Source organism: Bradyrhizobium sp. LMG 9283 (genome assembly GCF_045571415.1).
Lineage (GTDB): Bacteria > Pseudomonadota > Alphaproteobacteria > Rhizobiales > Xanthobacteraceae > Bradyrhizobium.
In genome coordinates this window covers 7725092-7782762 of sequence record NZ_CP120691.1, presented here as the reverse complement: position 1 = coordinate 7782762, position 57671 = coordinate 7725092, and the positions used below count along the sequence as shown (strand labels likewise).

Below are 57671 nucleotides of genomic sequence, written 5' to 3'. Positions count from 1 at the left end.
GGGCGATCTGCTGGTACTCGATTCGCTCGTGCACGCGAGCATTCACGAAGGCGCACGGTCCGGACGAGCCGAGTTTCGCGAAAGCGCTCACAACGATCCCACGTCGGTCGAAAACACAATCCGCGACTGGCGCGCGAAAGGCGGGACGGGCCGCGTCTGGATCGTGGCTGAAAGTCTATACAGCATGGACGGCGATTTCGCGCCGCTCAAGGAGTTTGTCGCAATCGCCGACAGGCATGATGCGTTTCTTTTGGTAGATGAAGCTCATGCCACTGGCGTGTACGGTGAGCATGGAAGGGGTCTGACCGCCCCCTATGAAGGGCGCGAGAACCTGGTGGTCGTTCATACGTGTGGCAAGGCGTTGGGCGCCGCCGGTGCCCTCGTCACTGCGAGCCGAGTGCTGCGCGACTTCATGGTCAACCGTTGCCGTCCATTCATTTTTGCAACCGCCCCGTCGCCTTTGCTGGCTGTTGCCGTGCAGGAGGCGCTATCAATCTTGAAGGAGGAACCGGAACGACAACAACGCCTGGCCAGCTTGGTCGCCTTCACACATCGGGAGATCCGCTTGCGCGGGGGCCGGAGTCCCTCCGTTTCCCAGATTGTGCCTTACATTGTCGGCGACAACGCGTGCGCCATGAAACTGGCATCGATGCTGCAGGCTCGCGGATTCGACGTTCGCGGAATCCGACCACCGACTGTGCCGGCGGGCACAGCTCGGCTGCGAATCTCCCTGACACTGAATGTCGGAGAGAATGATGTGCGTGCGTTGCTCGATGCCTTGATGGAAGAAACCGGAAGCGAGGCAAGATGGCTCGGCGATTCGTAGTCACCGGCACCGACACTGAGGTCGGCAAGACGATCTTTTCCGCAGGAGTCGTCGATTTTCTTGATGCTTATTATTGGAAACCTGTCCAGGCTGGTCTTCGAGGGGAGACCGATTCCCTGGTCGTTAAACGACTGGCTGAACTTCCCGACGAGCGGATTGTGCCAGAGCGGTATCGTCTTGAAACGCCAGCGTCACCACATCTCGCAGCAGAACTCGATCGCCTTCACATCGACGCTACCTCACTCAATGTACCGGACACCGGGGATAGCCCGCTCGTGATCGAGGGGGCAGGCGGGCTAATGGTACCGCTCAATCGCAACGAACTCTATATCGACGTCTTTGCACGATGGCGGCTGCCAGTCATTCTCTGCGCGCGCACTGCCCTCGGTACCATCAATCATTCGCTGCTTTCGCTCGAGGCCTTGCACAATCGCAACATTGAAATTCGCGGTATCGCGTTCATCGGCGAAGAGAACGTCGACACCGAGAGCACCATTTGCAGGATCGGACAAGTGCGGAAGCTGGGTCGGCTCCCGTGCCTTGATCCACTCACGGCCAACGCGCTTCGCGCGGCCTTCAAAGTCTCGTTCCGTGGTGGCGATTTCGATTGATAATGTGCAAAGCAAAGTCGCGGATCTGGCATCCGTTTACCCAACATGCGCTGCAAGGCGAGATGACAAAGATTTTACGCGGGGAGGGTGCATATCTTTACACCGCGGATGACCGTCGCATCATCGATGCGATCGCGTCCTGGTGGGTTGTGACCCATGGCCATTGCCATCCATACATCGTGAGTGCCATTCAGAAGCAGGTCGAAAAGCTCAACCAGATCATCTTCGCGGGCCACACTCATGAACCCGCCGAAGAGGTTGCCTCCCTGCTTTTGAAACTTGCGCCCCGCGGCCTCGACTACGTCTTCTTCTCCGACAGCGGCTCGACGAGTGTGGAGGTCGCGCTGAAGTTCGCGCTCGGCTATTGGCGCAACATCGGCGAGTCGCGCTCACGCATCGTCGTGATGCAGCATTCCTATCATGGCGACACGGTGGGGACGATGTCAGTCGGCGCGCGTGGTGTGTTCAATGCGGCCTACGAACCTCTGCTGTTCGAGGTTACCTCAGTGCCGTTCCCGGCGCTGGGTCATGAACAGCCGACGCTCGACGCGCTCGAGGCCGCGTGTCGCAACGAAAATCCGGCTGCCTTCATCGTCGAACCCCTGATCCTGGGAGCTGGCGGGATGCTTATGTATCCTGCTTGGGTCCTAAATGAAATGAAACGGATCTGTGAGGCCTCAGGCGTCCTGTTTATTGCCGACGAGGTCATGACAGGCTGGGGGCGCACTGGAACATTATTCGCTTGCGAGCAGGCTGGTGTTACGCCCGACATTGCCTGCTATTCCAAGGGCCTCACGGGTGGCGCTCTTCCGCTTGCGGTGACGCTCTGCCGCGCGGACATTTTCGACGCACATTATTCGAACGACCGAACCCGCACCTTCTTCCACTCCAGTTCTTACACGGCAAATCCGGTGGCGTGTGCCGCTGCCAAGGCGAACCTGGATCTCTGGTGCAACTATGAGACTTACGAGCGTGTGGCCTCCGTCGCTGCAATGCAGAAACAGAAAATCGAGCCATTTCGCGCGGACGTGCGCTTCGGGAATGTCCGTCAGACTGGTACTATCACAGCACTCGAGCTGAAGGTGCGCGACGAAGGCTACCTCGCCAATATCGGGCCGAGGCTGCAGGCGTTCTTTAGCGCTCGAGATCTGCTGCTGCGCCCGCTTGGCAATACGATCTATGTCATGCCGCCGTATTGTGTCACGTCGGCGGACCTCGAGGAAATCTACGCTACAATTAACGATGCAGCCGATGAGCTGGTCTAGAAGCAGGCCGGATCGGTCGCCACAGCCTGTCGGCGAATCTGCCGAAGCCAATGGCAACGCCCGCATGACCAAACACACCGGGCCGAGAAAGTCTTCGTCTGGTGATCGCGCAACCAAAAGGAACTTCCATCCGTTTGCGGGCCACTTTCGAGGAATCGATTTCTTTTTTTCTTCCCCGGTTGACAATTTTCTTCCGCGCTCCTTAGGAAGTACAAGGTGCGCAAAGGCTCAACGGTATTTCAAATGAGAAAAGTACGCTGTGCTAAGCAGTCGGGGAGTTGGGTGGCATCAAAGCCTTGCCAATTCGCACCACAGAATCGAACTGGGGTCATCGATACGATGGGGTCCAAATGAGCCACGTTTCGCAGCAACCGGTCGAGCGCATCACGATTCCCATGCTACAGCAGTGGAAGGAGGAGAACCGGCGCCTCGTCATGACCACTGCCTACGACGCGGTTGCGGCGCGTATCGCGGATCCTTCCGTCGATATCATTCTGGTCGGTGACAGTGTCGGTAACGTTTGCCTTGGATTTGAAAACACGCTGCCCGTGAGCGTGGCGATGATGAACCATCATCTGGAAGCCGTTGCACGCAGCAAGCCTCGTGCTTTGCTCGTCGCCGATATGCCGTTTCTTAGCTTCCACCTCAGCGTCGAGGAAACCATACGCAATGCCGGCGGATTCCTGCAGCGAGGCGCAGCCGCGGTGAAACTCGAGGGCGGCGGCAAGCGTATCGAGATGGTACGTGCCCTTGTCGATTGCGAGATTCCCGTGATGGGTCATCTGGGTATTATGCCCCAGAGCGTCAACGTCATGGGCGGGTTCAAGGTGCAGGGCCGGAAAGCGGATGAAGCGCTGCGGTTGCTTGATGATGCTCACTGTCTGCAGGAGGCCGGCTGTTTCGCTTTGGTGTTGGAAGGCATTCCGGCCGAGCTTGCTGCTCGAGCAACCGATTCCTTGACAATACCGACGATCGGAATCGGCGCCGGCCCGGTCTGTTCAGGGCAGGTGCTTGTGTTTCATGACGTGCTGGGCCTTACCGAAGGTCATCGCCCCAAATTCGTTCGCGCCTATGCGGAAGGCTTCCAGCAGTTGCATGATGCGCTTTCGCGCTGGGCCGCGGATGTCCGCAGTGGTGCATTCCCGGGACCGCAAGAGTCCTATCGACTTCCTGAAGGCGTCGGCAAGGCAATTACCAACTGGGCGCCGTCCAACCCAACCTGATGTAGAGCTCGACATGCAAACAATCACGAGGGTCGCCGAGCTTCGCCGCACTCTCGCAAAATCCCGCAGTGCCGATCAACGGGTCGGATTCGTGCCGACAATGGGCTATCTCCACGATGGCCACCTGGCGCTGATCGCGGCGAGCCAGGCGCAATGCGACGTCACCGTCGTCAGCATCTTCGTCAACCCCACTCAGTTCGGACCAAACGAGGATCTCAGTACCTACCCACGCGACTTCTTGCGCGATGAGGGACTGTGCCGCGATGCCGGTGTTGCGATCCTCTTTGCGCCGGATGCACAGGAAGTCTATCCGAGCCATTTCGAGACCTTCATTGAACCGGGCGACCTCGCGAAACCTTTGTGCGGAGCCTTCAGGCCTGGACATTTTCGCGGTGTCGCGACTGTCGTATGCAAGTTGTTCAACATGGTGCAGCCCGATGTCGTGTTTTTTGGCCAGAAGGATTTTCAGCAATGCGCCATCGTGCGTCGCATGGCGGTTGATCTAAATCTCCCGATCGAGATCGTCACCGTACCAACCGTTCGCGAACAGGATGGGCTCGCGATGAGCAGTCGCAACCGGTATCTCAGCAAGGAAGAACGTCAGCGGGCCCTTGCGATCAATCGTGGACTATCCGCCGCGCTCGATGAATTTCGCTCAGGAGAGCGCAACGTAGAAAAGCTGATCGCGATCGCCAAGGGGCATTTAGAGGCAGTTGACCGACTGCAGTATCTTGAACTTGTCGACGGTGACACGCTCAACAGTGCCGATAGTCCACTGCGACGCCCCGCGGCGCTTTGTGCGGCAGCCTACGTCGGCTCAACCCGGCTGATCGACAACGTAATACTGGCGTTGCCAACTCCGTAGCGCAATGCGTCGCCAAACCGTACGCAGCATATTGAGCTTGAAGAAGTGCTCAAGGCAACTTTTCCGACAGACGTGTCGAACTGGTAGCAAAGGGCGAACTCCGACCCGACGTTATTCAGCTAGTTAGCGATAGGGGGTGCTTGCGGAATATTGCGGGACGGAGAAATTTGCGTCTGGCAACGTCACAAGTTTCGCGCGGCTGCGACCAGCGACCGTTTCGACAAACCTTCGTATAGTGTTTTGCAGCCCATGCTCTATTGCCGACTTACCTTTGTAGAGTTGAGCGCCGGTCAGGTCGTTTGTACTTTCGATATTGAGCCTGGATCATTCGATCGATGGGTCGGTGCGAAGCCTGAACTGATACCTTGCTAGAAGTCGCTGCGTTCCAATCAGGTGTGAGGACCGAACATCTTGAGTCGGACCTTTGGCCGATTGCACGTGTGCGTCTTTAGAGTAGCCGATAACGCGTCCCTTATACTACGGACTTTAGCGCAGTCGCCGCATTGATGATCATTGCCGCAGCGCAAGTTGCTGGCGCATTTGCACCCCCTCTTAAAATACGAGTCGACATGGCATTTACCGAGCTTTTCATCAAACGTCCGGTATTGTCTATCGTCGTCAGTTTCCTGATCTTGCTGATCGGCTTGCGCGCGGCCACCGTACTGCCGATCCGGCAATATCCCAAGCTGTCTAATACGGTCGTCAATATCACGACTTCCTATCCTGGTGCCTCCGCCGACATGATCCAGGGGTTCATCACAACTCCTCTGGAGCAGGCAGTCGCTTCCGCCGAGGGCGTCGACTACATCAGCTCCTCATCAGTGCTCGGTACCTCGACCATCCAAGTCTACATCAAGCTCAATTTCGATCCCAACGAAGCGCTCACCGAGGTGCTCTCCAAGGTCAACTCAGTCAAATACTTAATCCCGAAGGAATCAAACGATCCGGTCGTCACGAAGTCGACCGGTCAGACCACCGCTGTCATGTATATCGCCTTCTCCAGCGAGGAACTGGCGGCCAGCGCGATCTCCGACTACCTCTCGCGCGTCGTGCAACCCGTTATGTCAACTGTCGACGGCGTCGCAGCGGCAGACATCCTGGGCGGCCAGAGTTTTGCGATGCGGCTATGGCTCGATCCTGCGAAAATGGCAGGGCACGGCGTGTCGCCGGCTGAAGTTTCGGCTGCAATCGCCGCTAACAACTTCCAGGCCGCGGCCGGCCAGAGCAAGGGCTATTTCACTATCTCTGATATTACGGCAAACACGGACCTGCGGAGTGTCGATGACTTCAAACGCATGATCGTCAAAGCCAATGACGGTGGCTTTGTGCGCATGGAAGACATTGCGGTAGTCGAGCTTGCCGCGCAGACCACAGACACCAGCGTCACAATGAACGGCGAGCACGCGGTCTTTATCGGCGTTCAGGCGAGCCCGCAAGGCAATCCGCTAAACATAGTGCGAGGCGTTCGGGCGTTGTTTCCAGAAATGGAGCGTAACCTGCCGCCGTCACTGAAGATGAAAGTGGCCTACGACTCCACCAAATTCATTCAATCGTCGATCGATGAAGTAGAGAAGACGCTCATCGAGGCCGTCGTGGTCGTGGTGGTGGTGATCTTCCTGTTCCTGGCCTCGCTGCGGTCGCTCATCATTCCTGTGGTCACTATTCCGTTGTCGCTCGTTGGTGTCTGCAGCATGATGCTGGCGCTGGGGTTTTCATTCAATCTTCTGACGCTCCTTGCGATGGTTCTCGCGATCGGTCTCGTGGTCGACGACGCGATCGTGGTGGTGGAGAACATTCATCGCCATTTAGAAGAAGGTGCGACGCCCCTACAGGCTGCTACAAGGGGCGCGCGCGAGATCGTCGGCCCCGTTGTCTCCATGACGATTACCCTGGCTGCGGTATATGCCCCAATCGGATTTCTCGGCGGCCTCACCGGTGCGCTGTTCCGCGAGTTCGCGTTTACACTAGCGGGAGCGGTGATCGTATCGGGCGTGATCGCTTTGACGCTGTCGCCGATGATGTGCTCGCTCTTCCTGAAGCGCGCTGAGGGGGGGCGGTTTGCAAGACTTGTGAACCGCGGGTTCGGCGCCTTGACACGATGGTACGGCCGCAAGCTTGACCGCTCGCTCGACTATCGTCCGATTACCGGCCTGTTTGCGCTGACCATGCTGGGCCTCGTCGGCTTTCTCTATATGCATATTTCCAAGGAACTCGCACCCGAGGAGGATCAAGGTATCGTATTCGCGCTAACGAAGGCGCCGAAATACGCCAATATCGACTACCTCGACTATTACGGCACCAAGCTCGAAAACGCGTTCCAGAAATTTCCAGAGACTGATTTGAGCTTCGTGCTCAATGGCGTTAGCGGCCAGCAGAGTGGCATGGCCGGCATGTTGCTCAAGCCATGGGACGAGCGCAAGCGATCATCGATTGTACTAAAGTCCCTTGTCCAGGCCGAGCTGTCCAAAATCGAAGGCATTAACGCGTTTGCCTTTAGCCTGCCTCCGCTTCCGGGCGGTTCGGGTGGCCTACCAGTTCAGATGGTGATCAATTCGACGCTTGGCTTCCAATCCGTCTACGAGCAGATGTCGAAGCTGAAGGATGCCGCGCGCAAGAGCGGTCTGTTCATGGTGAGCGACTCCGACCTCGAGTTCAACCAGCCGGTTGTACGAATCAAGGTTGATCGATCCAAGGCCAACGAGCTTGGCATCACCATGCAGACAATCGGTAACGCGCTCGCCACCTTGCTTGGCGGAAACTACGTCAACCGCTTCAATTTGCAGGGCCGCTCCTATCAGGTGATCCCGCAGGTGCCACGAGAGGAACGCCTGGCGCCGCAAGCAATCGGGAGCTATTATGTGAAGACTGCGACGGGCTCGATGCTCCCGCTGTCTACCGTAGTCTCCACCGAGACTGCGACCGATCCGAACGCGCTCACCCACTACAACCAGCTCAACTGCGCGACCTTTCAGGCCGTGCCGATGCCCGGCGTCACGATCGGACAGGCTGTGGACTTCCTGGAAGCCGAGGCGAAGAAACTGCCCGCAGGCTTCAGCCACGACTTCCTGGCCGACGCCCGCCAATATGTGCACGAGGGTAACCAACTGGCCATTACCTTTGCATTTGCACTCATCATCATATTCTTGGTGCTTGCGGCACAGTTCGAAAGTCTGCGCGATCCCTTCATCATCATGATCAGCGTGCCGATGGCAATCGTCGGCGCCTTGATTCCGCCATTCTTTGGCTGGGCGACCATGAACATCTACACCCAGGTCGGACTGTTGACACTGGTCGGGTTGATTTCCAAGCACGGCATCCTGATGGTTGAGTTCGCCAATGAGCTGCAGCTCAAGGAGAGACTTGACCGTCGCTCGGCTATAGAGATGGCGGCGCGCGTCCGACTGCGCCCAATCTTGATGACCACGGCGGCAATGGTCACGGGCTTCATACCCTTGTTGACCGCAACGGGAGCTGGCGCTGCGAGCCGCTTCTCGATTGGGCTCGTGCTCGTCGCTGGCATGTCTGTGGGCACGCTGATCACGCTCTTCGTGCTGCCGGCGGTCTATGTCGCGATCGCGTCCGATCACGGAGCCGATGCGAGCTCCGCCCGCGGGAAAATCGCCGCCGAGCTCGACCTCACCGGCGCTGCTGATGCCCAGATGGCCAAGCAATGACGATAAAATCAATCCAGGTTCGCTCAGTGTGGTGAGCGAAGGAGCCTGCGACCGCTTCACGCTCCGTTGCGCATCGAGATCTTCACGCCCTTGGTGCCGAGCTTGGCGAGTCAGGTGCTCGGCGAAGAACACGCCGGTGATCCGCTGCTCCACTAAGGTGAATTGCACCGGACATTCACGGCAGCGGAACGCCCAAGCTCGATCTCGCCGCGGCGAAGAGAATTCATGCTCTCCTGATAAAAAGGTTGGCTTGCCATTCATCCCAACGGCTGTTGAAGGAGAATTATTTGCTTCCGTCTGACCGCGTTGCGTAGCTAGCTGAAAAAGATGAACGCCAATGACACGTATTGGCTGAGTGATCGTAGTCGGGTACTGGGTGTGCAGCACAGCTTCTGTTATACGACCGAAGTCGAGAATAGGAGCAACTGCTGAACCTCTGCACTTGACCACGGCCACTGCCATTGTGAAAACGGCCGGAGTTGCTAAGCGAATGGTCAGAATCTGCCGCAATCCCGATGACCAAGGCCACGCTGGTTCCTGACGCGTGACCCGACGCCCTCCGGAGTGGGAAGTTAACGAAATGCCTGAGTTTGATGCTGCTATGTGGTTTTTGTCCGCAACGACGTGTTTTGCGGCCTTTGTAAATGGAGCCATCGGCTACGGCTTTTCGTCGCTCACTGTACCCCTTGCGCTGGTTTTCTACACTAACCGCATTCTCAACCCCGCTATTGTCATTATCGAGGTCTTCGTCAACGTTTACGTCCTCCTCATCAATCTGAAGGGCGTGCCGGTGGTTTGGAGACGAGTGTTTCCCATCTTGCTTGGGCTCTTGCCGGGCATTGCGCTCGGCGGCTATGCGTTGACCTCCCTGCAGCCGGGCTGGATCAAATTCGCCACCTACACGATGATTCTGCCCCTGATCCTGCTGCAAGCTGCGGGTTGGCGCCGCCCTATCGAAGCAAGCTGGCTCATCGGCCTGCCATTCGGGTCGATGCTAGGCATCCTCTATTCGGTGACGACTATCTCCGGCCCTCCCTTAGCGATGCTGTTTAACAACCAGGGCCTGGTCAAACAAGAATTTCGCGCCGGCCTGGCCCTGGTTCGCGTGGCGGAATCGAGCGTGACCGCCCTCGTCTATTATCAGCTCGGCTTGTTCATTTCCGAAAGCGGCACCTTGCTCTACGTTTTTATACCCAGTGTCATGCTTGGCATCCCGCTGGGGTCTTACGTCATTCGCCGGCTTGATCCGGAGATATTCCGACGCATCTGCATGAGCTTTGATGCTTGGATCGTGGGCTTCGGTTTGTCACGAGTGCTCATCGAGCTCGATCTAGTGCAGAGCGCCTGGGCTTATAGCGTGATGGCGGCGGCGATACTGATCGATCTCTGCCTGCTATACTTGTTCCTTACCACGCACAATCCGATTTGGTCAGAGCGACGGTCTCGGCGAACTGCGGATATAAGCGCTTGAACGATGCCGGCGGGCACCTCGGTATCGAGTGCGCCCGCGTCCTGCACCTAACCGATGCCGCCCCCCTCGGCGGCGACAGATGGCATGAAATTCTGGTTCATTGCTCCAAGACAGCCCAGCCCCGGCGCCGGGAATTCGGGATCACAGGACAGCCTTGAACTTTTGAAGGCTGATGATGTCGCCATGCCATTCAAAGTGGCTGCGGTCGCCGGGGGCGAACGCTAGTCCAGAACAAACGGATCACTCGAGACACGACACATCAAGTGCGGCACGGGGGACCACCTGGCCGCCTGAAACCCGGAATAATCGAGTATCAAAAGTTTCAGGGCGACGTTGACGGCTTGCGCGTGATAGCGGTGCTCGTTGTGATCTCGCGTCTCAGCGACGTTGCTCTTGATGAGAGCTTCCGATTGGCTGCAAAAGCTGTCGGAAAACTTACGGCCGTGTGCGTGCCAAGTACCAGAGGCGTAGGGCGCCGTTGGCTTTGTAGGCTTTGCAACAAGCCGTTGAGCGTTGCGCCTCCAGCTGTCGCAGACCAGCAACAACTGCCACCCGCCGTATAGCTAGCACATTCGGCAAAGATCAGCCGAAACACCGCGTCCAGGGGCTCGACGACCACGCCTATTTGTCGCTCGCCCTGTGACGTAGCCCAGTTTTTGTGGCGGCATCGCATTTGCAGGGTTGAAGAATGTCAACTTGAGGCCATCATCGTCGAGTGCGGGCCGCTTGCAGGCGGCGCATCGCAGGATGAGTGGCGCCGCGCTCACGAGGCCGTTCTCTCAGGAGCGCCCGTGATACCATCTGCCAATTGGTCTGCCGGCCTGCTTGCGACGCGGCTCGCATTCTTTGTGGCCGGATTCGGCCTCGCGGCCTGGGCGCCTTTGGTGCCACTCGCGAAGGAGCGGCTTGCGGTGGATGACCACATGCTCGGTCTTCTGCTGCTCTGTCTCGGAACGGGATCCGTCATCGCTATGCTTTTGAGCAGCCTGTCGAATGCGTGGTACGGCAGCAAGCCCATTATCCTCGCGGGTGGACTTGGACTCGCAATAATCCTGCCGTGGCTTGCAATTGCCGACACACCTCTCAGCCTCGGTGCCACGCTGTTTGCTTTCGGCGTTTCACTCGGCTCGATCGATGTAGCCATAAACATTCATGCGATTGAATTGGAGCGCGCCACCGGACGTCCATTGATGTCCGGCTTCCACGCCCAGTACAGCATTGGGGAATTCACCGGCTCTGCCGCCGTGACCTCGTTCCTCTCGCTGCAGCTTGGTCCACTTTTTTCGACGTTCCTCTGTTCGGCGTTAATAACGATCGCGATTGTGTCGGCTTGGCCGGGGTTGCTCGGGACGGGTTCGAGGCAGCAGGGGCCATTGTTTGTCTTGCCCCATCGCAGTGTAATGCTAATAGCTGTGCTCGCGGCTATCACCTTTCTTGTTGAAGGTGCAATGCTCGATTGGAGCGCTTTGCTTCTCGTTGAACGAGATCTTCTCGCGGAGGCGCACGGGGGCATTGGTTATATGCTCTTCTCACTCGCCATGACCGCAGGGCGTCTCAGCGGAGATGCCGTGGTGGCGCGAATCGGCGATCGTGCCACATTGATGCTCGGGACGCTGCCGACCGTGACAGGCTTCTTGGCCGTGGTGGCCGCGCCCGTTGCGTTGATTGCTATGGCGGGGTTCCTGCTTATTGGATTGGGTATTTCAAATGTTGTACCCGTACTGTGTCGACGCGCCGGCAAACAGAAAGTGATGCCAGCAGCCCTTGCGATCGCGGTCATCACGACAGCCGGCTACGCGGGTATACTCGTTGGGCCCGCTGGCATCGGGCTCGTCGCACACATGTTTGGCTTGCCCTTGGCGTTCGCGATGTTAGGCGCGCTCATGTCCATTGTTACACTGTCGGCGAGGATCATGATGATAGACCCCCGCTAAGCCGTTGGTCGAGAGGAAAGGGACACCAGCACGCCGGCTAATGATCGTCCACCGCTCGGCGTAGAGGCTTAGAGTCGATGAGCGACTCAATGTGATGGCAGCACATCGATCATTACCATTCTCCTTTTGCTGCAGTCGACTAGGCGCGACGGGTCGAAGCTGATCTCACCGCGAAAACCGACGGCGGCCGCGACGATCAGTGCGAACTCGGCGATGCTGATGTCCTCGCCGGTGCCGATATTGACCAGTTCCGGCGAGGAATAGGTCTTCATCAGATGGATGCAGGCGTCGGCGAGATCGTCGACATAGAGGAATTCGCGGCGCGGCGTGCCGGTGCCCCACACCACGACGTTGCCGCCGCCCGATATCTTGGCCTCGTGAAAGCGGCGGATCAGCGCGGCGACCACGTGGCTGTATTCGGGGTGATAGTTGTCGCCGGGGCCGTAGAGATTGGTCGGCATCACGCTGATGAAATCGGCGCCGTACTGGCTGCGATAGGCCTCGGCCATTTTGATGCCGGCGATCTTGGCGATGGCATAGGGTTCGTTGGTCGGCTCCAGCGGGCCGGTCAACATCGAATCCTCTCGCAGCGGCTGCGGCGCCAGGCGCGGATAGATGCAGGAGGAGCCGAAGAACATCAGCTTCTCGCATCCATTGGCATGGGCCGCTTCGATCACGTTGCTCGATATCGCCAGATTGTCGTGCAGAAACTCGGCGCGCAGCGTGTTATTGGCGACGATGCCGCCGACTTTGGCGGCGGCGAGGAACACGGCCTGCGGCCGCTTCGCGGCAAACCAGGCATTCACCGCGGCCTGGTCGCGCAGGTCGACCTCGTTGCGCGACACCGTCAAGAGATCGGCCTGTTCGCGTGCCAGCCGGCGCATCAGCGCCGCGCCGACCATGCCGCGGTGGCCGGCGACGAAGACCGTCTTGCCCTTCAGTTCAAACGCAGTGCTTGCCATTGGCTGCGTCCTGCCTGGCTTCGACGAGATCGCTGGCGACCATCTCCTTCACCAATTGCGAGAACGGCGTCTTCGGCGCCCAGCCGAGTTTCGCGCGCGCCTTGCTGGCATCGCCGATCAGGAGATCAACCTCGGTCGGACGGAAATAGGTCGGATCGATCTGCACCAGGGTCTTGCCGGATGCCTTGTCGAGGCCGACCTCCTCGACGCCTTTGCCGCGCCATTCGATGCTGCGCCCGACCTCGGCAAACGCCAGCTCGACGAACTCGCGGACCGACCGAGTCTCGCCGGTCGCGAGCACGAAGTCGCCGGGCTCGTCGACCTGCAGGATCCTGTGCATGCCCTCGACATAGTCGCGGGCATGGCCCCAGTCACGCTTGGCGTCAAGATTGCCGAGATAGAGCGTGTCCTCGATCCCGACCTCGATACGGGCGATGCCGCGGGTGATCTTGCGGGTGACGAAGGTCTCGCCGCGGATCGGGCTCTCGTGATTGAACAGGATGCCGTTTGAGGCAAACATGCCGTAGGCTTCGCGGTAGTTTACGGTGATCCAGTAGCCGTAGAGTTTCGCCACGCCGTAGGGCGAACGCGGATAGAACGGCGTGGTCTCCTTCTGCGGAACTTCCTGCACCAGGCCGTAGAGCTCGGAGGTGGAGGCTTGATAGAAGCGCGTCTCCTTCTCCATGCCGAGGATGCGGATCGCCTCAAGCAGCCGCAGCACGCCGATCGCGTCCGCGTTTGCGGTGTATTCCGGGCTTTCGAAGCTGACGCCGACATGGCTCTGCGCGGCGAGGTTGTAGATCTCGGTCGGCCTGATCTGCTGCATGAGCCGGATCAGGTTGGTCGAATCCGTCATGTCGCCATAGTGCATCAGGAACGGGACCTCGCCGACATGCGGGTCCCGGTAGAGATGGTCAACGCGAGCGGTATTGAAGGATGACGACCGCCGCTTGATGCCGTGCACGACGTAGCCGAGACCGAGCAGATACTCGGCGAGATATGCGCCGTCCTGCCCGGTGACGCCGGTGATCAGCGCAACGCGCTGCCTTGAGTCCTGAGCCGCCATGGTCTCTCTTAGTTGCGCCGGAAAGAAAGCCTCCCTGTGAAACGCTATTGCGAAGCCGTTTCTCAACAAATCTAGATGCGGAAGCGCGCTCCACCCGCAATTAGAGGAAAGCGATCGTTAGCTCCAGTCATACACATCACGTATGAATGCACACTATATACATTGATTTATGTTGGACTGGAGGACGCCAACAGAGTGAGCTTAGAAAGTGAAAGTCAACTAAGCCTCGCAACCTGCGTGATATCCGCGATGGTCCTAAGCAGGCGAGATGGATGGAAAACGCTGTTAGAGCGCCAGGGTGCCCTTACCCCCGGGCGATAGCTCCAATGAGATAGAAGCCGACGGTATGTGTTCCTTATCTATCCTCAGGCGCATGTACGCACTCGCGTGGTCTCGTCATGGCTTGGGAGAGCGACGAGCTGAGGCCGCAGTCGTCAAGCATTTGTCGGAGTGAAGGGATGCAAGCCAGCACGCAGTCAAGCCTGCGCATTGTAGTCTACAAAGCGCTCGTACCGTTAACTTCCGAACAGAACACCCCGTCTTGGGTCGATTCATCAGCCGTGATCAGCGCAGTTGCCAATATCCAACTCGCGGCAGGCAGTGGACGGTCGACGCAAGACAAAATGAGAAAGAGTAGCAAACGTTGGTATAGATCCTCGAACGTATCGATATCGAAAGTTTACGTTTGTACAATAGAGTGTCGGCGCCAATCGTTTAGTCTCGAGGAGCGTAACGAGCCTCGGTCCGAGTATGATGATCCTCTTAAACCCGCGCCGGCAAAATGTTTCCAGTGACACGGGACAATTCACGCTAGAGTGGCTGCGCAAATATATATCGGCACCAGACTATGTAGAAGCCATAGGCAGGTTTCATCTTTCAATCTCCCGAATGGAACGCAGCCGAGACGGAACGTGAGCCTCTCGAAAGGTCTATCAGTGAGACGCAAGGACTCAGTTACTCTCACATCCACTGCCGCTCGGTTCGCCGGTATCCCTGCTCACTTTCCTGGAATTTGAGCTGCATTCGTGAAATGGCTCATCAGTGATGATGCGCCAAACGAGACATGATGTTTTATCGTAGGATAATTTGCCTGCCGATCTGGTTCCAATGTCCTCATCTATGGAGCCAGACTATTTGCGCGATGTATCCTCGCGTCGGCTTGTGGCGACGACGACAGCTATCGTCGCAAACCGCGCGATTCTGTTTGTGTCAGGATTGAATGTCGCGCCACGCTGCAAGCGCACCTGCATATCTGGCTCTCCCCGAAGCGGTCACGCTATTCGCCGCCGCATTGCAGTTTGTACTCGATAAGTAGCCAAAAGCGGAAGGTAGCCAGGCGAAGCGATGATGGCTGAAAGAGATCAACTCACGCTTGTGAATGCGGCGGCGATAGCGGCGGCCGCGACAAATCCCGAACTTGACAACTGTTATCATCGGGCAAGCGAATTTCATAACGGGGTTCCTGTGAGCGGGAAAGCCGGGCTTCTTTAACTTGGGCAGCATTGATCGATATGTGTGGAATTGTCGGCATCTTGGGGCGTGGCCCGGTCGTTGGTCAGTTGGTCGCTTCGCTCAAGCGATTGGAATATCGTGGCTACGACTCCGCAGGCCTCGCTACTCTCGAAGGTCTCCGTATCGAGCGGCGACGCGCTGAAGGTAAGCTGAGAAACCTTGAGGAGCGGCTGCGCTATTATCCGCCGTCGGGTCGTACCGGTATTGGTCACACCCGTTGGGCGACTCATGGAAAGCCGACCGAGAGCAATGCTCATCCGCATGCGACGGAAAATGTAGCGGTCGTTCATAACGGGATCATTGAGAATTTCAGCGAGCTGCGAGCCGAGCTGGAGCGGAATGGAGCCCATTTTGACTCAGAGACGGACACCGAGGTGGTGGCACATCTCGTCGAATCTTATCTCAAGAATGGCTACTCGCCGCAGGATGCGGTACAAGCGTCGCTGCCGCGGCTGCGCGGTGCCTTCGCGCTGGCATTCCTTTTCAAGGCGCACGACGACCTTTTGATCGGCGCGCGCAAGGGGTCGCCCCTTGCGATCGGACATGGTGACGGCGAAGTGTATCTAGGATCGGACGCGATCGCGCTCGCGCCTTTGACCGACAAGATTACCTATCTTGAAGACGGCGACTGGGCCGTGCTTACGCGCACGATGTGCGTGATTTATAGCGCAGACGGCTCCGTCGTGCAGCGGGAAACATCAAAGTCTGGCGTATCGTCACTCCTTGTGGACAAAGCGAATTATCGCCACTTCATGGCCAAGGAAATCCACGAGCAGCCGACGGTGGCCGGCACGACATTAGCGCATTATCTCGACATGGCGGCCAAGCGCGTCGCCCTGCCGCTCACATTGCCGTTCGATTTTAAATCCATTCAGCGCATCTCAATTGCCGCGTGCGGCACGGCGAGCTATGCCGGGCACATCGCCAAATACTGGTTCGAGCGGCTGGCGCGCTTGCCTGTCGAGATCGATGTAGCGTCCGAGTTCCGCTACCGGGAGGCGCCTCTGCGCCGGGGCGATCTCGCCATCGTCATCTCGCAGTCGGGCGAAACCGCTGACACACTGGCTGCGTTGCGATATGCCAAGGGGCAGGGCGTGCACACGATATCTGTGGTCAACGTCCCGACCTCGACGATTGCGCGCGAGAGTGAATCCGTTCTGCCGACGCTGGCGGGGCCAGAAATCGGCGTAGCCTCCACAAAGGCATTCATCTGCCAGCTGATCGTATTGGCGGCGCTTGCCGTCTCAGCAGGCAAAGAGCGCGGTAAGCTGTCTGAGATCGATGAGGCGAAGCTCGTGCGTGAGCTTATCGAAGTGCCGCGGTTGATTGCTGCGGCGCTGTTGATCGAGCCGCAGATCGAGAAGCTCGCGCGTTATATCGCCGACTCGAGGGACGTGCTCTATCTCGGTCGCGGCACATCGGCCCCCCTGGCGTTAGAGGGCGCACTCAAGCTGAAGGAAATTTCCTATATCCACTCAGAAGGTTATGCCGCCGGCGAGCTCAAGCACGGACCGATCGCACTGATCGATGAGGCCGTGCCTGTGGTGGTGATCGCGCCTTACGACGAGGTCTTCGAGAAGACCGTCTCGAACATGCAAGAAGTTGCCGCTCGGGGCGGCAAGATCATCCTGATCACCGATGCCAAGGGTGCTTTGGAAGCGACGGTGGACACACTCATGACCATTGTGCTGCCGGAGATGGTCGCAAGCTTCACGCCGATGGTCTATGCCATTCCGGTTCAGCTCCTGGCTTACCATACCGCCCTCGTAAGGGGCGCGGACGTGGATCAGCCGCGTAATCTAGCAAAATCGGTGACCGTCGAATGAGGCCGCAGTGTTAGTATCGGAGCATTGAGGCCTCGGCGTCGAGCCGTTGGGCTCGCGTTTGGTCGCGTCGATTTCGTGGGGACGGAACCGGACAAGTTCTCGATCTTGCTGTATCCGAAGTTGCTCGTAGCTGCCGTATGGTTGCGCGACTCAGGCCGTGCTCCGCTGAGTGGCGAGACGACGACGTCACTATGGCGTGGGCGAGCTCAGAAGGAGAACGATCCCGGCATCAACAGGTCAACCATAGACGCGATCCAGCTAAAGAGCAGATTCCGTCGTGCTTGCGTCATCACGTCAGGACACCAATGGCAGCGAGCGTTACCTCCCGGCATTCGAGTGTAAGGTCGATAACAATCGGGAATTAGTCGTGACCGATTTCAGCGGTGATTGGTCGCTGAGGGCAGCGATGATGGCGGTCAGGAAGGGACGCCAAAGAGTCCTCAGCCAGGCGAGGATGCCGCGGAAGTTATGGCCGACGGCGGAGAGGATGACGCTGGCGGCATCGCTGGACCGGTGAAGTACTGGAAATACGGGTCGTGGAGCCAGCGCTCGCCCCTCATCGGACAGGCCGTAAATGTGCTTGAGCAGCAGCAGCCCGATCACAAAGCGGGTCGCGATCCCGGACCGGCCGTTCTCGCTGTACAGCGGCGCGATCTCGCCGTCGATCCAGTCCCAATCGACCTTGCCGGCGAGCTGAAGCAGCGCGTGCTTCATATTGATGATCTGGTCCAGCCTGACCCGGAACAGATCGCCCGATCCCGCCGTCCTGTGCTTCTTCGGTCGCATCGCCACCTCCGATGCGACGACGGAATCAGTCATGGCTGGCGATTCGACGGAATCCCGGAAATGAAATTGCAAGGCTCCGATGCCCTGTGCACCAAAACCCTGCATTCGCAAACCAGTCCACAACGACAAAATGCGATTCTAGCTCAATCGCTTAGGCGTTCTTCACGGACGACGCGTTAGCTTTCTCTTCACGAGAGCGCGCGACGGAGGCTCAACCTCGGCGCGTCAGCTCATAGTCAGCTAGACCTCTTACCATCGTCGGTAGAGCTCGAGCGGCGCGAGCTCAGCACCCCCAACCGCACCGACAGGAGAGAGATCCGATGTATGGCCGAATTGCTGGCTCATCCAGCCAATCCACAGGCGCTACCCAGGCTGACGAATCGAGGCATTCAGATGACGAGGGCTTTGCGGAAAGGCTTGCAGGCATGGCGCCCGATGCTGGCCCAAGTTCGTCCCAGGCAGCGACACGGCCGTACTCCGTAGTTTCCCGACCTCCGATCGAAGAGATCGACATGGATACCTTCGGGGAAGAAGTGAAGGCCTTCTATGGCGATGACATCAAGCACATTGCCGATAATCCACTGGAGTACTCGGATTTCATATCCACAAAAGCTGAGCGCGCAGCAAACGTTGCTAGAACCCACGGGCACACCGACGAAGATACGGACGAGGCGCGATATTTCGCCTATCGCTTGGGTGACAAAACCGTTGGGCTTCTAAGAACAGAAGGCGGACTTCGGGTAGGAGGAAGGCGATTCAGCGCCCAGTTTCCCGGTCGAAACGCGGTCACATCCCAAGTAGATCTTCGGGTTACTCATCCGCTCGTCGAGAATGCTGGCGATATTCTACTGGAGCATCAGCTTCGGGAGGACGGCGAGCGAGCATTGATTATGTCAAAACCTGCGTTGCCAGGCATCGAGCCCCGTCTGGCTCAGATGGGCTTTGTTCCTGTGAGTGATAAGAATCACTGGGTGCTTGATCCTCACCAGCATCCCGACAAGTGGACGCATAACGCTGAAGGTAAATGGCAACGGGTAGGCAAACCTGAAGGATATCTCGCCGCAGAGAGTAGTGGTGCTCAGACAAGAATCGAGCGAGCTTCGAGTGAAGCAAGTGATGAGACAGAATCGTCCGGCGATGACACGTCTTGGTACTTCGAACGCCTTAATCTAGGCCCGGGGTCGGCTGCCGAATAGTCGCTGTGGACGAGGCCGGACCTGAGCGGTGGCTACTGAGCTCATTGAGTATGTTGCTGCAGGAATGGCTCGCCACTTCAAAACGAGCTTGCGTTAGGCGGCGGGATCGCGCCCGGAGTGCTGCACCGACCAGCGCTGGGCCGCTCGCCGCCAGTCAGCGAGCACGCGTGGCCGAATTGGATCCAATCCACGCATTCCATAAGGGCCCGCGACGTGTCGAGGCCTTCGGCTGCACGATGGTGTCGACCGTGACCCGCTTGAGGTCCTGATCGCGTAACGCGCCGACCTCGTGCGCCACCCGCAGGCTCTCGGCCAGCAACAGCTCCAGCTTGTCGCCAAGCCGCTTGCGCCAGTGGCTCAGGTCCGAGCGCTCGCGCGGGAAGGCGTGCTGAAAGAACTCTTCGCCGGTGAAGTACTGGAAATACGGGGCGTGGAGCCAGCGCTCGCACACCCCTCATCGGACAGGTCGTAAAAGTGCTTGAGCAGCAGCAGCAGCCCGATCACAAAGCGGGTCGCGATCCCGGGCCGGCCGTTCTCGCTGTACAGCGGCGCGATCTCGCCGTCGATCCAGTCCCAATCGACCTTGCCGGCGAGCTGAAGCAGCGCGTGCTTCATATTGATGATCTGGTCCAGCCTGGCCCGGAACAGATCGCCCGATCCCGCCGTCCTGTGCTTCTTCGGTCGCATCGCCACCTCCGATGCGACGACGGAATCATGGCTGGCGATTCGACGGAATCCCGAAAACGAAATTGCAAGGCTCCCATGCCCGGTGCACCAAAACCCTGCATTCGCAAACCAGTCCACAACGACAAATGCGATTCTAGCTCAATCGCTTAGCCGTTCTTTACGAACGACGAATTACGGACAATTGGGAGATCGAAGTTCGGCTCTTGGTTACCCAGCCTGCTATCTGCCTTTGCAGGGCCAAATCAGCCCGAAGCTCAATGCACAAAAGATATCTCTAACTCATCCTCGCATCTTGCCGAAGCCGGCGAGCAAGTCGGTGCAGACAGCTTCGGGCCGCTCCGTCGCGGCTTACTCACTGGAAGCGCAAACGCGCGACAACTTACTTTTACCGATTGCCACATCCGCGCCATGTCGCGCAAGTTGAGCATGCATTTCGACCCCGGGGACAATTGCTAGGATTAGCAGTCCAGTTTCTTGCTTAGATCGCGCGTAGAAGCGGCTCATTCAATCCGGTCGGGCCACACGCGCCACCGCGGCCCTCCCACCTGCTACGTGTCATCAAAAGGATTGTTAGAAACCGGACATTCCCGCGCAAGTTCCAGGGCTAGAATCAATAGGAGATGGTTCGCCGCACCGGAAGGACGCGGCGCGCCCGCCGTATATGCGACAGGCGAGTACTCTTGGCCATTATCTGGCCCAGCGACAGCCGACCCGCTCGTATAGCAGGATCGACCATCCTTGTGGTGACGCGGGATTTAACATGACTGGCAAATCCGGTTGGTGGGCCAGCGATCGCATCGGGCTCCGCGAAGCCACAGATCTGGTTGACAGAAGAACCGCTCCTCATTCTCGGCACCGGAATTGCTGTCCCGCTCCTCGAACGCGACTGCTGTCAACGCATGTCTGGACTGCGGCGCCTTAGGGCAGCCTCTCCATTTCTATCGTTTGAACGCTCGCACCGAGAATACGATTGTGCAGCCGCAAATCTCAGGGCCACAACTCAACAAGGCAATCGTGGTGAGATGGCTTGCCAGTAGGCGTCCGTTCGCCACATCGTGATCCCGAGGCGATACCGAGCCACGCGGTAGAGAACTTCCGCCTTGCCGCCGGACGTGCGAGGGGGGAGTTCCATGGCATGGTTTTCCAGGACAGCGACGTCGCAAAATGGCTTGAGGCGGCTGCATGGTCGCTTTGCCAGGCACCAAATCCAGACCTGGAGAAAGCCGCCGATGAGCTGATTGAATTGATTGCGGCCGCCCAATGCGGCGACGGCTATCTCAACACCTATTTTATACTGAACGCGCCTCAGGAGCGCTGGACCAATTTAGCGGAGTGCCACGAGCTTTATTGCGCCGGCCATTTGATTGAAGCGGGTGTCGCTTTCTTTCAGGCGACTGGCAAACGGCGATTGCTGGAGGTTGTTTGCAGGGCTTGCTGACCACCTCGGCACAGTTTTCGGCCCGGAGCGCGATCAGTTGCACGGCTACGATGGCCATCCGGAAATCGAACTTGCGTTGGCACGCCTCTACGAAGCGACAAAGGAGCAGCGATATCTCACGCTGGCCAATTATTTCGTGGAGCAACGCGGCACGGAGCCGCACTTCTACGACATTGAGTGCGAGAAGCGCCAGCAATCCTGCGTCCCCAAATACGACGGCACGCCTTTGATGATAGAAAACAAAGCGTATAGCCAAGCGCACTTGCCGCTTTCGGAGCAGCGGACTGCAACCGGTCATGCGGTTCGTTTTGTATACCTCATGACGGCAGTAGCTCATCTCGCGCGTCTGCGGCAGAACGAGCAGCAGCGCCAAACTTCCTACGGCTATGGCAAAACATGGTCCAGCGCCAGATCTATATTACCGGAGCCATCGGCTCGCAAGGCGCCGGCGAAGCGTTCAGCAGCGATTACGATTTACCGGATGATACGGCGTACGCGGAAAGTTGCGCGTCGATTGGCCTGATGATGTTCGCGCGCCGTATGCTGGAGATGGAACTGGACGGTCGCTATGCCGACGTGATGGAGCGCGCGCTCTACAATACCGTTCTCGGCAGTATCGCGTTCGATGGGCGTCACTATTTCTATGTTAACCCGCTCGAAGTGCATCCCAAAACGCTCAGGTCCAATGGCATCTACGATCACGTCTCGCCGGTGCGTCGACGCTGGTTTGGCTGCGCGTGCTGTCCACCGAACATCGCACGCCTTTTCACATCGATTGGTCATTACATCTACACGCCCCGCACAGACGCGCTCTATGTAAATCTCTACGTTGGGAATAGGGTGGCAATATCCGTCGGCGGACATGCGCTGCGGTTGCTCATCAGCGGCAGCTATCCGTGGAGAGACGAGGTGGAAATCGCCGTCGAATCTGCGCCGCCAATTGCCCACACGCTCGCCCTGCGCCTGCCGGAATGGTGCAGCGCGCCGCAGGCGAGCCTGAACGGCGAGCCTGTCAATTGCGAGCCGCGCAAGGGCTATCTTCACATTCGCCGCACGTGGCGGCACGGAGATCGCGTCAAACTATCGTTGCCGATGCAAGTTCGTCGCGTATACGGCCATCCACAACTTCGCAATTTGGCCGGCAGGGTGGCCATCCAGCGTGGTCCGTTGTCTGGAGGAGGCCGACAACGGGACCGAGTTACACAACGTTTGGCTTCATGCAAACAGTCGGTTTTCCCTCATCGAAGGAACTGGTCTCTTTAACGGCAAGATTTTGCTGCAGGCCAACGGGGCACGGTTGCAACACACGCATTCTGAAGACGGCGCTTTATCAGGACGACAAAGTGCCTGGACAACTAGAACCGCAGCAGCTGACATTCATTCCCTGGTTCAGCTGGGCTAACCGCGGCGAAGGCGAAATGTGGATTTGGGTAAATGAGCGTTGACGCCGAACGCGCGGGTCGCGCTTCCACGAGTCGAAGTTAGATTACGCTTCTGGCGCAGGCGATATCGTTGGTCAAAGTCTGGAAATCAGCGAAGACGGCTCGTCCGCGAGCTCCACTGGAACGTTGAAAAGAAAACCCAGATATGAGGCGGCGGGGTAGAACGATCCGATTGGCGTCAGCAGATGAATCATCGATCGACCCAATTCCTAATGGAGCAGCATCCTCGGACGTGCTCGCGGCCTCTCATCAAACCTGATGAATGGCAATGGGACGAGCGTGCCGCGGTGTCGTTCAGAAGGAGGCCCTGTGACAAGCCAGCATGAGGGCGGCCAGCAGGACCACGTCAGGTTTTGGTAAGCCAGGCTCCCTATCAGCGCCGCTGGGCCTAACAAGCCTGAACTAAATGCGGAAATGTATGTCCGACGGGAGCACCAATCGCCATGTATAATCGGATCAATGGCTCGTCCTACTTCCAATCCTATCGCCTTGCCGAAACTGATGAGCAAAAGGACGCAGATAGCTTTGCGGATGCGTTCGCCAATATGCGCTTAGCCGAATCTGGCTCGAGTGGTAGTTCATCTTCGGCAACAAGACCGTATTCGCTCGTTTCAACCCCTCCCATAATAGAGTTCAAGGATCGTCAGTCATTCCGAAAAGCCGCGGAGGCCTATTATGGCGACGAAATCAAGTACATCGCCGGCAACCCGCAAGAGTACTCGGACTTCGTGTCCGCTAAGGCAAGTCGAACTGCAGAAATTTCCGAAGACTACGCGTCAACTCGAGATTCCGAGAATGCGCGATACTTCAGCTACCAATTGGGCAACAAGAGTGTCGGACTTCTAAGGATGGAGGGGGGCGACAGCATGACGGAGTTCGACGTCAAAAAGTGGCAGGAGCTATTTCCTGGGCGACCTGGGACTACGTCTACTGTAGATCTTCAGGTCGTTCATCCGCTTGTCGAGAACGCTGGCGATATTCTGCTCGAGCATCAACTTCGAATGGACGGCAAACGGCCGCTGCTCAATTTGCGTCCGGCTAATCCGGAAGCAAGAGCCCGTGCGGCAAAGATGGGGTTCGTCGAGGTTGACGACGACAACATGGTTCTCGACCCAGAGAAGTCAGACAAGTGGGTAAGGAATAGCGACGGCGAATGGCAGCGAAAAGGCACTGCTGCGAGGTATCTTTCCAAAGCTGACGACAGTGAAGGCAGTGATACCGAGATCCCAGCGAGCTCCTCAACATACGATTATGAGGATGATTTTATGTGACATGGGATCATCGGGGATTTGGCCCCATGGAGTAAATCTATCTAGCTTGCTCCGGGTTCCTCTGTGTTTATCGCCATTTCGGCTGAGAGTTCCGCCGAGTTGGCTCAGAATACTGTCCCCAGAGTGCACCTTGGCTTAGCGGTTGCTGATTTGTTTGCGCCTTGGAAATAGGGCCCACTGCGCAAGGCAATTGCTGACAATGCTCGCTGCGGCGAGGATCTGCATGGGGTGCCGCCAAAGTCCGCCCGGCCATCGAGGGGGCCGGGCGTGTTCCGCGCCGAGCACGTTGGACGGCTTGGAGGCAGGCGTCTTCACAGAATGATGCCTACGAAGTAGTAAGGGCGTTGGCACCTGCCGTGAGTCGGTGGGCAGGAAACGCACAGCGAACCGGCGTCCCTATGGACAAGGCTGGCCGGCATGCGTCAACGGACATAACGACGTCGTGAGCACGAGCATCGTGCAAAGCTCTTTCACCAGAAAAGCCTCAACACAAGACGTGAGGCGGTTGTCCTGGGCGAAGCTCCGTTGGCATGGTCACTGCAGTCGGGCTGCGCACAGCCGATCTCTTGCTTTGTCGAGCGCTCTCGGCCAGCTCCGCTCTGCAATGGAATATATAGCCTCGATCCAGACGGAGTTAAGAAGTGCTTAGGCTCGTCGATCGCTTTAGGTGAGCATTACGTTGAACGTCGACCTGCAGAATGAGTCGAGCCGGCGTGCCCTCCGTCCCTCGCAGCGGCAAGTTGTTCTGCACCAATGTAGCCGCCTGGCGATAGTCGGTAAGGCATCCACAAGGCAACAATTGGCCTCTAGCTCGCCTGATTTTAGAGCAAGTAGCGTGTCCGACCGCGAAGAGGTTGATCGGTGGCGAGATCGTCGTCGCATGAGCGTTTAGATCGGACATGAACTCAAGCGCTGCAGGTTGATTGCGTCAGATCCCGACTCGGCCGCCACACGCCTTCAGTGCGGTGTCGATGTACTCGATTAACGCTTGTCCGCCAAAGGGTTTGGCAAGGAAGCCAATCGCCCCGGCGCCCAGCGCTGACGCGCGCACGCGGTCGTTGGGGAAAGCAGTAATGAAAATGAACGGTGCGTCGTAACCACGCGTCCGCATCTCTGCCAACAGCTCCAAGCCGCTCATAGCCGACATCTGCACATCGGTAATGACACAGGATGTCTCGTTCAACTGCGGCGACCGCAAGAGTTCCTCGGCCGACGCAAATATTTGGACGATGTAGCCACGCGATTTCAAAAGGTTCTCTGTCGCCGCACGGACTGAGGCGTCGTCGTCAACGACGGAAATCAAAGGCGTGGACAAGACGAGCCCTCCTGGCGCGGGAATAGTGGCTGCCAAAGCATTAGCCACTTTCGGGGAAAGTGGGCTCGAGTCATGAATTTGTAAAATCATACTTGGGTTTGTTCAGGACGATTGGTGCGAATTCCCAGCGTCTCAGTCATTCTGATCAAGTCGGCCAGCGACCGGGCACGCATCTTTTTCATGACGTGTCCCCGGTAGATCTTGACCGTAATTTCGGCGAGCCCAAGCTCGGCGGCTACTTGCTTGTTCATCAGGCCGGCAGCGACCAGTTTCATCACCGCCTGCTCGCGCGGGCTTAAGGTCTCAAATAGAGACTGCAGGTTCGCGACGGTCTGCTGAGCCTCCCGTCTTTTGCGATCGCGTTCGGTCGCCGCAACCACAGCATCAAGCAGTTCCTGATCGCGAAACGGTTTGCTGAGAAAATCGACCGCTCCTTCCTTCATGGCCCTGACGGTCATGGGAATGTCGCCATGGCCGGTAATAAAAATGATCGGAATATGTATGTTCAACCTAGCCAGCTCGGTCTGGTACTCAAGGCCGCTCAAGCCTGGCAGCCGGACATCAAGAACTAGACAGCTAACAACGTCCGCAATTGTGCTCTGCAGCATTTCGCGGGCCGATCCGAATGCAACGACGTCCAACCCTACCGATTTAAAAAGGTTCGTAAGCGAGCGACGCATGGAGATGTCATCCTCGACGACGAAGACGATCGCCTTTGTCGAGGCCTCGGCATTGCTGCCTTCACTTGGCGAGTCAAAGCGTCCTGTCACGAGACGACCTCCTTATGCAATGGTAGGGCAAACTGGAACGTCGCGCCCGGCCCATGTCTGTGGACCATTGACAGCCGCCCTCCGTGAGCTTCCACGATCGACCGGCAGATCGAAAGACCCATCCCAAGGCCACTCGACTTGGTGGTGAAGAAGGGATCCAAGACACGGTCCGCGTCGTCCTCGGCGACCCCGACGCCGCAATCGGTCACGGCAAGCTGCACCTGCCCCATGTCGTCCATTGATGATTGAATCAGCAGTTCGCGCGTCCGGTCTGTAACAGCGTCCATGGCTTCGATTCCGTTCATCACCAGATTGATGATCACCTGTTGTAGCTGAATCCGGTCGCCGAGGATTGCTGGCAGCGCTGCCGTCAATTCGGTTCGTAACGTCACTCGGTGGCTCACCAGCTCTCGTGTTACCAGCGCAATGACGTCCTTAACGACCTCGTTGATATCGAGCGGCACCATCTCAATCTCGCCTTTCTTCGCGAGTGCGCGAACACGACGGATCACCTCGCTTGCCCGGATTGCGTCTTCGATGATCCACTCCACCGAAGAGCGCGCGGCGGAAAGATCAGGAGCTTCGCGACCCATCCAACCGAGGCAAGCATCGGCGTTGCTGATGATAGCGGCGAGTGGCTGGTTAATTTCGTGAGCGATGGTAGTTGTCAGCTCTCCTAATGTCGTTACACGCGTCACATGCGCAAGCTCCGCCTGTGCCTTTCGTAGTTCTTGTTCGGCTTGATCGGCGCGAATGGTAGCGGTGATGTCAGTGCTGACCCCACGGTAGCCGAGAAAATTGCCGTTTCCATCGAAAAAAGGCTTGCCACTCGTACGGACGTAGATCGGAGAGCCTGTCCGATTCACGGTGCGGTAGACGAGATCCCGAAACGGAAGATGGGCCTCCAACGTCGCCCGATGCTGCCGCCACTTCTCGGGTTCCTGTTCGACGTCGCAAGCAATGTCCCAGCGAAGCAGGCCCATCAATCCTGTCGCCAAAATTCCCGCAGCGCTGGTGTGCTCGGACAAGTGAGTGACCTGATGATCTGGCCCAGTCTCCCAGAGCCAGTCGGAAGCTGTTTCGGCGTAGTCGCGAAAGCGCTGTTCGCTTTCGCGCAGCGCGGCAAGTGTGGTTTCCAGGCGTTCCCTAGCTGCGTGTTGCTCGGTGACATCCATATGTGTTCCGATCAGCTCGCTGACGTTACCATCGCTGCCGACCACCACGTGCGCAACGGAGTGTATGCGCCTTATCCCGTCATCTGGCAAAAGGATACGGAAATCATATTCGAACCGTCCCTCCTTGTGTTCAATCGCCTGGCGCTGCACCTCCTGCAACCGCGGCAAGTCGTCCGGATGGATGCGCGATCGAATGGTCTCTATCGATACCGGTTCTTGTGGGCTAAAGCCAAACAGACGATCGACCTCGGCGGAGCGATACACGAAATCTAGACCGTAGACGTCCCAGGACCAGCTGCCTGTGTGACTGAGATGCTGGGCTTCGGCCAGATATGCTTCGCTGCGGCGCAGCTGCTGTTCTGCTCGCCTCGCCGCCGTAATATCCGTAGCTGCCCCAACAAACTCGATGTCACCAGACGCAGTTCTCGTGGCTCGTGCCTGCGCATGGATGTGCTTCACCGAGCCGTCCGGTAGCAGCAACCGGTATTCGTGCTCGAAATCGCTCGGGTCTCGCATCGCTCGATCGATAATTTCTTTAACCGATGCCCTGTCATCTGGATGAGTGCGCTCAACGATGAGCTGCGGCCCCGGGGCAGTCTGAGGATCTAATTGGAAAATCCGAAATGTTTCCTTTGACCAGAAAGCCTCGCCCGTAGTGGCGTTCCAGCTGAAGCTGCCTGTATGACTCAACTCCTGCGCCTGGGCCAAATGTGCTTCGCTCCGCTGCAGGGCAAGTTCGGTCCGCTTTCGCTCCGTGATATCTTCGCAGGCTATAAGGACAATGGGCTGGTCATCGGCCCAGAGCATGGCTTTGGCGTTTTCACGTACCCACAATACCGAGCCGTCCTTCCTGACTTTCTGGACGTCCCACATGCGCGATTGTCCGATATCCTCAAGGCACGTCCGGACGCATTCGCGAATGAACGCGCGATCCTCCTCAAGAAATACGCCCAGCACGGATTGACCGACCAGTTCAGCACGAGCATAGCCGAGTTGTGTCGCGCCGAACGTATTGACGTTGAGGACAGTGCCCGCTTCATCGACCATGAAGTACATGGCCGGATTGTGCTCGAAGATTGCGCGCCACCGTTTTTCGCGATCCTCCAAATCGGCCGCACTCCGCTGAAGCTTGGCCGTAGCCACACGCGCAGCCTCTCTTTCCTGGCGGAGCTTTCCGATCAGGTGCGTTCCCACAATCGAGGCAATAAAGAATGCAACAACCACCGGAAGATCTTGGGGGTCATCGATTCGCAGGCTGAACGCCGGCGGCGCAAAATAGTAAGCGAGAGCAAAAATGGCTACGATGCAAAGCGCGGACGACGCGATGAAGCTGCCCATCAACGAAAACAGCAATATCACCAACAAATAGGCGAACGCCGTCGCGGCAAAATGCGCCTGAAGGTACAAGCAAGCCAGTGTTACCACGGCCAGCGTTATGCAGCCGAAGGTAAACTGAGGGCCTGAACGTTTAAAACTGCTGATCTGGCTACACATTGTGATACCGTCCGGCCTGTTCTCCGGCGGGAGAGCTATAACATTTTAGGCAAAAATGGGGCAATCCTCGGCACCAAGACCGCTGGTAAGCGGTTCCGAGATCGATTGCTTGCTGCTGTACTGAGCACGCGCCGAGAAAAAACGCATTACAGACATACGTATAGTTGTCCTAAACCTTCCAATATAGCGCAGGCTGACACGCCTGCAATCGAAGCTGAGATGTCTGCTTTCCTCCGCCGCCGAGGGGCTCCGGGCAGGCGCTCGAGGATGCGGCCGAGGACAACCCCTTAAGCCAGCGGTACGAGGACAGCGGCTGCAGGTCAGCCAAGACGTTGAGGCAAAACAATCAGGCCCGCCTCGCCGAACCCGGAAAGAACAGGGACAAACTGCCGGACCACTCATCCTGTCGGCTCGATCGGTCATGTGGAAGAAAGCGCAATGGTCATGTGCTGAGACACGAAGGCGAAGTAACGCGACTGCTATCTATGCGTTCAGGCCATCGCGCGTAGATGCGGAGGACTTGTCTCGAGTGGTTAGCTGGAACCGAGCGCGCACAGTGACGCCTAACCGACAATAGCCGTGTGCGAGCCGCCACGGCTCCGTCGAGGTGCCATCTAATCCATGCTGATCACACCCATCACGTCTGATGAGCGCGCACCTTAACAACGGATCACGAGTTGCGTCAGCAAGATCGCTACCACGTCGTTGGTCAGGCGAGGCAAATGCGGTGACCGCGCACATGGGCATTTGTAGGCGGACCAACAGCTAGGTCCGTCAGGCCGGACGCGTTCTGTCGCAGTCCTGTTAGTGGCTCGGCAAATGTTGCACAAGCGTTCAGATGGTCGGAAGCCCTGACCGCGAAAGACGCGCTTAAAATGACTGTAAGAAAAGCTCCGACTCTTTTGCTCGCGTGCGGCATCGTTTCAGGGGCGGCTGCCGGGGCGCAACGCGGAGCAAGGCGCTGCGCTGGAGATCGCGCGAGAAAGTTCCGACTCGTGTCAAGTCGGTTGTGCCGCTTCGAATTACGAGAGATGTGGCTGCGCTTGCATTCGAGGCGTCTTCGAATGGCGGCGGTTAAGATTCGGGACCTACCTCATTGTGCTTGTAGTGTCGATATTGGTGGAGACGGTGGGCTCGTTGAGCCGAGCCTGTAGCGTCGCGTGCTCGAGCTCGTCTTCCCACCAGGATACGAACACGGCGGCGATGCCATTGCCGGTGATGTTGGTAAGGGCGCGCACCTCGCTCATGAACTTGTCGATCGAAAACACGATTGCCATGCCCGGTACCAGCGCTGGGTTGACCACCGACAACGTTGCAGCGAGCGTGATGAAGCCGGCGCCGGTGACGCCGCTTGCTCCCTTGGACGTTAGCATTGCCACGAGCAGGATCGTGAGCTGCTGGCCAAAGGTGAGATCGACCCCGAGTGCCTGGGCAATGAACAATGTCGCAAGTGTCATATAGATATTGGTGCCGTCGAGGTTAAAGGAGTAGCCAGTTGGCACCACGAGTCCGACCACGGGCTTGGAGCAGCCCAGCCGCTCGAGCTTCTCCATCAATTGCGGCAGCGCGCTTTCAGAGGACGAAGTGCCGAGCACGATCAGAATCTCGTCCTTGATATAGACAATGAACTTGAAGATTGAAAAGCCGACGAGGCGCGCGATCAAACCGAGCACCACCACCACAAACAGCGCCGCCGTCGCGTAAAACAGCGCGATCAGACCGATCAAATTGCCGAGTGCTGCCGGCCCGAACTTGCCGATCGTGAAGGCCATGGCGCCGAAGGCGCCGATCGGGGCCGCTTTCATGATGATAGCGATTACGCCGAACACCGCGTGCGCCACGTCGTCAATCATGCCGCGCAGCCGCTCACCACGCTTTCCCAGCGCCATCAGCGCAAAGCCGAATAGGATCGCGAACAGGAGAACCTGCAGAACATCGCCGCGAGCGAAGGCGCCGACCACGGTATCGGGAATGATGTTGAGAAAGAAATCAACGGTCTTCGAGGCTTCCGCCTGCTTGACGTAATTGGCGACCGCCGCAGCATCCGGCTTGACCGCAAGGCCATGGCCGATTTGGACCAGATTGCCCATAACAAGGCCCAACAGCAAGGCAAAACTGGAGACGATCTCGAAATAGACCAGCGCCTTGACGCCGACGCGCCCGACTTTCTTCGCATCTTGAATATGCGCGATACCAGACGTGACGGTGCAGAAAATAATCGGCGCGATCACCATCTTGATGAGCTTGATAAACCCGTCACCGAGCGCCTTGACCCAGTCGTTGGTCGCGACGGACGGCCATAGGCAGCCGACCATGGCGCCAATCAAGATCGCGATCAGCACCTGGACGTAGAGAATCTTATACCAAGCTTGCGACGCGCGCGCGGGCGCCGCAGTTGCCATGGTGGTCATGACGCTTCCTTCCCGAATATACTCGAATGTGAGCCGCCGCGTCGGTGAGAGGCGACAGCGTCATACGAGACTCATCATTTTAGCCGTGTCCGATTGAAGACGGTTCCGAGAGCCGGCGCGCCGTTCCAAAGGCAGGCGTTCAGTTACGTTATCCTTTCTCGCTAAGCAAGATATGCACCAGATGCCCAAGCTGCGGTGGACTAAGCAGTCGCGGACAAGCCGTCGTCTCCGGGTGGTTTGAGTACTCGGACCACGTTCGCAAGATCGAACAAGAAGTTGCAGCGTGACTCGTATTTTGATCGGCTGCGCGCATTAGCGGAGTCACGTCTCGGCCTGGAAACCCTAGCGTGATCGATATGCGCCGACTGCTGAGATGGATGCAACAGTACGTGACATCAGTAAAATTGATAGTTTGGATTATAGGCATCCACGCGATGGAAGCCTGGTTTAGGAACTCGATTGCGCGAAAAAAAGTTTTGATGGATGATTGTCGCTAGCGGCAAAGCTCGTTCGTGCACGGGGCATTTGCCTCCAGGCCTGTGCTAACGATGCGCATTAGGCAGGTTGGTCGAGAGGCCGCCTTCGCTCTCGGCCCCTCGCGCCTTTTGTCGCGTCGCAGAAGCAGCGTGACGATGATTTCTCAGCTAGATCGTTCGCGTTGCTGCTAAACGGCAGGCTTCCTGCAATCCGTTCCATTTGCCGGCGCGGCGAGTGCGGCGTTTGAGCCGTCGGCAAACCCAACAGGCATCTCTCGGGGCGTCAAATTCTCCGTCTCGTTACGCGGCGTGTCCTGTCTGCTCGGGAACAAAAATGCCAGGAATCGGACAGAGCGTTAGGTCCACTCCACAGTGACGTCTACGTCTATGCGAATTTCTCTTACGTTGAGCATAGAGCGCGCCACAGTTCGCACGCGGCACAGGAATTGCTGATGACGAACGAGGGGCTGCCGCCGTCAGATGGATCGAAGCGGCCCTGTCACAGGAGTTGCCGATGAGGCGTGCGATGCTGCTCTTGCTCGCAGAAACGACGCGCGTGAATGTAGCGGCCGCCACGAAGCGCCGCGCAACCAAAGGGCTATCCGCGCCACATCGCTGGGCGAGCCGGACGTGCAGGCGATCAACGTGCCGATACGGCGACCTGCTCTCACTGTTGGGCTGACGCACATGGAGGTCTTTTCGGCAGAGATTTCGCAATCCGTTGCGCTCACGATCGAGCTCGCCAGCGTGACGACCGTAATCCTCCTCGTGATTGGTGTGCCCCTCGCTTGGTGGCTAGCGCGCTCAAAGACTCTTTTGAGCGAGGCGGTGGCGACGATGATCGCCCTGCCGCTGGTGCTACCGCCGACAGCTCTCGGTTTTTGCGTACTCGTGTTGCTCGGCCCCAACGGACCGGGTGGCGTTCTCGCCTCTTTCTGGGGCGAGCGCACGCTCGCTTTTACCTTCGCAGGAATCGTGGTCGGATCGGTTCTCTCGGCGCTGCCGTTGGTGGTGCAGCCGATCCGTAACGCCTTTGTCGCGATAGGCGATCGCCCGTTGGAAACTTCGCCGCCCGTTTCGCCGTTGTATGCCTTCATTACCATCAGCGCGCCGCTGGCGCGACTGGAGTGTGTTAAAGCGGCCGTGGTTGGCTTTTCTCATACGATCGGCACATTCGGCGCCGTGATGATGATCGGCGGCAACATTCCTGGGCGCACCAAGGTGTTGTCAGCCTACGTCGTAGAGTACGTCCAAGCATCGCGCTGGCGCGAGGCGAGTGTGGTTGCCGGCGGTATGTTGATGTTCGCTTTTGCGGCGATCTTCACCTTAGCCCTCATCGACAGACACTGTGCCAGGAGAGGCACATGAGCGCAAGCGCACCGGGCCGGGTAGAACCGTCTTAGGCCTACCGGCCAGAGATATCCGATCACGACCGAGCAGCAGTATTGCAAGCCGATCATCCATCCTTGCGAGGCTACAATGAACAAGCTTGTTATGGCCGCGGCGGCTGCTGGAATCGGCTTCAATTCAGCGCACTCCGCGCCTCTGCCCGAAGCGACGGCCGATGACGTCGGCGTTTCTCAGCAGCGCCTCGCCAAGCTAGACGAGTTCTTCGCTCGCGAGATCGCGAGTAAACGCGTGCCGGGCGCGGTGGTTGCAATCGCCAAAGACGGCAAGCTGATTCACCACAAGGCGTACGGGCAACTCGATCCTGCAAAAGGAAGGTCGATGCGGCTCGATGCGATGTTCGCGCTTGCGTCTATGACCAAACCGATGGTGGCCGTTGCGGGGCTTATCCTCATGGAGCAAGGTCGCCTGCCTCTACAGGCGAGGCTTACGGATTACTACCCAGAATTCGCAAACATGAAGGTGGGAGTGCCACAGCATGACGGCTCATTAGAATTGCAAACGCAGAGGTCTCCGATCTACATCCACGATCTATATCGCCACACATCCGGGCTCACCTATGGCGCGGCCCCCGACAGCTCAGACCAAGTGGCGCGTCTCTATCCTGATTTCGCCGCTCCGCCACTAAGGGGCGATAAGCAGGCGTTCATCGAAGCCATTACCAAGCTGCCGCTCGCGCACCAGCCGGGGACGGAATTCGAATACGGCTTCTCGACTGATGTGCTGGGAGCTGTCGTGGAACAGGTCAGCGAACAGCGATTGGGCGACTATCTTGCCAGCAACCTGTGGAGGCCTATCGAAATGCAGGATGCCACTTTCCATTTGTCGGAATCGCAACGCGAGCGCCTCGCGCATCCATTTCCAGACGACCCGCTGACGGGAAAACCACAAGACATCGAGCTCCTCGAAAGTTCGACGAAGTTTGACTGCGGGGGAGCCTGCGCATTTGCGACAGTCGGTGACTACGTGCGCTTTGGACAAATGCTGCTCAATGGCGGGGAGCTCGATGGGCAGCGCATTCTCGGTCCGAAGACGGTGCGCCACATGATCTCCAACCACCTCGGGCCAGAGATCAAAAATAAGGTCGCCAATGTGGAGGCGCACCGTGCCGGCTTCGGCTTCGGGCTCGGAGTGGCTGTACGCATAAACGAGGGTCTCTCGGCGGTTCCGGGCAATCCAGGTGAGTTCGCCTGGACCGGCGCCTACGGGACACAATTTTTCTGCGACCCAAAGGAGCGCCTCGTCGTGGTGGTCGGAACGGCAGCGCCCGGAGAAATCCGGAAGTATTACCGCGAACAAATCCAGTATATCGTCTATGCTGCAATAATCCGATAATTCGCTTTCCATCGAAAGGCTCGATGAACCGTTTGGGGTAGCAGGCAGACAGTGTTGCTGCTACGCATCGACGTCGACTGAAAGTCGGCGCCGTCGACTGCTATCCGCGTCGGCCGGATCGACCTGTGCTTCAAAAACGAGATCGCCTCCGCCATCGCGAAGAAGCTCTTGCAAGCGGGTTTGGTGTTGCGATGCGCCAAGACGATCGCGCCTTGCTATCGATCGGCTCGCGCGATGAACGCTCCTGTGATAGCTCCGAACGTCCAGGCTCTCGCCCACGATCCTGTAGCGATGCCGTGCGGCGAGCCGCTTTTAATCAAAGGCAGATCGGATCAATCAGTCCTAAAACGCGAAGCAGCGTGCGCATCGCGGCTCAATCCATTGCGGCTTCTCTTCGAAGCTCGACCGCCGCTTTGGTACGGGCTGCTTGCGCACTTGCGACTATGAGCGGCTTTAACACCCCATTGGTCAGCAATCGGCAAGTCTGATTAAGACCGGGGGGCAGTGCGGTGCCCGTCAGCACCAATTCTATTCAACAATCGGCATGACACGTGAGTGTCGCGGTCGTGCAAGAGCTAGTATGACGTAGTCGCCGTGCAGTGGTGAACCATCGTGCTGCTCTGTTGAAGTGCTCACATCGACGTCCAAAACCGGACACCATTAGCATGACAGATCATTGGCGCAGCTTCTGGCTCGCTGGCTGGTTTCGACGATCCGCAAATCTCGAAGCGCTGGCTTGATATCTGTCTAGGGTTTCGCTTCGGTGGCCTGTTTCTTGCTGAACGTCAGCCATTCGTTAGGGCCGACGACAACTCACATGGAAGGCTTCATGGATGGTGCAACGGAAACGTTCTACAGCGTGATCAGACGTCAGGGTATCACGCGTCGTAGTTTCCACAAATTCTGCAGTTTGACTGCCGCGAGCTTGGGACTTAGTCCGCTCGCCGCAAGCAGTATTGCCAACGCCCTGGAGACCAAACCGCGTGTGCCCGTCATCTGGCTGCACGGGCTCGAGTGTACCTGCTGCTCGGAGAGCTTTATCCGCTCGGCCCATCCCTTGATCAAGGACGCGCTGCTGTCGATGATTTCGCTCGACTATGACGATACGATCATGGCGGCGGCAGGACATCAGGCCGAGGCCATCCTGGAGGAAACTCGTGCCAAGTACAAAGGCAGGTATGTGCTCGCCGTCGAAGGCAATCCGCCGCTGAAGGAGGATGGCATGTTCTGCATTGACGGCGGCAAGCCGTTCGTTGAAAAGCTCAGGTCGATGGCGGAAGAGTCCATGGCGATCATCGCTTGGGGCACGTGTGCGTCCTGGGGATGCGTGCAGGCGGCCAAGCCCAATCCGACTGGCGCGGCGCCGATCGATAAGGTGATCACCAACAAGCCGATCATCAAGGTGCCCGGGTGCCCGCCTATCGCAGAGGTCATGAGTGGCCTCGTGACTTTCATCACCACATTCGGAAAGCTTCCTGAGCTCGATCGCCAAGGGCGTCCAAGGATGTTTTATTCCGAGCGCATTCACGACAAGTGCTATCGGCGTTCCCATTTCGACGCTGGCCAATTCGTCGAAGAGTGGGACGATAAGTACGCACGCAAGGGCTATTGCCTGTACAAGATGGGCTGCAAGGGGCCAACCACCTACAATGCCTGTTCGGCCCTTCGGTGGAACGGCGGCGTTTCATTTCCGATTCAATCCGGCCACGGCTGCTTCGGCTGCTCCGAAGACGGCTTCTGGGATAAAGGGTCATTTTACGACCGACTCACAACCATCAAGCAGTTCGGTATCGAAGAGAACGCCGACCAGATCGGCATGGCCGCTGCCGGCGTGGTTGGGCTAACCGTCGCTGCCCATGCGGCGGTCACCGCCGTGAAGCGGTTGACGCACAAGCCGGTTCGCGCAGCCCACAAAAGCAAACCGAGTTGAGGAGGGGGCGACCGTGGCCGTCCAGACACCGAATGGGTTCAATCTCGATCGTTCCGGCAGGCGAATTGTCATCGATCCGCTGACGCGGATCGAAGGTCACCTGCGCGTCGAAGCCAATCTCGATTCCGAAAATGTGATCCGCAATGCGGTCTCAAGCGGGACGATGTGGCGTGGCATCGAAGTGATCCTGCGCGGGCGCGATCCGCGCGACGCCTGGGCGTTCACCGAGCGGATTTGCGGGGTCTGCACCGGCACCCATGCGCTCACCTCCGTGCGCGCGGTTGAAAATGCACTAGGAATTGCGATTCCGGAGAATGCCAATTCGATCCGCAACATCATGCAGCTGTGCCTGCTCGTGCATGATCACCTCGTACATTTCTATCACCTGCACGCGCTGGATTGGGTCGACGTGGTCTCCGCGCTCAAGGCCGATCCCAAGTCGACCTCCGCGCTCGCGCAGTCTATCTCGCCCTGGCCGCTGTCTTCTCCTGGCTATTTTAAGGATTTGCAGATCCGGCTCACCAAATTCTTCGGATCAGGGCAACTCGGTCCGTTCAAGAATGGCTATTGGGGGCATCCGGCCTACAAGCTGCCACCGGAAGCGAACCTGATGGCTGTAGCGCATTATCTCGAAGCGCTCGACTTCCAGAAGGAGATCGTCAAGATCCAAGCTATCTATGGTGGCAAGAACCCGCACCCGAACTGGCTGGTCGGGGGCGTGCCCTGCGCGATCAACATCGACGGAACTGGTGCGGTGGGTGCGATCAATATGGAGCGACTGAACATCGTGTCCTCGATCATCGACCGTTCGATCGAGTTTGTCGAGCAGGTCTACCTGCCCGACATGGCCGCGATCTGCTCGTTCTATAAGGACTGGCTCCATGGCGGCGGACTTTCGAGCAAAAACGTGATGTCCTATGGCGACATCCCCGAAAACGCCAATGACTGTTCCGCGAAAAGTCTCAAGCTGCCGCGCGGGGTCATTCTTGAAGGCAAGCTCAAGGAGATACTGCCGATCGACCATGGTGATCCCGAGCAGATCCAGGAATTCGTCGCGCATTCATGGTATAAATACCCCAGCGATTGCTGTGGACTGCATCCGTGGGACGGTGTCACCGAGCCGAGTTTTGAACTTGGGCCAAAACTCAAAGGCAGCAAGACAGATATCAAGGAGCTCGACGAAGGCGGCAAGTACTCCTGGATCAAAGCGCCGCGCTGGCGTGGCCACGCCGTCGAGGTCGGGCCGTTGGCGCGATACATCATCGGTTATGCGCAAGGCAAAGCCGAGTTCAAGGAGCCGGCCGAGAGACTGCTCAAGGGGCTCAATCTTCCCCTGACTGCGCTGTTCTCGACGCTTGGCCGTACTGCGGCGCGGGCGCTCGAATGCCAGTGGGCGGCGCATCAGATGCGTTATTTCCAGGATAAGCTGGTAATCCACATCAAGGCAGGAAGTACGGCAACTGCCAATGTCAGCAGGTGGAAGCCGGAAAGCTGGCGCAAGGAGGCCAAGGGCTACGGGTTCACTGAGGCGCCGCGCGGTGCACTCGGGCACTGGATCAAGATCAAGGACGCCAAGATCGACAATTATCAATGTGTCGTGCCGACGACGTGGAACGGATCTCCTCGCGATCCCAAGGGCAATATTGGCGCTTTTGAGGCCTCCCTGATCGGTACCCCGATGGCCGATCCGCAGCGGCCTCTGGAGATCTTGCGCACCATCCATTCCTTTGATCCGTGCTTGGCTTGCTCGACCCACGTGATGAGTCCTGACGGCCAAGAAATGGCTTCAGTCAATGTTCGTTAGGGACATGCTGGACAAGGCTGCGCAGCTCCTTGCCGCCGTCGATGCGGCTCCGACTGAACGCAGCATCGGCGGTGGCGTCGCCTACGCGCCGGTGCGACTGTGGCATTGGGTCAATGCGGCGGCCATTGTGATACTGAGTTTAACCGGCTATCTCATTGGAACCGGGACACCGGAGATGTCGGGAGAGGCAAGCGGAAATTTCCTGTTCGGCTATCTCCGCTTTGCTCATTTCTCGGCGGGATATGTGCTCAGCGTCGGCTTTCTTCTGCGCATCTACTGGGCGTTAATGGGAAACGCGCATGCCATGCAGATCTTTTGCGTTCCGCTCTGGCGCAGGTGCTTTTGGCGCGAGGTGTACCGCGAGATTCGTTGGTATGCGTTCATTACAGTTGAGCCCGAGAGGCGCGTCGGACACAACCGTCTTGCTCAGCTCGCAATGTTCTTCATGTTTACGCAGACGATCACGTTCATGGTCGCCACAGGCTTTGCACTTTATGGGCAAGGTGCCGGTACTGACAGCTGGCAGTACAAGCTGTTCGGCTGGGTGTTTTCAATCTGGCCGAATAGTCAGGACGTCCATACCTGGCATCATCTCGGCCTGTGGATGATCGTGATCTTCGCGCTGGTCCACGTCTACGCCGTGATCCGGGAATACATCATGTCGGGCCGCAGCATCTCTTCTATCATGTCGGGTGAGCGCGGGTTTCGCGATTGACTGGGAAGCTGATGCTGAAGCCGGCAAAAAAGAAACGGATCCTGGTGCTCGGCATCGGCAATATCCTGTGGGCCGATGAGGGATTCGGCGTGCGGGCGGTCGAGGAGTTTCATCGCCGCTACGCCATCGATGACAACGTCACCGTCCTCGATGGCGGCACACAGGGGCTCTACCTCGTAAGTTTTCTTGAGCAGGCCGATTGCCTGATCGTGTTCGATGCCATCGACTATGGATTGCTGCCCGGGCAGTTGAAGCTTGTGCGAGATGACGAAGTGCCAAAATTTACCGCTGCCAAGAAGTTGAGCCTGCATCAGACCGGCTTTCAGGACGTCTTGAGTGCGGCCGACCTACTTGGTCGCTGCCCGCGAGAGCTCGCTCTCATCGGCTGTCAGCCGCTGGACCTGGAGCATTGGGGCGGTCCGCTGACCGCCCCGGTGCGCTTTCAGATTGCGCCTGCGATTGAACTGGCTTGCAAACTCCTGGCGCAGTGGGACTCGCCGGCAAAACCGCGGACCGCGCCGCTGCCTGCATCAGAACGGCTGTTGGCGAACAATATCGACCATGCAAATTATGAGATGAGGGCGCGTCCGGTCTAGCGGCCCGCGACTGACCATGTGCCTTGGCTTGCCAATGACGATTGTCGAAACCGACGGCATCACGGCGCTGTGCGAGTATGGCAATGAACAGCGGAGCGTCTCGGTCATGCTGCTCTCCGACGCGTCGGTCGGCGCCAAGGTGCTCGTTCATATCGACACCGCGGTGCGGCTTTTGGACGAAAATGAAGCAAGGCTGATCTCGGAAGCACTTGACGGGCTTGAGGCCAGCCTCAACGGCCAAGACTGCGATCGCTTCTTTGCGGACTTGATCGATCATGAGCCGCAATTGCCGGAGCACCTACGCTAGCAGTTCCGCTCGCCGGTTGCGCCGACTAGGCTTGCTCACAAATCGAATTCCAGTCGCACGTAACCTTTGCATGGAAAATGTCGCTTCGAGCCGTTGGTTCGAGCGGGAGTCGCGGCCAGACGATGATTGGCATGCGCCTTGCTAATAGCCTGCTCGCAGAACGGAACATTATCAGAAAGGCGTGTGATGAAGTTGCAGCCTGCGCAGCATGGCCTGGCGCGGCCCGCTCCGTCCGACGTGGAGGGCGTCAGCGTCGATGCGCGCCTGGCCGCGCACGCTCCCGGGAGGGCGGCCGTGATGCCGCTGTCGGCGGGCGATTCCCTATATTTGCTCCGGATCATCCAGCTCGCATTCTTCGTTCCTGAAATGGTCAAGGCGTTTCGGCAGCCCATGCAAGGCGCAGTGCCTGGGGGCGACGTTGGTGGCGAACTGGTCGGCCGGCTCGGCCTGCGTGGCCCGTCGACGCCGAGCCTGTGCGATCGGCACGATGCACTCCGCGTGATTGGCAAGAGACCGGTCCGTTTGGTCAAGATCGATCGCATCTCGGTACCGGTCGTTCGGCCACACGCCGGCAGCACTTGGGTCGGCAAGTGCATTGCCTCTCGATACACCAAACGGAACATCGCATCATGAAAACAGCGATCCGCGTTGTATCCGACGGCGCCGAGCGGGTGACGTGCAAGCTAGGCACGGCCTCGGAAAGTCTCGACGTATTCCGTAGCGGATTGACGAGTGCGTTCGCCAAGCGCGCCTTGCGCGATGGCGACGAGCTTGCAAGGAACTATCCGAATGCCACCGCGATGTTATCGAATGCCGCTGCTGCCGCTGGCAGCCAGAGAAGCGGCGCTCGGACGCAACTGTACGGACTCGCGAATCTCAGCGATCCCGAGCGCAAGCTGATAGGCGAAGTGCTTGGAGAAGGTGAGGTCGCCGGTGTGGTTGCGCTGCCAGATGGCTCTTTGGCGCAAATTCGGGAGTCCGTGCTTGCGGGAATCTGGCGCGTGCGCATCGGGACCGAGCCGGCGCACGAATATGTTGAGGTCGGAGCGATCCCGCAGATTGTGCGGCGCGCCGCAACTGACCTGACGTCCGCCGATCTTGTGATCGGCGCGGCGCCTGACGGCGCGATGAACGTGAAACCGGTGCTGGCGGAAATACGCGAGCGGGCGCGCGTGTGGCGGCTTGGCATGCACGCGCATGTCGTCAATCTCACATTGCTGCCGATGAGCGTTACCGACCTGGAGTTTCTGCAGCAAAGCGTGGGCAATGGCCCGGTCCAACTCATCTTCCGCGGCCACGGCACGTGCCGAGTGCAGGCGACCGGGATCAGGAACGTCTGGTCGGTGCAGTTCTTCAATTCTACGGACAACATCATCCTTAATACGCTGGAGGTCGGCGGCGTGCCGATTATTGCGTTGGCTGCCGACGAGGACTTCCAGGACTCTGCTGAACGCATGCAGGAAATTATCGAGGCGTACTTCACATGAAGAGCTTGGAGAACGTTCGGCATCGGGTGGGATCCCGCAGACGGGGCGCGCACAGCGACCGCCGCATATCTTGCGCGGTATGATGGGGAGCGGTGCGCATGAGCCTAGCTGCCCGCAACAAAATCGATGTCACCGTATCGCTTGCTGCCGACGTAGTCGCCGCGGTTGAGATCCTGCCGCGAGTCCGGCCGCCACTGGCGCGGCTGTTCGCCGGCAAACAGGCTTCGTCACTGCTCAACGTGCTGCCGCGGCTCTTCGCGTTGTGTGCCGCTGCGCAGCAAACCGCACTGCTGTCCGCGATCGAGGCGGCGCGCGACGAAGCGATCACCCGCGCAACAAAACAGCATCGGATTGCGCTTATCGTTACCGAGCGCATCGCGGAATTGCTACGCGGCCTCTTTGTCGGACATCTTACGCAAGACGTCGCCAGTGCGGAAGTCATCCGCTCCCTGATGCGGGGAATGTCAGCGCTTGTTGGCAGCGCACAGCCAGCCTGGGGCTCCGCTCAACGCGAAGCGACAGCGCGGATTGTGGGTGCGCTGGCCGCGCTCGGCATGCCGAATGAGGGTGGCGCGCTGAGGTGCGGTAGCCCATTGTCGCGTCGCATTGCAGCGATTGATGAGATCGACCTAAAGCCAATTCCGGCGGAGCACTCGTTCCTGTCGGTTGCCGACGACCGCAATATCATTAAACGGCTGCTCGCGGATGACGCGACATTTTGCTGTTGTCCCGATCTTGACGGACGTGCGCCCGAGACGGGTCCATGGGCGCGCCAAATAACGCGTGATCGGCTCTCGCCGAGCGCATCCGGCGCGGCCGAGCGGCTGAAGGCCAGAATTGCTGAAATCCTCCGGCTATGCGCCTGGCTCAAGGCCGGTGCTCATATTGACTCGGCGGAGCATGGGATTATCGAAAGCTATAAAGTAGGACCCGGCCGTGCAGCGGCCGCGGTCGAATGCGCCAGGGGGCGTCTCTACCACGCGGTTGAACTTGATCCTCAGGGCCGGATATCCCGCTTCGAATTCCTTGCGCCGACGGAGTGGAATTTCCACCGGCGCGGACCGCTTGTCCGGAACCTGCAAGGCGCGGTGCTGAGGGCTAGACGACGTCGGGATGCAGTCGATGCGGTGATTGCATCGCTCGATCCGTGTGTCGCGTTCACCCTCAATTTTCGCGAAATTGGCGATGCATGAAATGGCGATTTGTCTTGGCATCATTCAAATCGTCGAGGAGGAGGTAGGTCACCGATCGTTTTCGCGGGTGCGGAGCGTCTGTCTAGAGATGGGAGCGCTGAGTCATGCCGCGCCTGAAGCGATCAAGTTCTGCTTTGCTATCGTTGCAAGGCGTACCGTTGCCGAGGGCGCAGTCCTTAATATCGTCGAACTGCCAGGTGTTGCCTGGTGCATGAGTTGTTCGAAGAGCGTCGAAATTGCACGGCGCGGTGAGTGCTGTCCTTGCTGCGGCAGCTATCAGTTGCAGGTAACCGCGGGCGAACAGATGCGCGTGAAAGAGCTGGAGATCGATTGATGTGTACCGTTTGCGGCTGCGCCGAAGCGACGCCGTTAACTAAACGCGCGAAGGCGCATGATGCGGAGAGCCATGAGCGATACGATGCCCATGTGCAGGACGATTGCGATCGCCATTGTCGCCATCCGCATGGCGACCAAGACCCGCAGCGCTCAAACCATGCTGGCGATGGTCATACTCGCCATCATCGCTCTGCCCATCACCAGGCTCATCGGGTGCAGGCGCTTCTGAGCGGCGGCGCCGGGCCGGCTGGCTTGAAGGTTGGGGGCATGAGCAGAGAGCGGGTCATTCAGGTCGAGCGCGATATTCTTGGCAAGAATAATGGGATTGCGGCGGACAACCGCGCGCTCTTCGTAGCCGATGACCTCCTTGTATTTAATCTTTTGTCCAGTCCCGGTGCAGGTAAAACGACGCTCCTCGTCCGCGCCGTGTCCGAACTCAAGCGTAGCCGCCCGGTCGGGGTCATCGAAGGCGACCAGCAGACCTCCAACGATTCCGAACGCATTCGGGCTGAAGGCGTGCCAGCCATTCAAGTCAATACCGGCAAGGGTTGCCATCTCGATGCTGCAATGATTGGCGAGGCCTATCGCCGCTTGCCGCTGCTCACGGGCGGTATTCTCTTCATCGAGAACGTCGGTAATCTGATCTGTCCTGCAGCCTTCGATCTTGGCGAGGCTTGCAAGATCGTAGTGTTGTCGATTACCGAAGGTGAAGACAAGCCGCTCAAATATCCTGATATGTTTGCCGCTTCTTCGCTCATGGTGATCAACAAGATTGATCTGGCGCCGCTGCTTGAGTCCGATTTGGGCAAAATCATCGAATACGCCAGACGCGTCAATCCAAAGATCGACGTGCTTGTAGTTTCGGCTCGTACCGGAGAGGGTTTCGGCGCGCTCTACGCCTGGATCGATAGACAGGCGGGGCATCAGAGGCGCGCCGTAGAGGACACAAGGCGATGAGCGCTGCAACCACCTGCGACCGAACACGACTGCGCGTGCGCGTGAGCGGGGCCGTGCAGGGGGTCGGCTTTCGTCCTTACGTCTATGGACTCGCCATGCGGTACGGATTAGCGGGGTTTGTCATCAATGGCCCCGAGGGCGTTACGATCGAGGTCGAGGGTCACCGTGCGTCGGAGTTTGTCGCCACGTTGCCGCTCGAGGCGCCGCCATTGGCACGCATCGACCACATCTGCGTTCGGGAGACTGCGGCGCTCGCGGCGAAAGAGTTTTCGATCGGCACGAGCGAAGGCGGCAAATTGTCAACGCAGATCGTCGCTGATGCCGCGGCCTGCCGGCAATGCCTCAGTGAGCTGTTCGATCCAGAAAATCGGCATTACCTTTACCCCTTCATCAGTTGCTGCCATTGCGGCCCGCGCTACACCATCGCGGAACGGCTTCCGTACGATCGCCGCAACACCGTCATGAGGGCTTTTGGGCTGTGCGCCGCCTGCGCGGCCGATTATGCCGATCCAGCGAGCCGCAGATTTCATGCGGAGGCAATCGCGTGTCCGACATGCGGTCCTCGGCTCAGCCATGGGATCAGCGCCATTGTCGCAGCAATCGCGGGGGGACAAATCGTGGCGATAAAGGGGCTGGGCGGGTACCAGCTTCTTTGCGATGCGCGTAACCAGGACGCCGTGCAGCGTTTGCGCAGGAGAAAGCATCGCCTTCAGAAGCCGTTCGCGGTTATGGTCGATTCCATAGAGCGCGTCAGCGACATCGCGGAGGCGAACGCGTCCGAGCTTGCGCTGCTCGAATCCGTAGCACGTCCCATCGTTCTTCTGCCTTCGCGCAACAATCTGGCGCCCGCTATAGCTCCTGGTTTATCGCGTGTGGGTGTCATGCTGCCTGTAGCGCCGCTGCATCACCTCATCTTTCACGCGCTTCGCTCGGCAGGAGCATGTGCGGGGGCCGGCCCGGTCATCGTGGCCACCAGTGCCAATCTTTCCGGCGAACCGCTCCTGATCGACAACGCGCAGGCGCTGCGGCGGCTCAAGGGAATCGCCGATCTTATCGTGACCCATGATCGCGATATCCTGACGCGTGCTGATGACTCCGTGGTGTCGGTGGTGGCTGGCCGGCCGCAATACATTCGTCGTGCCCGTGGCTATGTTCCCGAACCGATCCGGCTTGCGAAGTCTGTGCCGCCCGTGCTCGCCGTCGGCGGCGCACTGAAATCGACCGTGACCATCACGCGGGACAACCAAGCGTTCGTCTCCCAGCATATTGGCGATCTGGATACGGCCGACGGCATCCGTGCGTTCGAGGAGACGATCCGACACCTCACATCGAGTCTTGACGTGGAGCCTGTCGTCGTCGCCCATGATCTGCATCCCGATATGGCTTCTACCCGGTTTGCGGAAGCAAATGGCCGCGCACTGGTCGCTGTCCAGCATCACCACGCACACGCTGCTGCAGTGATCGCCGAGCATGGCCATGCAGGACCTGCGCTTGCCCTGGTGCTCGATGGCCATGGCTTTGGCTCCGAGGGCGGTAACTGGGGTGGCGAACTATTGTTGTGCGAAGGGACGAGCTGCCGACGCATCGGGCACTTAGCGCCCCTGCAAATGCCTGGTGGAGATCGTGCAGCCCGCGAGCCGTGGCGCATGGCGAGCGCAGTATTACACTGGCTCGGCCGGGGTAACGAAATCGGGCCGCGCTTTACGGCGCAACGGCAGGCTGGATGTGTGTCGGCCTTGCTCAATCAGCCGGGCGGAGCCACTACGACCAGTGCGGGCCGGTTGTTCGACGCGGTAGCGGCGCTGCTGGGGATTGCGAGTTTGCAGAGCTATGAGGGCGAAGCGGCGATGAAGCTCGAGGCGCTGGTGCGGCGGACTGCGATTCTCGAAGCCGGCTGGACGATCGATGGCGGCGTGCTGTCGCTTCGTCCGCTGTTTGCGCGGTTGATCGCAGATGACATTGACGCCGCGGGCGGAGCCGGGCTGTTTCATGGCACCTTCGCTGCCGCCTGCGTTGACTGGGTCACGCGCTCTGCGCGGACAACCCGCGTTAATACCGTCGTCCTGAGCGGCGGCTGCTTCCTGAACGCGGTCCTGGCGGACGAAATCCCGCGCGGTTGCAGCGCTGCCGGCCTTATCCCGCTGGTGCCGCGGCGGGTGCCGCCCAATGATGGCGGTTTGAGCCTTGGCCAGGCCTGGATTGCCGCTCTGCAGATTGCTCAACGGTCGTCCGCCTGGGGAGGAACAGCCTGATATGTGTCTTTCGGTTCCGGCAAAGATTGCGAAAATTCTTCCCAATGACATGGCCGTCGTGTCCATCGATGGCATCAGCCTGGAGATATCGATTGCTCTCATCGACGAGCTCGAGGTCGGCGATTGCGTCCTTGTCCATGTCGGCTATGCGCTGGCCAAGATCGATCCGACGGAAGCCAAGCGCACGCTGGAGCTCCTGCAGGAGCTAGGCAGCGCAGGGGAACGCCGATCATGAAATTTTCCGACGAATTTCGCGACAAGACCATTGCGCAGGGACTTGCGCGTGCGATTGACGCCGAGGTCAGTTCGCAAAGAACCTATCGGTTCATGGAATTTTGCGGCGGACACACTCATGCGATCTCCCGCTACGGCCTGGAGGATCTGCTACCCGCGAACGTCCGCATGATCCACGGGCCCGGTTGTCCCGTCTGCGTTCTGCCCGCCAGCCGAATCGACATAGCGATCCGGCTCGTCGACCGACCAGAGGTCACTCTGTGCGTCTACGGCGACCTGATGCGCGCGCCTGGGTCGCAAGGACAGTCCCTGTTGCGAGCTAAAGTGCTCGGCGCCGACATTCGGATAGTCTACTCGACGCTCGACGCTATCCGGCTCGCCGAACAGGCGCCGAGCCGCGAGGTGATCTTCTTTGCCATCGGATTTGAAACCACGACGCCCCCGACGGCGGCCATGATCCGAATTGCCGAGAAGAAGCGGCTGAAGGGCCTCAGCGTGTTCTGCAACCACGTGCTTACACCCTCTGCGATGCACAGCATTCTCGAGAACCCGAAGATCCGCAACACCGGCGGGGTCCCAATTGACGGCTTCATCGGGCCTGCACATGTCAGCACGATTATCGGTACGCAGCCCTACGAGCCCCTGGCGGAACAATTCGGCAAGCCGATCGTGATCGCGGGATTTGAACCCCTCGACGTGATGCAGGCGATCCTGATGCTGGTGCGGCAGGTGAACCAAGACCGCTACGAGGTAGAGAACCAATACAGCCGTGCAGTGACACGCGAAGGCAATCGGCGCGCCAAGGAGGAGGTATCGCAGATATTCGAAGTGCGTGAGCAGTTTGAATGGCGTGGGCTCGGACTCGTACCCAACAGCGGACTGAAGCTGAAGCGGGCTTACGCGCAATTCGACGCCGAGACGCGTTTTGCGATCCACGACCTGCGCGTCGCAGACAATCCGGCGTGCGAGTGCTGCGCGATCCTGCGTGGCGCCAAGCGGCCGGTCGATTGTAAGCTGTTTGGAACCGTCTGCACGCCGGAAACTCCCATAGGGGCCTGCATGGTGTCATCGGAAGGCGCTTGTGCGGCGTATTGGACCTATGGCCGAGTTCGCGATGAACAGTTGAGGCGGACGTCATGAGCGTAAAGGCCTATCAACGCAAGCTCGACGTCGAGAACGGACGCGTTGATCTTTCCCACGGATCGGGGGGGCGTGCCATGGCACAGCTGATCTCCGGTCTTTTTCACCAAGCCTTTGGTAACGAATGGCTCGCCCGCTGCAATGATCAATCGGCGTTTGACGTTGCGGCAGGCAGGATGGTGATGACGACCGACGGCTATGTGGTCTCGCCGCTGTTCTTTCCCGGCGGCAATATCGGGTCACTGGCGGTGCACGGCACGATCAATGATGTCGCAATGTCCGGCGCGCGTCCCCTCTATTTGTCGGCCAGTTTTATCATCGAGGAGGGGTTCCGGTTTTCCGATCTGAAGGCGATCGCGGATTCGATGGGCGCGGCAGCGCGCGGGGCGGGCGTTTACATCATTGCCGGAGACACCAAGGTCGTCGAGCGCGGCAAGGCGGATGGTCTGTTCATCTCTACGACCGGCATCGGGATTGTGGCCGATGGGCTCGATCTCTCCGCCGACAAGGCAAGGGTCGGGGACCGTGTGCTGGTGTCCGGTAGCCTCGGCGATCATGGGGTCGCGATCATGTCAAAACGTCAAAACGTCGCTTTTCAAACCGATATCGTCTCGGATTCCGCAGCGTTGCATAATCTCGTAGCGGTTATGGTTGCCGCCGGCGGTGGCGGCATCCGGGTGATGCGCGACCCCACGCGCGGTGGGCTCGCCGCGACCCTCAACGAGATTGCGCATCAATCCGGCCTCGGGTTCCGTCTGCAGGAAGCAACTATTCCCGTGAAGCCCGCGGTTGCGGCTACCTGCGAACTCCTTGGACTCGATCCGATCCATGTCGCCAATGAGGGCAAGCTCGTTGCGATCGTCGCGCCTGATTTGGCCGATGCCGTGCTTGCAGCCATGAAGGCGCACCCGCTCGGGTCCGATGCAGCTGATATTGGCGAGGCGGTGGCTGACGATCGGAAATTTGTGCAGATGGCGACCGGTTTCGGCGGCCGACGAATCGTCGATTGGTTATGGGGCGAACAATTGCCTCGGATCTGTTGAACACGCTGCGCATCGTCCATCTTTTTTGGAAACCAAACTTATGATCAATGGTCATTAGCCATGAGCCATCAGCTCTGGAAACGATCCCTTCTATGGGCAATCCTGCCAACCGGCACACTGCGACTTCGCTCTTTAAAGAAATTCCGGCGAGGCTGGATTTCGGTTGTTAGCTTTTCCACGAGCCGAGAACGCAATTCGAAATGACTCGGCACCCGTGGTTTGAAATCCTGCGAAGCTTGTCAAATATCGCTGAATTCCTGCGCCCTTTTGACGGCTGCGTCGCAATATCGCTGCGCGCTTTGGATTAGAAAGGCGGTCCAGGCAGGGAGTTTTCAAATGAAGGTCGGAGTCCCCAAGGAAATCAAGGCGCACGAATATCGCGTGGGCCTTACCCCGGGAGCTGTCCGCGAATACGTGGCAGCGGGCCACCGCGTGATGATCGAGACCAATGCCGGCGCTGGCATTGGCGCAACCGATGACGATTATCGCAATGCTGGCGCAACGATTCTAACTTCCGCAGTTGAGGTATTCGCATCGAGCGAGATGATCGTAAAGGTTAAGGAGCCTCAGCCGTCCGAATGGTGTCAGCTGCGGGAAAATCAGATCCTGTTCACTTATCTGCATCTGGCCCCCGACCCGGATCAGGCCAAGGGCCTCCTGAAATCTGGATGCACCGCGATCGCCTATGAGACCGTAACTGATGCGCATGGTGGTCTTCCACTGCTGGCGCCGATGAGCGAGGTCGCGGGTAGGCTTGCGATCGAAGCGGCGGGTAGCGCCCTGAAGCGGAGTGCAGGCGGACGAGGGCTGTTGATCGGTGGGGTGCCCGGTGTTCAGCCGGCCCGAATCGTGGTGATCGGAGGTGGCGTCGTTGGTACGCACGCCGCACGCATGGCGGTTGGTCTGGGCGCAGAGGTGACCATCATCGACCGTTCGATACTCCGGCTCCGCGAGTTGGACGAGCTATTCGAAGGACGCGTTCGCACCAGGTTTTCGACCATCGACTCCGTGGAGGAAGAGGTATTTGCGGCGGATGTGGTCATTGGTGCGGTGCTCGTTCCAGGTGCGAGCGCGCCGAAGCTAGTCCGCCGGAGCATGCTGAGCTCGATGCGCAAGAGGGGGGTGCTTGTGGACGTCGCTATCGATCAGGGCGGCTGCTTTGAGACATCGCACCCAACCACTCACGCTGATCCAACTTACGAAGTGGATGGCATCATTCATTATTGCGTGGCCAATATGCCTGGCGCTGTGCCGCTGACCTCGAGCCAGGCACTGAATAACGCGACGCTGCCGTTTGGTTTGGCTCTGGCCAACAAGGGTTTTTCCGCCGTGCTCGAAAATCCGCATTTGCGCGCAGGGCTCAACGTCCATCGGGGCCGGCTAACCTACAAAGCGGTGGCCGAAAGCCTCGGGCTGCCCTTCTCACCGATCGACCAGGCTGCGGCCTGATCCCAGAGGCCCTTATGGGCGTTTCCTCCCTGACTTAGGCCACCCTTCGGGGTGGCTTTTTTTCGGCTCCATCGATCTGCTGACCGCCGCCAGCATTTATTTGGCACGCGGAGCGAAGCGGAGGATCACCAGACGAAGGCCTGGCTTCAGTCGCCCGCATGATGCGAGACAATGTGCTCTCGCCCCATACAGCGCATTTGAATGCCGGTTTGCCAGGTCATCCAAGGCCATTGAGAATGCGTCCCGCGGGGCCCAGCGGACCCGCAATCACCGGAGCGACTTTATCTGCCGCCGCGACCTTTTCTGATTGGCTGTGGAGACGCCGGACCGCACCGGTGATGACTGCGCCGGTTGTTCATCGTGGTGCTGTCGCCGAAGCCGCCGCTGTCCGGTGAGTGGAACCAACAACATGCGGCTCGGGGTCGACCTGACACACCGGCGGAGAACTTTGTGAAGTCGCTCGGCGCTTCGATCTTAGCCGCGGTACGGTGGCCTTTGGGAAGGATCGCAGATCGTTCCCTGAGGTTGGCGAACGCGGTTCACCTGATCGGCTGACTGCCGTGAGATCGACCATGCGTAAACCACGGCATCGAGATCAAGCTGCTGTCATGCCCGTTGTAGGATTTGCGACACCGTGTCGAGGCGGCGAGTCGCGTTATCTAAAATAGCCCAGACGAATCAAGGTTAAACCGTCTGGCACAAGGCTTGAAAGCAAGAAACTGTCCCGCACCTTTTGCTCATGGAAGCGCAGTCATGGCCTACAAGATAATCGCATCCCAGTGCACCGTCTGCGGTGCGTGTGAGTACGAATGTCCCAATGCCGCGATCAGCCTGAAGAACGACATATATGTGATCAATCCGACCCAGTGTACCCAATGTGAGGGGCATTTTGACACGCCGCAATGCGCCGTCGTTTGCCCGGTGCCGGACACCTGCGTGCCAGCATAGGTGGAGTAGCCGATGAGAGGAGCTCCGGCGCGAAACATGATGAAGACGCTATCGACAGCCACCGCCTTTTGGATCCGTCTCCTGTTTCTCTCACTCGCTGGCCCAGAGTTGGCTGTGACTTGCGCGATCCGCTCGGAGACATTGCGGTGCAATCCTCGCCGGCGGGAGTTGTCCTTGCGCGAGTGGAGCGGGCAATGGTAGCTGTACAAGAGACGGTCGAGCGCGTCCGGCGCATCGACGTCGACCAATATCGATATGGGTTTGAAACCCTGATCGACTCCGACAAGGCCCCCAAGGGGCTGTCGGAAGACACCGTCAGCTTCATCTCCGCAAAGAAGAGTGAACCGGCCTGGATGCTGGAATGGCGCCTGGAGGCGTATCGCCGCTGGCTGACCATGACCGAACCGACCTGGGCGCGCGTCGACTATCCCAAGATCGACTTCCAGGACATCTACTATTACGCGGCGCCGAAGCCGAAGAAGACGGTCACTTCGCTGGACGAGATCGATCCGGAGATCCTGAAGACCTACGAGAAGCTCGGCATTCCCTTGCGGGAAGTCGCCATGCTCGAGGGTATCGAGCCCAAGGTGGGCGAGCAGGATCCGGCGCAGCGCAAGATCGCGGTCGACGCGGTCTTTGATTCGGTCTCGGTTGCGACCACGTTCAAGGCCGAGCTGAAGAAGGCCGGCGTGATCTTCATGCCGATTTCGGAGGCGATCCGCGAGCACCCTGAGCCGGTGCAGAAATATCTCGGCTCGGTTGTCCCGACCTCCGACAATTTCTATGCGACTTTGAACTCGGCGGTGTTCTCCGACGGCTCGTTCGTCTATGTGCCGCCGGGCGTGCGCTGCCCGATGGAGCTGTCGACTTATTTCCGCATCAACGAGCGCAATACCGGCCAGTTCGAGCGCACGCTGATCATCGCCGACAAGGGCTCCTACGTCTCCTATCTCGAAGGTTGCACGGCGCCGCAGCGCGACGAGAACCAGCTGCACGCCGCCGTGGTCGAGCTCGTCGCGCTCGACGATGCCGAGATCAAATATTCGACGGTGCAGAACTGGTACCCGGGCAATTCGGAAGGCAAGGGCGGCATCTACAATTTCGTCACCAAGCGTGGCGACTGCCGTGGCGCCAACTCCAAGATCTCCTGGACCCAGGTCGAGACGGGTTCGGCGATCACCTGGAAGTATCCGAGCTGCATCCTGCGCGGCGACAACTCCCGCGGCGAGTTCTACTCGATCGCGATCTCGAACGGCTTCCAGCAGGTCGATTCGGGCACCAAGATGATCCACCTCGGCAAGAACACGTCGAGTCGCATCATCTCCAAGGGCATCGCCGCCGGCAAGTCGCAGAACACTTATCGCGGTCTCGTCACCGCGCACCGGAAAGCGACCGGCGCGCGCAACTTCACCGCCTGCGACTCGCTGTTGATCGGCGACAAATGCGGCGCGCACACCGTGCCGTACATCGAGGCCAAGAACTCCTCGGCGACGTTCGAGCACGAGGCGACCACGTCGAAGATCTCCGAGGACGTGCTGTTCTACTGCATCCAGCGCGGCCTCTCGCAGGAAGAGGGCGTCGGCCTCGTCGTCAACGGCTTCGTCAAGGATGTTCTGCAAAAACTGCCGATGGAGTTCACAGTTGAGGCGCAGAAGCTAGTATCGATCTCACTCGACGGATCTGTCGGATAACAAAACCTCCCGCGAGCCCTCTCGAATGCGGCTCGCCAGATGACGCGTTTCAGGGATCAGATCAGAATGGCGCTACTTGAAATCCGAGATTTGCAGGTCGGTGTCGAAGACCGCGAAATTATTCGCGGCCTCGATCTTGACGTCAATGCGGGTGAGGTGCACGCGATCATGGGGCCGAACGGCTCAGGCAAATCGACGCTCTCTCATGTCATCGCCGGCAAGCCCGGCTATGAGATCAACGGCGGACAAATCCTGTTCAGGCGCGAGAACCTGTTGCCGATGGAGCCAAATGAACGCGCCGCCAAGGGCGTGTTCCTGGCGTTCCAGTATCCGGTCGAGATCCCCGGCGTGACCACCATGAACTTCCTTCGGGCGGCACTGAACGCCCAGCGCAAGGCGCGCGGCCAACAGGAATTCTCCACCCCGGAATTTCTGAAAAGAGTCCGCGAGGTGGCCGGTTCGCTCAACATTCCCAAGGACATGATCAAGCGTGGCGTCAATGTCGGCTTTTCCGGCGGCGAAAAGAAGCGCAACGAAATTTTGCAGATGGCGTTGTTCGAGCCGAGTCTGTGCATCCTGGACGAGATCGATTCCGGCCTCGACATCGACGCGCTGCGGATCGTCGCCAGCGGCATCAACGCCTTGCGTTCGCCGGAACGAGCGATGATCGTGATCACCCACTATCGGCGGCTTCTCGACCATATCGTGCCGGACATTGTGCACGTGATGTCGAAGGGGCGGATCATGAAGAGCGGCGGCAAGGAACTCGCGCTGGAGCTCGAGGCTTGTGGCTACACCCAATTTGAAGAGGCGGCCTGACGGCTCTAGGAATCCCCGATGAAGCAGGTTTTGGCCAAAGCCGAGGCCGAACGCGCAATGGGCAATGTTTTCGCTGCGGCGCGTGGACGGCTGCCTGGTGCAGGCCCTGTCCCCCAAATCCGGGCGAGGGCATTCGAGCTCTACGAGCGTACCGGCCTCCCGCATCGGCGCATGGAGGATTGGAAATACACTGATCTGCGCGCCCTGATCGGCGAGGTGCTGCCACTCGCTCCGCGACCGGATGCGGAGGCGCTGGTGCGCGCAAAGGTGTCGGCCAAGCAAGTGGCTGCCGATCAGGCGGTCAAACTGGTTTTGGTGGATGGCATATTCGCGCCGGAGCTATCCGATTTGGGCAGGCTGGAAAATGAAGTCGTTGTGCGGTCGCTGCAAGAGGTTCTGGAGAATTCGGCCACTGCGGCCATGGCCGGTCTGGTGCTGTCGACGACGAGCGATTCGGCCATCTCGCTCAATGCCGCAATGGCGACAGATGGCCTGGTGATTACGGTCGCCGATGGCAATGCGGTGAAGTGTCCAATTCAAATCGTTCACGTCGCAACCGGACTGTCGGTGTCCACCTTTACACGCTCCTACCTGCAGCTCGGTAAAGGAGCGCATGCTGCCATCGTGGAAAGTTTCGTCCCGGCTGAAGGCGCGAGCGGCTATCAAGCCAACGATGCGATAATCGCCCTGGTTGGTGACGAGGCGAGCCTTTCGCACATCCGCGTGGCAGCCGATGCCTCTGACGCCGTGAACATCTCATCGGCGATCATCGCAGTCGGCGCCAGGGCTAAGCTCGACCTCTTCGGCATGACCTGCAGCGGCTCCATCAGCCGCTATCAGGGATTCATCACGCTGGCCGGCGAGGGAACCAAGCTCTCGGCGAATGGGGTTAATCTCATCAGGGACAAGCTGCACGCCGACACAACGATCGTGGTCGACCACGCCGTGCCATATTGCACAAGTCGGCAGAAGTTCCGCGCGGTCGTCGACGATTGCGGCCGCTCGGTGTTTCAGGGCCGAATCGTCGTTCGTCCCGCCGCCCGGAAGACGGACGCCGCCCTGACGACGCGAGCGTTGCTCCTATCGGACCAGGCCGAGGCCGACAATAAGCCCGAACTTGAAATCTTGGCTGACGACGTGACCTGCGGCCACGGAGCGACTTCGGGTGCGCTGGACGACACTCTCGTATTCTATCTGCGCGCTCGGGGGCTATCCGAGAAGGATGCGCAGATGTTGCTGATTAAAGCGTTCCTTGGCGAGCCGATTGAGGAGATCACTTCCGAGAATCTACGCGATTTTGTGGCAACGCAAGCTGAACACTGGCTGCAGGCGGTGCGATGAGCGCACATCCCGCCGTGAGCAATGGTAGTTACGAGGTGAACCGTCTGCGTTCGGACTTTCCTGCGCTGGCCATGATAGTGTACGGCAAGCCGCTTGTTTACCTGGACAACGCTGCATCCGCGCAAAAGCCCAACGCGGTGCTTGACCGTATGATGCAGGTGTACTCCAGCGAATACGCCAACGTTCATCGCGGCTTGCACTACCTCGCTAACGCGGCGACCGAGGCGTATGAAGGCGCCCGTACCAAGGTGGCGCGGTTTGTGAACGCGCATTTAAACGAAGAGATCATCTTCACCCGGAGCGCCACGGAGGCAATCAATCTGGTCGTCCAGACTTTTGGCCGTGAACGCATTACTCCGGGTGATGAGATCGTTCTCTCGATTATGGAACACCACTCCAACATTGTGCCATGGCACCTTCTCAGGGAACGACTCGGTGCAGTGATCAAATGGGCGCCAGTTGATGATGACGGAAATTTCTTGCTCGATGATTTTGAGCGACTGCTGACCCCGCGCACCAAGATGGTTGCAATCACACAAATGTCGAACGTGCTCGGCACGGTGTTGCCGGTGAAAGACGTGGTGAGGATTGCGCATGCTCGTGATATCCCGGTGCTCGTCGATGGCTCGCAAGGATGCGTCCATCTGAGCGCCGACGTCCGCGACATTGATTGCGATTTCTACGTTATGACGGGCCACAAACTCTATGGTCCTACTGGGATCGGTGTGCTTTACGGCAAGTCTGAGCATCTGGCATCGATGCCGCCCTTCAATGGCGGCGGGGAGATGATTCGCGAGGTCTCGCGTTCCGGCGTCATTTATGGTGATCCGCCACACCGGTTCGAAGCGGGTACGCCGCCGATCGTCGAAGCCATCGGTTTAGGCGCGGCTATCGATTACATCAATTCGATAGGCAAGGTGCAGATCCGCAGGCACGAGAGCGTACTGCTCGCTTACGCGCAGGAGAGGCTGGCGGACATCAACTTCGTGCGCATGATCGGGACTCCGGCCGAGAAGGGACCGATCATTTGTTTTGATATGAAGGGTGCGCATGCGCATGATATTGCCACCGTCGTCGACCGCGCCGGTGTAGCGATGCGGGCGGGGACCCACTGTGCGATGCCGCTGCTCAAGCGCTTCGGCGTGCTGGCGACGTGCCGTGCGTCCCTCGGACTTTACAATACACGTGAAGAGATTGATGTGCTCGTGAGTGCACTTATCAAGGCGCGGCAGCTGTTCTCGTGATTCGGCGAGCCTACGACGTCCAGGTGGCGAGGCAGCTCGCATTGAGGTCTGGAGGATGAGGTCATGCACCTCATCGTCATCGCAGCAGGTAAGCACCTGTAAGTCTCAGCAAGCATAGATAGCATTGGCAAGCCTGTGTCGGCCAGCCGGCCTTGCTGCCGGTCTTCCTGTGCGGCCGCCTTCGGCGAGCGCGATCGCAGAGTACTGCGATCGCGGACACGCTCGAGAATTGGGCGGGCAATTTCACGCATAGCCAGCCCTTGTTCCATTTCGAACAGGGCCAAACCAAGAGTTCTCTGCGCAAAGCGTGATGTCGGCTTCGCAACAACACCCCCTGTCACCGCGCGAGGCGCGCTAAGCGATTTTTATTGCTGTGTTTTTTGTGCTCACGCGACGCTGGCATGCTGGTTGCAAAAGTCTTGGTCAAGAAGCCGCCCTTGCAACAGCTAACCTTTGAAGGACATCAGATGAGTCTCGCCACGACCCAGAGCATCGCAGAAATCAGGGCTCGCAACAAAGAGCTGATCGAGGAGGTGCTGAAGGTCTATCCGGAGAAAACCGCGAAACGGCGTGCCAAGCACCTCAACGTTCACCAAGCCGGCAAGTCAGACTGCGGGGTGAAGTCCAACATCAAATCCATACCTGGCGTGATGACGATCAGAGGCTGCGCCTATGCAGGGTCAAAGGGGGTGGTCTGGGGACCGATCAAGGACATGGTCCATATCAGCCATGGCCCGGTCGGCTGCGGTCAGTATTCGTGGGGCTCGCGACGCAACTATTACGTGGGCACGACGGGCATCGATAGTTTCGTGACCCTGCAGTTCACTTCCGACTTCCAGGAAAAGGATATCGTATTCGGTGGCGACAAAAAGCTGGTCAAAATTCTTGACGAAATCCAGGAGTTGTTTCCACTCAACAACGGCATCACGATCCAATCGGAATGCCCGATCGGACTGATCGGTGACGACATCGAGGCCGTGTCAAGAGCGAAATCCAAGGAATATGGCGGCAAGACCATCGTGCCGGTCCGCTGTGAAGGCTTTCGGGGCGTGTCGCAGTCACTAGGCCACCACATTGCCAACGACGCAGTGCGCGATTGGATTTTCAACCAGGTCGAGTCCGACGGCAAACCAAAGTTCGAGCCGACGCCGTACGATGTTGCGATCATCGGCGACTACAATATCGGAGGCGACGCCTGGTCATCACGAATTCTGCTGGAGGAGATGGGCCTGCGGGTGATCGCGCAGTGGTCCGGCGACGGTTCACTGGCTGAGCTCGAGGCAACGCCGAAGGCGAAGCTCAACATTCTGCATTGCTACCGCTCTATGAACTACATCTCACGCCACATGGAAGAGAAGTTCGGTATCCCGTGGTGCGAGTACAACTTCTTCGGACCTTCAAAGATCGCAGAGTCGCTGCGAAAGATTGCAGGCTATTTCGACGACAAGATTAAGGAAGGCGCCGAGCGGGTGATTGAAAAGTACCAGCCGCTGGTGAACGCCGTGATCGCAAAATATCGCCCGCGTCTGGAGGGCAAGACGGTGATGCTGTACGTCGGCGGGCTCCGTCCGCGTCATGTGATTGGCGCATACGAGGACCTCGGGATGGAAGTCATTGGCACCGGATACGAATTCGGTCACAACGACGACTATCAGCGCACAGCTCAGCACTACGTAAAGGACAGCACGCTCATCTACGATGACGTCAATGGCTATGAGTTCGAGCGCTTCGTCGAAAAGCTCCAGCC

Annotated in this window: 43 protein-coding genes and 3 pseudogenes (2 of these 46 running past the window's edge); 38 read left to right on the top strand and 8 right to left on the bottom strand. The window is 58.7% G+C overall.

Going from position 1 to position 57671, the window contains the following annotated elements; all coding sequences use genetic code 11:
- The 8 genes from P6U29_RS36185 to P6U29_RS36150 all read left to right on the top strand — a co-directional run.
- A protein-coding gene (locus tag P6U29_RS36185) for an 8-amino-7-oxononanoate synthase (protein ID WP_407114926.1) crosses the window boundary here: on the top strand, positions 1–826 show its 3' portion. The gene continues 344 nt to the left of window position 1, outside the view; the window shows 826 of its 1170 coding nt (coding positions 345–1170); the start codon falls outside the window, past its left edge; the stop codon is at positions 824–826.
- On the top strand, positions 808–1437 hold the full coding sequence (bioD, locus tag P6U29_RS36180; protein WP_407114925.1) for a dethiobiotin synthase: 630 nt from the start codon (positions 808–810) through the stop codon (positions 1435–1437). Before P6U29_RS36185 ends, bioD begins: the two co-directional genes overlap by 19 nt.
- A gap of 2 nt (positions 1438–1439) precedes the next feature.
- A complete protein-coding gene (locus P6U29_RS36175) occupies positions 1440–2702 on the top strand; it encodes an adenosylmethionine--8-amino-7-oxononanoate transaminase (protein WP_407114924.1) in 1263 nt (420 codons plus the stop codon).
- A 350-nt stretch (positions 2703–3052) separates the two neighbouring features.
- Positions 3053–3925 (top strand): 3-methyl-2-oxobutanoate hydroxymethyltransferase, encoded by an 873-nt coding sequence (gene panB, locus P6U29_RS36170; protein WP_407114923.1) that lies wholly within the window; start codon positions 3053–3055, stop codon positions 3923–3925.
- A gap of 13 nt (positions 3926–3938) precedes the next feature.
- Positions 3939–4790, top strand: coding sequence for a pantoate--beta-alanine ligase (gene panC / locus P6U29_RS36165; RefSeq protein ID WP_407114922.1), 852 nt, complete (start codon positions 3939–3941; stop codon positions 4788–4790).
- A gap of 569 nt (positions 4791–5359) precedes the next feature.
- Positions 5360–8464: an efflux RND transporter permease subunit gene (locus P6U29_RS36160; protein WP_407114921.1), complete on the top strand. Its 3105-nt coding sequence runs from the start codon at positions 5360–5362 to the stop codon at positions 8462–8464.
- Between the two features lie 580 nt (positions 8465–9044).
- On the top strand, positions 9045–9935 hold the full coding sequence (locus tag P6U29_RS36155) for a sulfite exporter TauE/SafE family protein (RefSeq protein WP_407114920.1): 891 nt from the start codon (positions 9045–9047) through the stop codon (positions 9933–9935).
- A 794-nt stretch (positions 9936–10729) separates the two neighbouring features.
- The gene (locus tag P6U29_RS36150; protein ID WP_407119528.1) at positions 10730–11869 is read left to right on the top strand and encodes an MFS transporter; all 1140 of its coding nucleotides are present in this window, start codon (positions 10730–10732) and stop codon (positions 11867–11869) included.
- 86 nt (positions 11870–11955) lie between these two features.
- Here the strand turns inward: P6U29_RS36150 and P6U29_RS36145 are convergent, their stop codons facing one another.
- Together P6U29_RS36145 and gmd are read right to left on the bottom strand one after the other, a co-directional pair.
- Positions 11956–12831 (bottom strand): GDP-L-fucose synthase family protein, encoded by an 876-nt coding sequence (locus P6U29_RS36145; protein ID WP_407114919.1) that lies wholly within the window; start codon positions 12829–12831, stop codon positions 11956–11958.
- A complete protein-coding gene (gene gmd / locus P6U29_RS36140) occupies positions 12812–13897 on the bottom strand; it encodes a GDP-mannose 4,6-dehydratase (protein WP_407114918.1) in 1086 nt (361 codons plus the stop codon). The genes P6U29_RS36145 and gmd overlap by 20 nt, the downstream gene beginning before the upstream one ends.
- Positions 13898–15408: 1511 nt before the next feature.
- Here gmd and glmS point away from each other — a divergent pair.
- The gene (glmS, locus tag P6U29_RS36135) at positions 15409–17235 is read left to right on the top strand and encodes a glutamine--fructose-6-phosphate transaminase (isomerizing) (protein ID WP_407114917.1); all 1827 of its coding nucleotides are present in this window, start codon (positions 15409–15411) and stop codon (positions 17233–17235) included.
- 509 nt (positions 17236–17744) lie between these two features.
- Here glmS and P6U29_RS36130 read toward each other — a convergent pair.
- Positions 17745–18021, bottom strand: a pseudogene (locus tag P6U29_RS36130) (transposase); the annotation flags it as partial.
- Positions 18022–18533: 512 nt separating this feature from the next.
- Between P6U29_RS36130 and P6U29_RS36125 the strand changes: the two are divergent.
- A complete protein-coding gene (locus tag P6U29_RS36125; protein ID WP_407114916.1) occupies positions 18534–19217 on the top strand; it encodes a host specificity protein in 684 nt (227 codons plus the stop codon).
- 214 nt (positions 19218–19431) lie between these two features.
- Here P6U29_RS36125 and P6U29_RS36120 read toward each other — a convergent pair.
- Positions 19432–19904: pseudogene (locus P6U29_RS36120) on the bottom strand (transposase); the annotation flags it as partial.
- A gap of 1027 nt (positions 19905–20931) precedes the next feature.
- Between P6U29_RS36120 and P6U29_RS36115 the strand changes: the two are divergent.
- From P6U29_RS36115 to P6U29_RS36095, 5 genes and pseudogenes are all read left to right on the top strand, one after another.
- On the top strand, positions 20932–21342 hold the full coding sequence (locus P6U29_RS36115) for a beta-L-arabinofuranosidase domain-containing protein (RefSeq protein WP_407114915.1): 411 nt from the start codon (positions 20932–20934) through the stop codon (positions 21340–21342).
- Positions 21278–22062: pseudogene (locus tag P6U29_RS36110) on the top strand (beta-L-arabinofuranosidase domain-containing protein); the annotation flags it as partial. The gene P6U29_RS36115 and the pseudogene P6U29_RS36110, both read left to right, overlap by 65 nt.
- Positions 22054–22605: a hypothetical protein gene (locus tag P6U29_RS36105; protein ID WP_407119527.1), complete on the top strand. Its 552-nt coding sequence runs from the start codon at positions 22054–22056 to the stop codon at positions 22603–22605. The pseudogene P6U29_RS36110 and the gene P6U29_RS36105, both read left to right, overlap by 9 nt.
- The gene (locus tag P6U29_RS36100; protein ID WP_407114914.1) at positions 22560–22787 is read left to right on the top strand and encodes a hypothetical protein; all 228 of its coding nucleotides are present in this window, start codon (positions 22560–22562) and stop codon (positions 22785–22787) included. The genes P6U29_RS36105 and P6U29_RS36100 overlap by 46 nt, the downstream gene beginning before the upstream one ends.
- Before the next feature lie 440 nt (positions 22788–23227).
- A complete protein-coding gene (locus tag P6U29_RS36095) occupies positions 23228–24055 on the top strand; it encodes an Effector protein NopP (RefSeq protein ID WP_407114913.1) in 828 nt (275 codons plus the stop codon).
- A 928-nt stretch (positions 24056–24983) separates the two neighbouring features.
- Here the strand turns inward: P6U29_RS36095 and P6U29_RS36090 are convergent.
- The 4 genes from P6U29_RS36090 to dctA form a co-directional block, all read right to left on the bottom strand.
- Positions 24984–25370 (bottom strand): response regulator transcription factor, encoded by a 387-nt coding sequence (locus P6U29_RS36090; RefSeq protein WP_407114912.1) that lies wholly within the window; start codon positions 25368–25370, stop codon positions 24984–24986.
- An 86-nt stretch (positions 25371–25456) separates the two neighbouring features.
- Positions 25457–26140 (bottom strand): response regulator transcription factor, encoded by a 684-nt coding sequence (locus P6U29_RS36085; RefSeq protein ID WP_249759750.1) that lies wholly within the window; start codon positions 26138–26140, stop codon positions 25457–25459.
- On the bottom strand, positions 26137–28809 hold the full coding sequence (locus tag P6U29_RS36080; protein ID WP_407114911.1) for a PAS domain S-box protein: 2673 nt from the start codon (positions 28807–28809) through the stop codon (positions 26137–26139). The genes P6U29_RS36085 and P6U29_RS36080 overlap by 4 nt, the downstream gene beginning before the upstream one ends.
- A 1088-nt stretch (positions 28810–29897) precedes the next feature.
- Positions 29898–31220 carry a C4-dicarboxylate transporter DctA gene (gene dctA, locus P6U29_RS36075; RefSeq protein ID WP_407114910.1) on the bottom strand — a complete coding sequence of 441 codons (1323 nt, stop codon included), beginning with the start codon at positions 31218–31220 and terminating at the stop codon, positions 29898–29900.
- 1163 nt (positions 31221–32383) lie between these two features.
- Between dctA and P6U29_RS36070 the strand changes: the two genes are divergently transcribed.
- From P6U29_RS36070 to nifD, 23 genes are all read left to right on the top strand, one after another.
- The gene (locus P6U29_RS36070; protein WP_407119526.1) at positions 32384–33064 is read left to right on the top strand and encodes a molybdate ABC transporter permease subunit; all 681 of its coding nucleotides are present in this window, start codon (positions 32384–32386) and stop codon (positions 33062–33064) included.
- Positions 33065–33175: 111 nt separating this feature from the next.
- On the top strand, positions 33176–34438 hold the full coding sequence (locus tag P6U29_RS36065; protein WP_407114909.1) for a serine hydrolase domain-containing protein: 1263 nt from the start codon (positions 33176–33178) through the stop codon (positions 34436–34438).
- 829 nt (positions 34439–35267) lie between these two features.
- A complete protein-coding gene (locus tag P6U29_RS36060) occupies positions 35268–36368 on the top strand; it encodes a hydrogenase small subunit (protein WP_407119525.1) in 1101 nt (366 codons plus the stop codon).
- A gap of 13 nt (positions 36369–36381) precedes the next feature.
- On the top strand, positions 36382–38172 hold the full coding sequence (locus P6U29_RS36055; protein ID WP_407114908.1) for a nickel-dependent hydrogenase large subunit: 1791 nt from the start codon (positions 36382–36384) through the stop codon (positions 38170–38172).
- Positions 38173–38176: 4 nt separating this feature from the next.
- Complete coding sequence (cybH, locus tag P6U29_RS36050) at positions 38177–38887, top strand: Ni/Fe-hydrogenase, b-type cytochrome subunit (protein WP_407114907.1); 711 nt, start codon at positions 38177–38179, stop codon at positions 38885–38887.
- A gap of 11 nt (positions 38888–38898) precedes the next feature.
- Positions 38899–39483: a HyaD/HybD family hydrogenase maturation endopeptidase gene (locus P6U29_RS36045; protein WP_407114906.1), complete on the top strand. Its 585-nt coding sequence runs from the start codon at positions 38899–38901 to the stop codon at positions 39481–39483.
- Positions 39484–39499: 16 nt separating this feature from the next.
- Positions 39500–39790 carry a HypC/HybG/HupF family hydrogenase formation chaperone gene (locus P6U29_RS36040; protein ID WP_407114905.1) on the top strand — a complete coding sequence of 97 codons (291 nt, stop codon included), beginning with the start codon at positions 39500–39502 and terminating at the stop codon, positions 39788–39790.
- A 186-nt stretch (positions 39791–39976) separates the two neighbouring features.
- Positions 39977–40423: a hypothetical protein gene (locus tag P6U29_RS36035; RefSeq protein ID WP_407119524.1), complete on the top strand. Its 447-nt coding sequence runs from the start codon at positions 39977–39979 to the stop codon at positions 40421–40423.
- Entirely contained in the window at positions 40420–41277 is an 858-nt protein-coding gene (locus tag P6U29_RS36030) for a hydrogenase expression/formation protein (RefSeq protein WP_407114904.1), read from the top strand. Before P6U29_RS36035 ends, P6U29_RS36030 begins: the two co-directional genes overlap by 4 nt.
- A gap of 98 nt (positions 41278–41375) precedes the next feature.
- Positions 41376–42470 (top strand): hypothetical protein, encoded by a 1095-nt coding sequence (locus P6U29_RS36025; protein ID WP_407114903.1) that lies wholly within the window; start codon positions 41376–41378, stop codon positions 42468–42470.
- The gene (gene hypA / locus P6U29_RS36020) at positions 42463–42804 is read left to right on the top strand and encodes a hydrogenase maturation nickel metallochaperone HypA (protein WP_407114902.1); all 342 of its coding nucleotides are present in this window, start codon (positions 42463–42465) and stop codon (positions 42802–42804) included. Before P6U29_RS36025 ends, hypA begins: the two co-directional genes overlap by 8 nt.
- Positions 42804–43763, top strand: coding sequence for a hydrogenase nickel incorporation protein HypB (hypB, locus tag P6U29_RS36015; RefSeq protein ID WP_407114901.1), 960 nt, complete (start codon positions 42804–42806; stop codon positions 43761–43763). The genes hypA and hypB overlap by 1 nt, the downstream gene beginning before the upstream one ends.
- Complete coding sequence (gene hypF / locus P6U29_RS36010; protein WP_407114900.1) at positions 43760–46015, top strand: carbamoyltransferase HypF; 2256 nt, start codon at positions 43760–43762, stop codon at positions 46013–46015. The genes hypB and hypF overlap by 4 nt, the downstream gene beginning before the upstream one ends.
- Before the next feature lie 49 nt (positions 46016–46064).
- Entirely contained in the window at positions 46065–46250 is a 186-nt protein-coding gene (locus P6U29_RS36005; protein WP_407114899.1) for a HypC/HybG/HupF family hydrogenase formation chaperone, read from the top strand.
- Complete coding sequence (gene hypD / locus P6U29_RS36000) at positions 46247–47389, top strand: hydrogenase formation protein HypD (protein WP_407114898.1); 1143 nt, start codon at positions 46247–46249, stop codon at positions 47387–47389. The genes P6U29_RS36005 and hypD overlap by 4 nt, the downstream gene beginning before the upstream one ends.
- On the top strand, positions 47386–48432 hold the full coding sequence (gene hypE / locus P6U29_RS35995) for a hydrogenase expression/formation protein HypE (RefSeq protein WP_407114897.1): 1047 nt from the start codon (positions 47386–47388) through the stop codon (positions 48430–48432). Before hypD ends, hypE begins: the two co-directional genes overlap by 4 nt.
- A gap of 336 nt (positions 48433–48768) precedes the next feature.
- The gene (gene ald / locus P6U29_RS35990; RefSeq protein WP_407114896.1) at positions 48769–49881 is read left to right on the top strand and encodes an alanine dehydrogenase; all 1113 of its coding nucleotides are present in this window, start codon (positions 48769–48771) and stop codon (positions 49879–49881) included.
- Positions 49882–50634: 753 nt separating this feature from the next.
- Positions 50635–50829 carry a 4Fe-4S dicluster domain-containing protein gene (locus tag P6U29_RS35985; RefSeq protein WP_091881649.1) on the top strand — a complete coding sequence of 65 codons (195 nt, stop codon included), beginning with the start codon at positions 50635–50637 and terminating at the stop codon, positions 50827–50829.
- Positions 50830–51023: 194 nt separating this feature from the next.
- Positions 51024–52520 (top strand): Fe-S cluster assembly protein SufB, encoded by a 1497-nt coding sequence (gene sufB / locus P6U29_RS35980; protein ID WP_407114895.1) that lies wholly within the window; start codon positions 51024–51026, stop codon positions 52518–52520.
- 66 nt (positions 52521–52586) lie between these two features.
- Entirely contained in the window at positions 52587–53339 is a 753-nt protein-coding gene (sufC, locus tag P6U29_RS35975) for a Fe-S cluster assembly ATPase SufC (RefSeq protein ID WP_407114894.1), read from the top strand.
- A gap of 18 nt (positions 53340–53357) precedes the next feature.
- The gene (sufD, locus tag P6U29_RS35970; protein WP_407114893.1) at positions 53358–54680 is read left to right on the top strand and encodes a Fe-S cluster assembly protein SufD; all 1323 of its coding nucleotides are present in this window, start codon (positions 53358–53360) and stop codon (positions 54678–54680) included.
- Entirely contained in the window at positions 54677–55924 is a 1248-nt protein-coding gene (locus P6U29_RS35965; protein ID WP_407114892.1) for a cysteine desulfurase, read from the top strand. Before sufD ends, P6U29_RS35965 begins: the two co-directional genes overlap by 4 nt.
- A 467-nt stretch (positions 55925–56391) precedes the next feature.
- On the top strand, positions 56392–57671 hold the 5' portion of the coding sequence (nifD, locus tag P6U29_RS35960) for a nitrogenase molybdenum-iron protein alpha chain (RefSeq protein ID WP_407119523.1). It continues 223 nt past the right edge of the window; only the first 1280 of its 1503 coding nucleotides appear in the window; the start codon lies at positions 56392–56394; the stop codon falls past the right edge of the window.

Excerpts from the sequence above, each read along its gene's own strand:
- P6U29_RS36030 (WP_407114904.1), top strand. The coding sequence starts at position 40,420 with ATGAAAACAGCGATCCGCGTTGTATCCGACGGCGCCGAGCGGGTGACG.
- P6U29_RS36145 (WP_407114919.1), bottom strand. The coding sequence starts at position 12,831 with ATGGCAAGCACTGCGTTTGAACTGAAGGGCAAGACGGTCTTCGTCGCC.
- ald (WP_407114896.1), top strand. The coding sequence starts at position 48,769 with ATGAAGGTCGGAGTCCCCAAGGAAATCAAGGCGCACGAATATCGCGTG.
- P6U29_RS36025 (WP_407114903.1), top strand. The coding sequence starts at position 41,376 with ATGAGCCTAGCTGCCCGCAACAAAATCGATGTCACCGTATCGCTTGCT.
- P6U29_RS36175 (WP_407114924.1), top strand. The coding sequence starts at position 1,440 with ATGTGCAAAGCAAAGTCGCGGATCTGGCATCCGTTTACCCAACATGCG.
- hypD (WP_407114898.1), top strand. The coding sequence starts at position 46,247 with ATGAAATTTTCCGACGAATTTCGCGACAAGACCATTGCGCAGGGACTT.
- P6U29_RS36045 (WP_407114906.1), top strand. The coding sequence starts at position 38,899 with ATGCTGAAGCCGGCAAAAAAGAAACGGATCCTGGTGCTCGGCATCGGC.
- P6U29_RS36065 (WP_407114909.1), top strand. The coding sequence starts at position 33,176 with ATGAACAAGCTTGTTATGGCCGCGGCGGCTGCTGGAATCGGCTTCAAT.
- P6U29_RS36060 (WP_407119525.1), top strand. The coding sequence starts at position 35,268 with ATGGATGGTGCAACGGAAACGTTCTACAGCGTGATCAGACGTCAGGGT.
- bioD (WP_407114925.1), top strand. The coding sequence starts at position 808 with ATGGCTCGGCGATTCGTAGTCACCGGCACCGACACTGAGGTCGGCAAG.
- gmd (WP_407114918.1), bottom strand. The coding sequence starts at position 13,897 with ATGGCGGCTCAGGACTCAAGGCAGCGCGTTGCGCTGATCACCGGCGTC.
- P6U29_RS36160 (WP_407114921.1), top strand. The coding sequence starts at position 5,360 with ATGGCATTTACCGAGCTTTTCATCAAACGTCCGGTATTGTCTATCGTC.
- P6U29_RS36040 (WP_407114905.1), top strand. The coding sequence starts at position 39,500 with ATGTGCCTTGGCTTGCCAATGACGATTGTCGAAACCGACGGCATCACG.
- sufD (WP_407114893.1), top strand. The coding sequence starts at position 53,358 with ATGAAGCAGGTTTTGGCCAAAGCCGAGGCCGAACGCGCAATGGGCAAT.
- sufB (WP_407114895.1), top strand. The coding sequence starts at position 51,024 with ATGGTAGCTGTACAAGAGACGGTCGAGCGCGTCCGGCGCATCGACGTC.
- panC (WP_407114922.1), top strand. The coding sequence starts at position 3,939 with ATGCAAACAATCACGAGGGTCGCCGAGCTTCGCCGCACTCTCGCAAAA.
- P6U29_RS36035 (WP_407119524.1), top strand. The coding sequence starts at position 39,977 with ATGAAGTTGCAGCCTGCGCAGCATGGCCTGGCGCGGCCCGCTCCGTCC.
- P6U29_RS36080 (WP_407114911.1), bottom strand. The coding sequence starts at position 28,809 with ATGTGTAGCCAGATCAGCAGTTTTAAACGTTCAGGCCCTCAGTTTACC.
- hypB (WP_407114901.1), top strand. The coding sequence starts at position 42,804 with ATGTGTACCGTTTGCGGCTGCGCCGAAGCGACGCCGTTAACTAAACGC.
- P6U29_RS36070 (WP_407119526.1), top strand. The coding sequence starts at position 32,384 with ATGGAGGTCTTTTCGGCAGAGATTTCGCAATCCGTTGCGCTCACGATC.
- P6U29_RS35985 (WP_091881649.1), top strand. The coding sequence starts at position 50,635 with ATGGCCTACAAGATAATCGCATCCCAGTGCACCGTCTGCGGTGCGTGT.
- sufC (WP_407114894.1), top strand. The coding sequence starts at position 52,587 with ATGGCGCTACTTGAAATCCGAGATTTGCAGGTCGGTGTCGAAGACCGC.
- hypF (WP_407114900.1), top strand. The coding sequence starts at position 43,760 with ATGAGCGCTGCAACCACCTGCGACCGAACACGACTGCGCGTGCGCGTG.
- hypA (WP_407114902.1), top strand. The coding sequence starts at position 42,463 with ATGCATGAAATGGCGATTTGTCTTGGCATCATTCAAATCGTCGAGGAG.
- cybH (WP_407114907.1), top strand. The coding sequence starts at position 38,177 with ATGCTGGACAAGGCTGCGCAGCTCCTTGCCGCCGTCGATGCGGCTCCG.
- hypE (WP_407114897.1), top strand. The coding sequence starts at position 47,386 with ATGAGCGTAAAGGCCTATCAACGCAAGCTCGACGTCGAGAACGGACGC.
- dctA (WP_407114910.1), bottom strand. The coding sequence starts at position 31,220 with ATGACCACCATGGCAACTGCGGCGCCCGCGCGCGCGTCGCAAGCTTGG.
- P6U29_RS36100 (WP_407114914.1), top strand. The coding sequence starts at position 22,560 with ATGCAAACAGTCGGTTTTCCCTCATCGAAGGAACTGGTCTCTTTAACG.
- glmS (WP_407114917.1), top strand. The coding sequence starts at position 15,409 with ATGTGTGGAATTGTCGGCATCTTGGGGCGTGGCCCGGTCGTTGGTCAG.
- P6U29_RS35965 (WP_407114892.1), top strand. The coding sequence starts at position 54,677 with ATGAGCGCACATCCCGCCGTGAGCAATGGTAGTTACGAGGTGAACCGT.
- P6U29_RS36125 (WP_407114916.1), top strand. The coding sequence starts at position 18,534 with ATGGATACCTTCGGGGAAGAAGTGAAGGCCTTCTATGGCGATGACATC.
- P6U29_RS36005 (WP_407114899.1), top strand. The coding sequence starts at position 46,065 with ATGGCCGTCGTGTCCATCGATGGCATCAGCCTGGAGATATCGATTGCT.
- P6U29_RS36155 (WP_407114920.1), top strand. The coding sequence starts at position 9,045 with ATGCCTGAGTTTGATGCTGCTATGTGGTTTTTGTCCGCAACGACGTGT.
- panB (WP_407114923.1), top strand. The coding sequence starts at position 3,053 with ATGAGCCACGTTTCGCAGCAACCGGTCGAGCGCATCACGATTCCCATG.
- P6U29_RS36095 (WP_407114913.1), top strand. The coding sequence starts at position 23,228 with ATGTATAATCGGATCAATGGCTCGTCCTACTTCCAATCCTATCGCCTT.